General features: G+C 72.8%; 49 protein-coding genes, 4 pseudogenes and 1 riboswitch (1 of these 54 running past the window's edge). Of the genes and pseudogenes, 44 read left to right on the plus strand and 9 right to left on the minus strand.

Annotation, left to right across the window (positions count from 1 at the left end; all coding sequences use genetic code 11):
- Both Voc01_RS50400 and Voc01_RS50405 read right to left on the minus strand, forming a co-directional pair.
- Nucleotides 1-231: pseudogene (locus tag Voc01_RS50400) on the minus strand (hypothetical protein); the annotation flags it as partial.
- A gap of 157 nt (nt 232-388) precedes the next feature.
- Nucleotides 389-2,290: an amylo-alpha-1,6-glucosidase gene (locus Voc01_RS50405; protein WP_239161075.1), complete on the minus strand. Its 1,902-nt coding sequence runs from the start codon at nt 2,288-2,290 to the stop codon at nt 389-391.
- 192 nt (nt 2,291-2,482) lie between these two features.
- Here Voc01_RS50405 and glgX point away from each other — a divergent pair, with 192 nt between their 5' ends.
- From glgX to ribH, 11 genes and pseudogenes are all read left to right on the plus strand, one after another.
- Entirely contained in the window at nt 2,483-4,591 is a 2,109-nt protein-coding gene (gene glgX / locus Voc01_RS50410) for a glycogen debranching protein GlgX (RefSeq protein WP_203934992.1), read from the plus strand.
- Nucleotides 4,592-6,838, plus strand: coding sequence for a malto-oligosyltrehalose synthase (gene treY / locus Voc01_RS50415; RefSeq protein ID WP_203934945.1), 2,247 nt, complete (start codon nt 4,592-4,594; stop codon nt 6,836-6,838).
- On the plus strand, nt 6,835-8,574 hold the full coding sequence (treZ, locus tag Voc01_RS50420) for a malto-oligosyltrehalose trehalohydrolase (protein ID WP_203934946.1): 1,740 nt from the start codon (nt 6,835-6,837) through the stop codon (nt 8,572-8,574). Before treY ends, treZ begins: the two co-directional genes overlap by 4 nt.
- A 378-nt stretch (nt 8,575-8,952) precedes the next feature.
- A complete protein-coding gene (def, locus tag Voc01_RS50425; RefSeq protein ID WP_203934947.1) occupies nt 8,953-9,510 on the plus strand; it encodes a peptide deformylase in 558 nt (185 codons plus the stop codon).
- Nucleotides 9,507-10,430, plus strand: a complete 924-nt coding sequence (gene fmt / locus Voc01_RS50430) for a methionyl-tRNA formyltransferase (RefSeq protein WP_203934948.1) — start codon at nt 9,507-9,509, stop codon at nt 10,428-10,430. The genes def and fmt overlap by 4 nt, the downstream gene beginning before the upstream one ends.
- On the plus strand, nt 10,427-11,875 hold the full coding sequence (locus Voc01_RS50435; protein WP_203934949.1) for an RsmB/NOP family class I SAM-dependent RNA methyltransferase: 1,449 nt from the start codon (nt 10,427-10,429) through the stop codon (nt 11,873-11,875). The genes fmt and Voc01_RS50435 overlap by 4 nt, the downstream gene beginning before the upstream one ends.
- A 52-nt stretch (nt 11,876-11,927) precedes the next feature.
- Nucleotides 11,928-12,605 (plus strand): ribulose-phosphate 3-epimerase, encoded by a 678-nt coding sequence (rpe, locus tag Voc01_RS50440; RefSeq protein ID WP_203934950.1) that lies wholly within the window; start codon nt 11,928-11,930, stop codon nt 12,603-12,605.
- Nucleotides 12,598-13,539, plus strand: a pseudogene (locus Voc01_RS50445) (GGDEF domain-containing response regulator); the annotation flags it as partial. The gene rpe and the pseudogene Voc01_RS50445, both read left to right, overlap by 8 nt.
- 287 nt (nt 13,540-13,826) lie before the next feature.
- Nucleotides 13,827-13,973: riboswitch (FMN riboswitch) on the plus strand.
- Between the two features lie 123 nt (nt 13,974-14,096).
- On the plus strand, nt 14,097-14,678 hold the full coding sequence (locus Voc01_RS50450; RefSeq protein WP_203934952.1) for a riboflavin synthase: 582 nt from the start codon (nt 14,097-14,099) through the stop codon (nt 14,676-14,678).
- Nucleotides 14,675-15,904 (plus strand): bifunctional 3,4-dihydroxy-2-butanone-4-phosphate synthase/GTP cyclohydrolase II, encoded by a 1,230-nt coding sequence (locus tag Voc01_RS50455; protein WP_203934953.1) that lies wholly within the window; start codon nt 14,675-14,677, stop codon nt 15,902-15,904. The genes Voc01_RS50450 and Voc01_RS50455 overlap by 4 nt, the downstream gene beginning before the upstream one ends.
- Nucleotides 15,905-16,378 carry a 6,7-dimethyl-8-ribityllumazine synthase gene (gene ribH, locus Voc01_RS50460; RefSeq protein ID WP_203934954.1) on the plus strand — a complete coding sequence of 158 codons (474 nt, stop codon included), beginning with the start codon at nt 15,905-15,907 and terminating at the stop codon, nt 16,376-16,378. It abuts the gene before it with no gap.
- Between the two features lie 44 nt (nt 16,379-16,422).
- Here the strand turns inward: ribH and hisG are convergent, their stop codons facing one another.
- Both hisG and Voc01_RS50470 read right to left on the minus strand, forming a co-directional pair.
- A complete protein-coding gene (gene hisG, locus Voc01_RS50465) occupies nt 16,423-17,271 on the minus strand; it encodes an ATP phosphoribosyltransferase (RefSeq protein ID WP_203934955.1) in 849 nt (282 codons plus the stop codon).
- Nucleotides 17,272-17,282: 11 nt separating this feature from the next.
- Nucleotides 17,283-17,546 (minus strand): phosphoribosyl-ATP diphosphatase, encoded by a 264-nt coding sequence (locus tag Voc01_RS50470; RefSeq protein WP_203934956.1) that lies wholly within the window; start codon nt 17,544-17,546, stop codon nt 17,283-17,285.
- Between the two features lie 44 nt (nt 17,547-17,590).
- On the opposite strand from Voc01_RS50470, the gene Voc01_RS50475 reads away from it, so the two are divergent.
- The 11 genes from Voc01_RS50475 (at nt 17,591) to Voc01_RS50525 (ending at nt 29,856) form a co-directional block, all read left to right on the plus strand.
- Nucleotides 17,591-18,070, plus strand: a complete 480-nt coding sequence (locus Voc01_RS50475) for a PH domain-containing protein (protein WP_373873980.1) — start codon at nt 17,591-17,593, stop codon at nt 18,068-18,070.
- A gap of 318 nt (nt 18,071-18,388) precedes the next feature.
- Complete coding sequence (gene infC / locus Voc01_RS50480; RefSeq protein ID WP_203934994.1) at nt 18,389-18,967, plus strand: translation initiation factor IF-3; 579 nt, start codon at nt 18,389-18,391, stop codon at nt 18,965-18,967.
- 169 nt (nt 18,968-19,136) lie between these two features.
- Nucleotides 19,137-19,331, plus strand: a complete 195-nt coding sequence (gene rpmI / locus Voc01_RS50485) for a 50S ribosomal protein L35 (protein ID WP_203934957.1) — start codon at nt 19,137-19,139, stop codon at nt 19,329-19,331.
- A gap of 91 nt (nt 19,332-19,422) precedes the next feature.
- The gene (gene rplT, locus Voc01_RS50490) at nt 19,423-19,809 is read left to right on the plus strand and encodes a 50S ribosomal protein L20 (RefSeq protein ID WP_203934958.1); all 387 of its coding nucleotides are present in this window, start codon (nt 19,423-19,425) and stop codon (nt 19,807-19,809) included.
- Between the two features lie 46 nt (nt 19,810-19,855).
- On the plus strand, nt 19,856-20,647 hold the full coding sequence (locus Voc01_RS50495) for a TrmH family RNA methyltransferase (RefSeq protein ID WP_239161076.1): 792 nt from the start codon (nt 19,856-19,858) through the stop codon (nt 20,645-20,647).
- A gap of 105 nt (nt 20,648-20,752) precedes the next feature.
- Nucleotides 20,753-21,802: a phenylalanine--tRNA ligase subunit alpha gene (locus Voc01_RS50500; protein ID WP_203934960.1), complete on the plus strand. Its 1,050-nt coding sequence runs from the start codon at nt 20,753-20,755 to the stop codon at nt 21,800-21,802.
- Between the two features lie 3 nt (nt 21,803-21,805).
- The gene (gene pheT / locus Voc01_RS50505) at nt 21,806-24,277 is read left to right on the plus strand and encodes a phenylalanine--tRNA ligase subunit beta (RefSeq protein ID WP_203934961.1); all 2,472 of its coding nucleotides are present in this window, start codon (nt 21,806-21,808) and stop codon (nt 24,275-24,277) included.
- A gap of 166 nt (nt 24,278-24,443) precedes the next feature.
- On the plus strand, nt 24,444-27,206 hold the full coding sequence (locus tag Voc01_RS50510; protein ID WP_203934962.1) for an ATP-binding protein: 2,763 nt from the start codon (nt 24,444-24,446) through the stop codon (nt 27,204-27,206).
- A gap of 105 nt (nt 27,207-27,311) precedes the next feature.
- Nucleotides 27,312-27,671 carry a hypothetical protein gene (locus tag Voc01_RS50515; protein ID WP_203934963.1) on the plus strand — a complete coding sequence of 120 codons (360 nt, stop codon included), beginning with the start codon at nt 27,312-27,314 and terminating at the stop codon, nt 27,669-27,671.
- Nucleotides 27,668-29,140 carry a hypothetical protein gene (locus Voc01_RS50520; protein ID WP_203934964.1) on the plus strand — a complete coding sequence of 491 codons (1,473 nt, stop codon included), beginning with the start codon at nt 27,668-27,670 and terminating at the stop codon, nt 29,138-29,140. Before Voc01_RS50515 ends, Voc01_RS50520 begins: the two co-directional genes overlap by 4 nt.
- A complete protein-coding gene (locus tag Voc01_RS50525) occupies nt 29,137-29,856 on the plus strand; it encodes a glycosyltransferase family 2 protein (RefSeq protein ID WP_203934965.1) in 720 nt (239 codons plus the stop codon). Before Voc01_RS50520 ends, Voc01_RS50525 begins: the two co-directional genes overlap by 4 nt.
- Nucleotides 29,857-30,115: 259 nt before the next feature.
- Here the strand turns inward: Voc01_RS50525 and Voc01_RS50530 are convergent, their stop codons facing one another.
- Together Voc01_RS50530 and Voc01_RS50535 are read right to left on the minus strand one after the other, a co-directional pair.
- Nucleotides 30,116-30,889, minus strand: a complete 774-nt coding sequence (locus tag Voc01_RS50530) for an ABC transporter permease (RefSeq protein ID WP_203934966.1) — start codon at nt 30,887-30,889, stop codon at nt 30,116-30,118.
- Between the two features lie 47 nt (nt 30,890-30,936).
- Nucleotides 30,937-31,581, minus strand: a pseudogene (locus Voc01_RS50535) (ABC transporter ATP-binding protein); the annotation flags it as partial.
- Nucleotides 31,582-31,681: 100 nt separating this feature from the next.
- Here Voc01_RS50535 and Voc01_RS50540 point away from each other — a divergent pair.
- Entirely contained in the window at nt 31,682-32,854 is a 1,173-nt protein-coding gene (locus Voc01_RS50540; protein ID WP_203934968.1) for a sensor histidine kinase, read from the plus strand.
- Nucleotides 32,851-33,498 (plus strand): response regulator transcription factor, encoded by a 648-nt coding sequence (locus Voc01_RS50545; protein WP_203934969.1) that lies wholly within the window; start codon nt 32,851-32,853, stop codon nt 33,496-33,498. The genes Voc01_RS50540 and Voc01_RS50545 overlap by 4 nt, the downstream gene beginning before the upstream one ends.
- On the opposite strand, the gene Voc01_RS50550 is transcribed toward Voc01_RS50545, so the two are convergent.
- On the minus strand, nt 33,485-34,462 hold the full coding sequence (locus tag Voc01_RS50550; RefSeq protein WP_203934970.1) for an NAD-dependent epimerase/dehydratase family protein: 978 nt from the start codon (nt 34,460-34,462) through the stop codon (nt 33,485-33,487). The genes Voc01_RS50545 and Voc01_RS50550 overlap by 14 nt on opposite strands.
- 125 nt (nt 34,463-34,587) lie before the next feature.
- Here Voc01_RS50550 and argC point away from each other — a divergent pair, with 125 nt between their 5' ends.
- Genes argC through Voc01_RS50590 form a run of 8 tightly spaced genes read left to right on the plus strand, consistent with a single transcriptional unit; the run spans nt 34,588 to nt 42,321 of the window.
- A complete protein-coding gene (argC, locus tag Voc01_RS50555; protein ID WP_203934971.1) occupies nt 34,588-35,595 on the plus strand; it encodes an N-acetyl-gamma-glutamyl-phosphate reductase in 1,008 nt (335 codons plus the stop codon).
- Entirely contained in the window at nt 35,592-36,746 is a 1,155-nt protein-coding gene (argJ, locus tag Voc01_RS50560; RefSeq protein ID WP_203934972.1) for a bifunctional glutamate N-acetyltransferase/amino-acid acetyltransferase ArgJ, read from the plus strand. Before argC ends, argJ begins: the two co-directional genes overlap by 4 nt.
- Entirely contained in the window at nt 36,743-37,633 is an 891-nt protein-coding gene (argB, locus tag Voc01_RS50565; protein ID WP_239161077.1) for an acetylglutamate kinase, read from the plus strand. Before argJ ends, argB begins: the two co-directional genes overlap by 4 nt.
- Nucleotides 37,630-38,796: an acetylornithine transaminase gene (locus Voc01_RS50570; protein WP_203934973.1), complete on the plus strand. Its 1,167-nt coding sequence runs from the start codon at nt 37,630-37,632 to the stop codon at nt 38,794-38,796. The genes argB and Voc01_RS50570 overlap by 4 nt, the downstream gene beginning before the upstream one ends.
- Nucleotides 38,793-39,728 (plus strand): ornithine carbamoyltransferase, encoded by a 936-nt coding sequence (argF, locus tag Voc01_RS50575; protein WP_203934974.1) that lies wholly within the window; start codon nt 38,793-38,795, stop codon nt 39,726-39,728. The genes Voc01_RS50570 and argF overlap by 4 nt, the downstream gene beginning before the upstream one ends.
- Entirely contained in the window at nt 39,725-40,207 is a 483-nt protein-coding gene (argR, locus tag Voc01_RS50580; protein WP_203934975.1) for an arginine repressor, read from the plus strand. The genes argF and argR overlap by 4 nt, the downstream gene beginning before the upstream one ends.
- A 12-nt stretch (nt 40,208-40,219) precedes the next feature.
- Complete coding sequence (gene argH, locus Voc01_RS50585; protein ID WP_203934996.1) at nt 40,220-41,662, plus strand: argininosuccinate lyase; 1,443 nt, start codon at nt 40,220-40,222, stop codon at nt 41,660-41,662.
- A gap of 11 nt (nt 41,663-41,673) precedes the next feature.
- Nucleotides 41,674-42,321, plus strand: a complete 648-nt coding sequence (locus Voc01_RS50590; protein WP_373873981.1) for a DNA-3-methyladenine glycosylase — start codon at nt 41,674-41,676, stop codon at nt 42,319-42,321.
- A 63-nt stretch (nt 42,322-42,384) separates the two neighbouring features.
- Here the strand turns inward: Voc01_RS50590 and Voc01_RS50595 are convergent, their stop codons facing one another.
- A complete protein-coding gene (locus tag Voc01_RS50595) occupies nt 42,385-42,897 on the minus strand; it encodes a hypothetical protein (RefSeq protein ID WP_203934977.1) in 513 nt (170 codons plus the stop codon).
- A gap of 99 nt (nt 42,898-42,996) precedes the next feature.
- Between Voc01_RS50595 and Voc01_RS50600 the strand changes: the two genes are divergently transcribed.
- The 7 genes from Voc01_RS50600 (at nt 42,997) to Voc01_RS50630 (ending at nt 50,709) form a co-directional block, all read left to right on the plus strand.
- Complete coding sequence (locus Voc01_RS50600) at nt 42,997-43,842, plus strand: AAA family ATPase (RefSeq protein ID WP_203934978.1); 846 nt, start codon at nt 42,997-42,999, stop codon at nt 43,840-43,842.
- Complete coding sequence (locus Voc01_RS50605) at nt 43,839-44,924, plus strand: vWA domain-containing protein (RefSeq protein WP_239161079.1); 1,086 nt, start codon at nt 43,839-43,841, stop codon at nt 44,922-44,924. The genes Voc01_RS50600 and Voc01_RS50605 overlap by 4 nt, the downstream gene beginning before the upstream one ends.
- The gene (locus Voc01_RS50610) at nt 44,917-46,050 is read left to right on the plus strand and encodes an XdhC family protein (RefSeq protein WP_203934979.1); all 1,134 of its coding nucleotides are present in this window, start codon (nt 44,917-44,919) and stop codon (nt 46,048-46,050) included. The genes Voc01_RS50605 and Voc01_RS50610 overlap by 8 nt, the downstream gene beginning before the upstream one ends.
- Before the next feature lie 113 nt (nt 46,051-46,163).
- Complete coding sequence (locus Voc01_RS50615; RefSeq protein ID WP_203934980.1) at nt 46,164-46,769, plus strand: (2Fe-2S)-binding protein; 606 nt, start codon at nt 46,164-46,166, stop codon at nt 46,767-46,769.
- A 27-nt stretch (nt 46,770-46,796) separates the two neighbouring features.
- Entirely contained in the window at nt 46,797-49,142 is a 2,346-nt protein-coding gene (locus Voc01_RS50620) for a xanthine dehydrogenase family protein molybdopterin-binding subunit (RefSeq protein ID WP_239161080.1), read from the plus strand.
- The gene (locus tag Voc01_RS50625; protein ID WP_203934982.1) at nt 49,139-49,981 is read left to right on the plus strand and encodes an FAD binding domain-containing protein; all 843 of its coding nucleotides are present in this window, start codon (nt 49,139-49,141) and stop codon (nt 49,979-49,981) included. Before Voc01_RS50620 ends, Voc01_RS50625 begins: the two co-directional genes overlap by 4 nt.
- A gap of 26 nt (nt 49,982-50,007) precedes the next feature.
- Nucleotides 50,008-50,709, plus strand: coding sequence for an SRPBCC family protein (locus Voc01_RS50630; RefSeq protein ID WP_203934983.1), 702 nt, complete (start codon nt 50,008-50,010; stop codon nt 50,707-50,709).
- Here Voc01_RS50630 and rarD read toward each other — a convergent pair.
- Nucleotides 50,674-51,636: pseudogene (gene rarD, locus Voc01_RS50635) on the minus strand (EamA family transporter RarD); the annotation flags it as partial. The gene Voc01_RS50630 and the pseudogene rarD sit on opposite strands and share 36 nt — an antisense overlap.
- Before the next feature lie 120 nt (nt 51,637-51,756).
- On the opposite strand from rarD, the gene Voc01_RS50640 reads away from it, so the two are divergent.
- The 5 genes from Voc01_RS50640 to Voc01_RS50660 form a co-directional block, all read left to right on the plus strand.
- On the plus strand, nt 51,757-52,869 hold the full coding sequence (locus Voc01_RS50640; protein ID WP_203934984.1) for a sensor histidine kinase: 1,113 nt from the start codon (nt 51,757-51,759) through the stop codon (nt 52,867-52,869).
- Nucleotides 52,866-53,528: a response regulator gene (locus tag Voc01_RS50645; protein ID WP_203934985.1), complete on the plus strand. Its 663-nt coding sequence runs from the start codon at nt 52,866-52,868 to the stop codon at nt 53,526-53,528. Before Voc01_RS50640 ends, Voc01_RS50645 begins: the two co-directional genes overlap by 4 nt.
- A gap of 10 nt (nt 53,529-53,538) precedes the next feature.
- Complete coding sequence (locus Voc01_RS50650) at nt 53,539-54,093, plus strand: Uma2 family endonuclease (RefSeq protein ID WP_203934986.1); 555 nt, start codon at nt 53,539-53,541, stop codon at nt 54,091-54,093.
- 100 nt (nt 54,094-54,193) lie between these two features.
- The gene (locus Voc01_RS50655) at nt 54,194-56,326 is read left to right on the plus strand and encodes an MMPL family transporter (RefSeq protein ID WP_203934987.1); all 2,133 of its coding nucleotides are present in this window, start codon (nt 54,194-54,196) and stop codon (nt 56,324-56,326) included.
- A protein-coding gene (locus Voc01_RS50660; protein ID WP_203934988.1) for a propionyl-CoA synthetase crosses the window boundary here: on the plus strand, nt 56,286-57,671 show its 5' portion. 480 nt of this gene lie beyond the right edge of the window; 1,386 of the gene's 1,866 nt are visible here — the first part of the coding sequence; the start codon lies at nt 56,286-56,288; the stop codon falls past the right edge of the window. The genes Voc01_RS50655 and Voc01_RS50660 overlap by 41 nt, the downstream gene beginning before the upstream one ends.

Raw genomic sequence — 57,671 nt, forward strand, 5'->3', positions numbered from 1 at the left:
GCGGGTCTGCGAGCCGCCGGTGCTGGTGAACAGCACGTTCCGGACCGTCCGGTCGGTGAGCCCGGTGCCCGCCGGGCAGGCCGGCGACCAGGGGATCGGCGCGCCGACGACCGGGCTGGCACCCCAGGCGGCCGCCCAGGTACCCCGGTCACGGGCGGTGGCGGGTCCGCTGGCGGATCCCGTGACGAGCGCAACCACGAGGACGGCTGGTACGACGGCGCGCCTGTTCACCCGTGCCTCCAGGGGCTAGATATCGACGCCGGTCACTCTATACGTCTTCCTTAGTCCTGGGAGCGTTTCCACGCCGCGTGCGCCGGCCGGCCCTCCCGCGATCTTGGAAACCTGTACATCGGAATCGATGTACACATGTCCAAGATCGCGAGAGGAGTCAGGGTTTCGCGCGGAGCGAGGCCCTCGCGCGGATCAGCTCCGCCACCGAGCGGGCGGAGAACGGGCAGCCGCTCGCCCGGTAGGGCGCGTCGCCGTCGACGACTTCGCTGACCGAGCCCACCCCGTGCTCCGACAGGTGCGCCTCCAGGCCGCGGAGCAGGCCGTCGGTCGCGACGCCCACCGCACGGCAGGCGTCGACGTACACGCCGATCAGCCAGGGCCACGCCGTCCCCTGGTGGTACGCCTCGCCCCGGGCCGGCTCGGCACCGGCGTGGCGACCCTGGTAGCCGTACTCGGTCGGGGCCAACGTGCGCAGGCCCAGCGGGGTGAGCAGGGCGCGGCTCACGGCGCGCACCGCCGACGGGTCGGCGCCGTCCAGGGGAGCGTGCGGCAGGGCGTAGGCGAACAGCTGGTTCGGGCGCAGCACCGGGTCGTCGAGGTGGGGGCCGCCGCCGAGGGGGTAGGCGGCCGGCTGGGCGTCGACCACGTCGTACAGCCAGCCGGACGGGGCGACGAAGCGTTTCGTGAACGAGCGCTGGGCGGCGTCGTGGCCGGCCCACAGGGCGCGGGCGTCCTGGCCGGCCCGCTCGGTGAGCTTCGCCAGCCCGGCCAGTGCGTTGACCCACAACGCGTTGACGTCGACCGGCTTGCCGTCGCGCGGGGTGACCGGCACACCGGCGGCCGTACGCACGTTCATCCACGTGGCGGCGCCGTCGGACGGGCGCAGCGCGAGCAGGCCGTCGGACGGGTCGAGCCGGGCGGCGAACGGGGCGTCGTCGGCGGCGTAGCCGGCGAGGATGTTGTCCAGCGGCGCGGCGAGTTCGGCACCGAGATGACCGTCGCCGGTGGCGGCCACGTGCCGGTCGACGGCGTGCACCAGCCACAGCGGCGCCTCACTGGCACCCTGGGCGAGGTCGGCCACCAGGGCCGGGGACGCCGCGAAGCGGCGCAGCAGCGCGGCGCCCTCGACGGCGCGGCCGGTGCGCAGGAACAGCCCCTCGTACGAGGCGAGCGTGTCGCGCATCCAGCAGTCGAACCACGGGTAGCCGGCCACCACGTCCGGTCCCCTGATGATGAACGCGTCGGCGGCCAGCGCGAGTGTCGCGTCGACGTCGTCCTTGGGCTTGGCCTTCGACACCACCGACCGCGCCCGCCGGCGCGCGGCCGCGACCACGTCGGTGGCCGGCGCCGGCTGGTGGCGCAGGTCGCCGGCCCAGGCCGACACCTCCATCACCCCGCCCGGCTCCAACGTCGAGGTGAACGTGCCCGCGCACCACAGGTCCTCGACCGGGTCGAGCCCGCGGAACGCCTCCTCGCGCAGGTAGGCGTCGTGCCACCACTCGCCGCGGGCCCGCCAGCCGGGACCGCTGATGCGGTAGCCGTCGTCGACGACGGCGCCGTTCGCGACCCGGGTCTGCACCGGATCGGCGCCGCCGGCCGTGCGGTTGCCGTGCGCGTCGCGCCACGTGCAGAGGGCGGTGAGCGTCACCCGGACCGGACCGGGAGCGGACACGAGCCGGTGCACCACGCCGACGCCCGTGTGCCCGTGGGACATGGCGAGCTCGCGCTCGAGCACCACGTCGCCGATCCGCCACCGCCACCGGGGCAGCCCGTCGACGACCTCGAACAGCTCCAGGTGGCGGAAGCCCGAGGGCGAGACCACGCCCGAGCCCCACTCGTGCGCCGACAGCTGAACCGGCGTTCCACCACCGATCGTGACCGCCGCGTCGAGCGACGCGAGCCCCATCCGGCGCCCGTCCGGACCCGGTACGACCAGCAGACCGTGGTACCGCCGCGTGCGCAGCCCCGACGCGGTGCCCGTCGCGAAACCGCCCGCACCGTCGGCGACCAGCCATTCCCGGTGGGCGCCACCGGACGGACCGGTGACGTCGGCACACACTTCAGGCCCGAAAGCGAATGTCGACCCAATACCCACGCGCAGCGCCCCGTCTCCGCTCTTGATCTGCCGACACCTTACTCGCCGTGGCCGTTAGACGCGCGGTCGAGTCGGGCATAGGGGCGGGCATAGCAGCAGCACCACCCACCGGAGTGGGACCATGAACGTTCCGGTAGCAACGAACGGAGCATGAGCATGCAGGTCTGGCCGGGCCAGCGTTACCCCCTCGGCGCCATCTACGACGGCATGGGCACCAACTTCGCCGTCTTCTCGGAGGTGGCCGACGCGGTCGAGCTGTGCCTGTTCGACGACGACGACAACGAGCGGCGCATCCCGCTGCCCGAGGTCGACGCGTTCGTGTGGCACGGCTACCTGCCCGGCATCGAGCCCGGCCAGCGCTACGGGTTCCGCGTGCACGGTCCGTACGACCCGTCGCGCGGGTTGCGGTGCAACCCGCACAAGCTTCTGCTGGACCCGTACGCGCGCGCCATCGACGGCGACATCGACTGGGACCCCGCCCTCTACGGCTACGAGTGGGGCTACCCCGACTCGATGTCGACGCTCGACTCGGCGCCGCACATGCCGAAGGCGGTGGTGGTCAACCCGTACTTCGACTGGGGCAACGACCGGCCGCCGCGGGTGCCGTACCACAACAGCGTGATCTACGAGGCGCACGTCAAGGGCCTCACGATGCGCCACCCCGAGATCCCCGACGAGATCCGCGGCACGTACGCCGCGATCGGGCACCCGGCGATCGTCGAGCACCTGCAGTCGATCGGGGTCACGGCGATCGAGCTGCTGCCGGTGCACCACTTCGTGCACGACCACCGGCTCATCGAGGCGGGCCTCAGCAACTACTGGGGCTACAACAGCATCGGTTTCTTCGCGCCGTACCACGGCTACTCCTCGATGGGCCGCAAAGGCCAGCAGGTGCAGGAGTTCCGTGCGATGGTCAAGCAGCTGCACGCGGCCGGCATCGAGGTGATCCTCGACGTGGTCTACAACCACACCGCCGAGGGCAACCACCTCGGGCCGACGCTGTGCTTCCGCGGCATCGACAACGGCCACTACTACAAGCTGTCCGACGACGACCCGCGCTACTACACCGACTTCACCGGCTGCGGGAACAGCCTGAACGTCCGCAGCCCGCACAGCCTCCAGCTGGTCATGGACTCGCTGCGGTACTGGGTGCAGGAGATGCACGTCGACGGGTTCCGCTTCGACCTGGCCTCGACGCTGGCCCGCGAGGGCGACCACAGCCACGTCGACCGGCTGTCGGTGTTCTTCGAGGTGGTGCAGCAGGACCCGGTGCTCAACCTCGTGAAGCTGATCGCCGAACCGTGGGACGTGGGCCCCGGCGGCTACCAGGTCGGCAACTTCCCGCCGCTGTGGACCGAGTGGAACGGCAAGTTCCGCGACACCGTCAGGGACTTCTGGCGCACCCAGCCGGAGACGCTCGGCGAGTTCGCCAGCCGCATCTCGGGAAGTGCCGACCTCTACCAGGACGACGGAAGAAGACCGTTCGCGAGCATCAACTTCGTCACCGCGCACGACGGCTTCACGCTCACCGACCTGGTCTCCTACAACGACAAGCACAACGAGGCCAACGGCGAGGACAACCGCGACGGCGACAACCACAACCGCTCGTGGAACTGCGGCGCCGAGGGCCCCACCGACGACGTCGGCATCAAGGCGCTCCGCGCCAAGATGCGCCGCAACTACCTCGCCACGCTGATGCTCAGCCAGGGCGTCCCGATGATCCTCTCGGGTGACGAGCTGGGCCGCACCCAGCACGGCAACAACAACGCCTACTGCCAGGACAACGAGCTGAGCTGGGTCGACTGGGAGACCGTCGACGAGCAGCTCCTCGAGTTCACCAAGCGGCTCGCAGAGCTGCGTGGCCGCCACCGCGTGTTCAGAAGACGCAAGTTCTTCACCGGCCGCCCGGTCCGGCGGGTGGCCGGCACGCCGATCCCCGACCTCGGCTGGTTCGCCCCCGACGGTCGCGAGATGGACCACGAGGACTGGTGGAAGAACTTCGGCCACTCGATCACGCTGTTCGTCAACGGCGAGGGCATCCGGGAGCTGGGCCCGCACGGCGAACGGCGTACCGACTCGTCGTTCCTGCTGCTGTGGAACGCGTACTGGGAGCCGATCGACTTCGTGCTGCCCGGTACCGAGTTCGGGAAGAAATGGTCCGCCGTACTCGACACCGCCGACCCGCGCGACGGCACGGTGGTCGAGGCGGGAAACAAGCTTCTGGTCCGTGAGCGTTCGCTCGTCGTCCTCGACCGGGTGGTCTGAATGATCAACAGCACGTACCGCGTGCAGGTGCGGCCGGGCTTCGGCCTGGCCGCGACGGCCGGGCTCGCCGGCTACCTCGCCGACCTCGGCGTCACGCACCTCTACACGTCGCCGCTGCTGGCGGCCACGCCCGGCTCCGAGCACGGCTACGACGTGGTCGACCACACGCGCGTCAACCCGGAGCTCGGCGGCGAGGAGCAGCGGCAGGCGCTCGGCGACGCGCTGCGCGAGCACGGGCTCGGCCTCGTCGTCGACATCGTGCCGAACCACGCCGGCGTCGCCGTGCCGCACGCCAACCCGGCGTGGTGGGACGTGCTGAAGAACGGCCGCGACAGCGCCTACGCCCACTGGTTCGACATCGACTGGGAGCGCGGGCGCATCCTGCTGCCGGTGCTCGGCTCCGACGACGACGTCGACAAGCTCCGCGTGGAAGACGGCGAGCTCCGCTACTACGACCACCGCTTCCCCCTGGCGGAAGGCACCGACCGGCACGACGACCAGCACTACGAGCTCGTCGACTGGCGCCGCGGCAACACCGAGATCAACTACCGCCGGTTCTTCGCGATCGCCGAGCTCGCCGGCCTGCGCGTCGAGGACCCCGACGTCTTCCAGCAGACCCACGCCGAGATCCTGCGCTGGTACAAGGCCGGCGACGTCGACGGCATCCGCGTCGACCACCCCGACGGCCTGCGCGACCCCGCCGGCTACCTCCAGCGCCTGCGCGACCACGCCCCCGACGCCTGGCTGGTCATCGAGAAGATCCTCGAACCCGGCGAGCCGCTGCCCGAGTGGCCCGTCGACGGCACCACCGGCTACGACGCGCTCGCCGAGGCCTGCGGCGTGTTCGTCGACACGTCCGCCGCCGACGCGTTCACCATGCTCGACGCCCGCCTCCTCGGCGCGCCGACGGCCTGGATCGACCTCGTGCACACCGGAAAGATCGAGGCCGCGACCCGGTTGCTGTCGTCGGAGCTGTCGCGCCTGTCGTCGCTCGCGGGCAACCGCGACGGGACCGGGGACGCGTTGGCCGAGGTCGCCGCCGCGTTCCCCGTCTACCGCAGCTACCTGCCGGCCGCCGGTGGTGGGCACCTCGCCGAGGCGCTCGCCGCCGCGAAGGTCCGCCGGCCCGACCTCACCGAGGAGATCGACCGGCTCGCACCGCGTCTCGCCGCCGGCGTCGACGACCTCGCCGTCCGGTTCCAGCAGTTCACCGGCGCCGTGATGGCCAAAGGCGTCGAGGACACCGCGTTCTACCGGTGGTCGCGGTTCGTCGCGCTCAACGAGGTCGGCGGAGACCCGTCCCGGTTCGGGGTCACGCCCGAGGCGTTCCACGCCGCGAGCGCGAGCCGCCAGGCGGACTGGCCCCGATCCATGACCACGCTCTCGACCCACGACACCAAGCGCGGCGAAGACGTGCGCGCCCGGCTGGCCGTGCTGTCGGAGCTGCCCGACGAGTGGGGCGCCGCCGTCGACCGGTGGAGCGCCGCCGCGCCGGTGCCCGACCCGGCGACCGCGCACCTGCTGTGGCAGACGGTCGCCGGCGCATGGCCGATCGAGCGCGAGCGCCTGCACGCCTACATGGAGAAGGCGACCCGCGAGGCGTCGACGCACACGTCCTGGGCATCGCCCGACGAGGAGTTCGAGGCCGCCGTCCGCGCGGCGGTCGACCGTGCCTACGACGACCCGCGGCTGCGGGCCGACATCGACGGGTTCGTCGCCGGGATCACGCCGGGCGGCTGGTCGAACGCGCTCGGCCAGAAGCTCGTGCAGCTCCTGATGCCCGGGATCCCCGACGTCTACCAGGGCACCGAGCTGTGGGACAACTCCCTGGTCGACCCCGACAACCGGCGCGACGTCGACTTCGCGCTGCGGCGCGACCTGCTCACCCGGATCGGCGGCGGCTGGCGTCCCCCGGTCGACGACAGCGGGGCGGCCAAGCTGCTCCTGGTCACCACGGCTCTGAAAGCGCGACGCGGCCGCGACCTCACCGACTACACCGCGTTGACCGCGGACGGCCCGGCGGCCGACCACTGCCTGGCGTTCGACCGCGGCGGCCTCGTCGTGGTCGCCACGCGGCTGCCGTTGGGGCTGGCGAAGCGCGGCGGCTGGGGCGACACGACGGTAAACCTGCCGGAGGGTGTGTGGAAGGACTCACTCACCGGTGTGGCCGTTACCGGCCGGTCGCCGCTGATCCGTGATCTGCTGGGGGCGTATCCCGTCGCGCTGCTGGCAATGGACGAGGCATGACTTCGATTACGGTCTGGGCGCCCGGGGCGCCGCGGATGCGTGTGCGTCTCCTTCCGGACGGCACCGACCACGAGATGGCCCGCGGTGACGACGGCTGGTGGTCGTTCGAGGCACCCGACGACGTCCGCGACTATGCCTTTCTCATCGCGGATAGTGATCATCCGGTACCGGATCCGCGGTCACTCTGGCAACCTGATGGGGTGCACCAGGCGAGTCGCCTGTACGACCACAACGCCTTCACCTGGACCGATACGGCCTGGACCGGCAAGCAGCTGCCCGGCAGCGTCCTCTACGAGCTGCACGTGGGCACGTTCTCCGCCGAGGGCACCTTCGACGGGGTGATCGAGCACCTCGACCACCTGGTCGACCTCGGGGTCGACATGGTCGAGCTGCTGCCGGTCGCCTCGTTCAACGGCGAGTACAACTGGGGCTACGACGGCGTCTGCTGGTACGCCCCGCACGAGGCCTACGGCGGCCCCGACGGGCTCAAGCGCCTCGTCGACGCGTGCCACGGGCGCGGCCTCGGCGTGGTGCTCGACGTCGTCTACAACCACTTCGGACCGTCGGGGGCGTACGCGCCCCAGTTCGGCCCGTACCTGTCCACCGGCGCGAACAGCTGGGGCACCTCGCTCAACCTCGACGGCCCCGACTCCGGCGAGGTGCGCCGCTACATCATCGACAACGCGCTGATGTGGCTGCGCGACTACCACGTCGACGCGCTGCGCCTCGACGCCGTGCACGCGCTGGTCGACCACGGTGCCGTGCACCTCCTCGAGGAGCTGGCTTCGTCGGTCGACGCCCTCTCCGCCCACGTCGGCCGGCCGTTGACGCTGATCGCCGAGTCCGACCTGAACGACCCCCGCCTGGTGACGCCGCGCGAGGCCGGTGGCATGGGCGTGCACGCCCAGTGGGACGACGACGTGCACCACGTGCTGCACGCGCTGCTGACCGGCGAACGCCAGGGCTACTACGGCGACTTCGGCTCGCTCGACAGCCTCGCCACGGTGCTGACGGGCGCGTTCTTCCACGCCGGTACGTGGTCGAGCTTCCGGGGTCGCCTGCACGGCCGGCCGGTCGACCGGCTGACCACGCCCGGCCACCGCTTCGTCGCCTACCTGCAGAACCACGACCAGATCGGCAACCGGGCCATCGGCGACCGCCTGTCGGCGACGCTGTCGCCCCGCCTCCTCAGGGTGGGCGCGACCCTGCTGCTGACGGCCCCGTTCACGCCGATGCTGTGGATGGGCGAGGAGTGGGCGGCGTCGACGCCGTGGCAGTTCTTCACCAGCCACCCCGAGCCCGAGCTGGCCGCCGCCGTGGCCGCCGGCCGCCGCCGCGAGTTCGCCAGCCACGGCTGGGCCACCGAGGACGTGCCCGACCCCCAGGCCCCGTCGACGTTCGAGGACTCCAAGCTCGACTGGTCCGAGGTGGGCAAGCCTCCGCACCGCGACATGCTGGCGGTGTACCGGGAGCTGATCCGCCTCCGCAAGTCGCGGCCCGACCTGTCCGACCCCCGCCTCGACCGCGTCGAGGTCTGGCCCGGCGACCGGCATGTGGCGATCCGCCGCGGCAACTGCGTGGTGGTGGCGAACCTGGCGCCGGAGCCGCAACGCATCAACGTCCGGGGCATTCCGCGGAAGGTCCTGTTCGCGAGCGAACCGGGCCTGGCGCTGTGGCACGACTCCGTCGACCTACCGGGCGAGAGCGCCGCGGTCCTCGCGTACGCAAGGCGCTGACCCCCAGGCCGTGCCCCGCCGCTGCCCTGCCCCGCCGCCCTGCCCCGCCGCCCTGCCCCGCCGCCCCGCCGCCGCGACGCCCGCCGATCTTGGACGATCAGGCCGCCTATGGCATGCACGATCGTCCAAGATCGGCAGTGGGACCTCGACCGCAGGGGCGGAATGGGCGGGTTGCGCCGTTCTGTCCTCAGCAGGCTACCGGAGAAGCAGGCCGCGGTGCCCGGGGCGGTGGCGCCAACCGCGCACGCCAGCGCCGCCGTCCCCGTCGGTGGCCGTCCGCCGCGCGGGAGCGGGACGCCGCGACAGACCGTGACACCCGTGCGCAGTAACATGGGCGGCTGATCCCGCGCCGGAACCAGCATCGCCAGGAGTACCGATTTGACCGTCCAACCGATCCGGCTCTTTGGCGATCCGGTGCTGCGCACGCCCGCCGAGCTCGTCACAGACTTCGACAAGGAGCTGCGGCGTCTCGTCGCCGATCTCACCGACACCATGCGCGAGCAGGAAGGTGCGGGCCTCGCCGCGCCGCAGATCGGGGTCGGGCTACGCGTGTTCACGTTCGACGTCGACGGCGTGCTCGGGCATCTGATCAACCCGGTGCTGCACTTCCCCGACGGCGAGGAGCAGGACGGACCCGAGGGCTGCCTCAGCATCCCCGGCCTGCACTTCGACACCAAGCGCCGGCAGAACGTCGTCGCGAGTGGGTTCAACGAGTACGGCGACCCGGCGCAGGTCGTCGGCGAGGGACTGCTCGCCCGCTGCGTCCAGCACGAGACCGACCACCTCGACGGTGTGCTCTTCGTCGACCGGCTCGACCCGGAGGCCCGCAAGGGTGCCATGAAGGCGATCCGCGAAGCACCCTGGTACGACCCGGCCGCTCCGCCGGTGGTCAAGGTCAGTCCGCACGCCGCGGGCGGGGGTCCGCTCGGACTATGAGGCTGGTCTTCGCCGGCACCCCCGAGGTCGCGCTGCCCGCCCTCGATGCGATCGCCGACTCCGACCACGACCTGGTCGCGGTCGTCACCCGGCCCGACGCGCCGTCGGGACGCGGGCGGCAGCTGGTCCGCTCGCCCGTCGGGCAGTGGGCCGACGAGCGCGGCATCGAGGTGCTCACCCCGCAGCGACCCCGCGAGCCCGACTTCCAGGCACGACTGAAGGAGCTCGCGCCCGACTGCGTACCCGTCGTCGCGTACGGCGCGCTCGTGCCCCCGTCCGCGCTCGACATCCCGGCCCGGGGCTGGATCAACCTGCATTTCTCGCTCCTGCCGGCCTGGCGCGGCGCGGCACCGGTGCAGCACGCCGTCCTGCACGGCGACGAGGTCACCGGCGCGGCCGTGTTCCAGCTGGAGGAGGGCCTCGACACCGGCCCCGTCTACGGCACGCTCACCGAGGAGATCCGCCCCACCGACACGTCCGGCGACCTGCTCGAACGCCTGGCGAAGAGCGGCGCACGCCTCCTCACGGACGTCCTCGACGGCATCGCGACCGGCACGCTCGAGCCCGTACCCCAGGCGAACGAGGGCGTCAGCCTCGCCCCGAAGATCACCAACGACGACGCGCGGGTCCGCTGGAGCGAGCCGGCCTTCGCCGTTGACCGCCGCGTCCGCGCGTGCACCCCGGCCCCCGGCGCCTGGACCACGTTCCGCGGCGACCGGGTCAAGCTCGGCCCGGTCCGGCCGGTCCGCACCGAGGGCCTGCCGCCCGGCGAGGTCCGCGTCGAGAAGGACACCGTCCTCGTCGGCACGGCCACGACGCCGGTCACGTTGGGCGAGGTCCGTCCCGCCGGCAAGAAGGCGATGGCCGCCGCGGCCTGGCTCCGCGGGCTGCGGCTCGCGTCGGGCGAACGGTTCGAATGACAGGAGACGGGCACAGTCGGCCCCGGGGCGACCGGGCCGGCGGCCGCGCGAGCGACCCACGCTCGCGCGGCGCCTCCAATGGGAACCGTGGCGCCGCGGGCCCCGACCGGAGCCGCGACCGGCAGCAGCACCGGGTCGACCCGCCGCGGTGGGTGGCGTTCCAGGCGATCTCGGCCGTGCACCGGGACGACGGGTACGCGAACCTCGTGCTGCCGAAGCTGCTCGCCGAGCACCGGATCCGCGGGCTCGACGCCGCGTTCGCCACCGAGCTGACGTACGGCACGCTGCGCCTGGGCGGCAGCCTCGACACGGTGATCGCGGCCGCCGCCGACCGGGCCGTCGAACGGATCGACCCGCCGACCCGCGACGCGCTGCGTCTCGGCGCCTACCAGCTCCTGCACATGCGGGTGCCGGCCCACGCGGCGGTCAGCACCACCGTCGACCTGGTGCGTACGGTCGCGCCCGGCGCGATCGGCTTCGCCAACGCGGTGCTGCGCAGGATCGGCCAGCGCGACTGGCAAACCTGGCTCGACGAGCTCGGCCCCGGCGACCTCGCCCTCAGGTACGCCCACCCGCCCTGGGTGGTGCGCGCGTTCAGCGACGCGCTGAAGGACCGGAAGGACGAGCTCGAGGACCTCCTGGCCGCCGACAACACCCCGGCACCGGTGCACCTGTGCGCCCGTCCCGGCCGCATCACCGCCCGGGAGCTGGCCGAGGAGACCGGTGGCGTCGTCGGACCGTTCGGCGCTTACGCGGTCCACCTGCCCGATGGCGCGCCCGGCGACCACCCGGCGGTCCGCGACGGCCTGGCACACGTGCAGGACGAGGGCTCCCAACTCGTCGCGGCGGCGCTGGCCGACGCGCCCCTCGACGGCACCGACCGGCGGTGGCTCGACCTGTGCGCGGGCCCCGGCGGCAAGGCGGCGCTGCTCGGGTCGTTGGCCGCGCTGCGCGGCGCGGAGGTCGCCGCGGTGGAGGTGGCGCCGCACCGCGCCCGGCTGGTCGAGCACGCCGTGCGCGGGCTGCCGGTCGAGGTGTACTGCGGCGACGGGAGGGACTTCGACGCGCCAGCGTACGACCGGGTGCTCGTCGACGCGCCCTGCACCGGTCTCGGCGCGCTGCGCCGCCGGCCGGAGGCGCGCTGGCGGCGCCAGCCGAACGACCTCCCGCCGCTGACCCGGTTGCAGCGTGAGCTGCTGCGCTCCGCGCTCGACCTCACCCGGCCCGGCGGGATCGTCGCGTACGTCACCTGCTCGCCCCACATCAACGAGACCCGGATGGCCGTCGACGAGACGATCCGCCGGTTCGACGGCCGGATCGAGCGGCTCGACGCGCGCCCGTTGATGGAAAATGTCACAGATTCGGGCGACGGTCCCTGGGCGCAACTGTGGCCCCACCGGCACGGAACCGATGCCATGTTCCTCGCATTGTTGAAGCGCGTTTGAAATCCGCGTAACGGCCGAACCCGTTCCGTGTCGTGATTCGTACAATTGCAGGGTGAGTGTTCCGTCGCTGATCGTCGCGCCCAGCATCCTCGCGGCCGACTTCGCCCACCTGGCCGACGCGGCGCGTGCCGTCGAGGGAGCGGCCGACTGGCTGCACGTCGACGTCATGGACAACCACTTCGTCCCGAACCTCACGATCGGGCTCCCGGTGGTGCAGAGCCTGCGGAAGACCACCACGCTGCCGTTCGACTGCCACCTGATGATCGAGAACCCCGACCGGTGGGCCATCGGGTACGCCGAGGCGGGCGCGTACAACGTCACGTTCCACGCCGAGGCGGCCGCCGACCCGGTGCGGCTGGCGAACGACCTGCGGGCGGCCGGCTCGCGGGCCGGGCTGGCGATCGACCGCGACACCCCGGTCGACAAGTACCTCGACCTGCTGCCGCACCTCGACACCGTGCTGATCATGACGATCAAGGCCGGCTTCGGCGGGCAGGCGTTCCTGCCCGAGATGCTCGACAAGGTGCGGCAGGTGCGCCGCGCGGTCGCGGCGAGCGGGCTGGAGATACGCGTGGAGGTCGACGGCGGCATCGCCGACGACACCATCGCGCAGGCCGCGGAGGCGGGTGCCGATGCGTTCGTCGCCGGCACGGCCGTCTACGGCGCCGACGACCCGGCCGAGGCGGTCCGGCGGCTGCGCCGTCTGGCCAGCGGAGCCTCGGATGACTGACGCCGCCGAGACGCTGCTCGTCGTCGACGACGACGTCGACATCGTCCGGTTCATCCAGATGAACCTGAAGATCGAGGGCTTCGACGTGCTCGTCGCCAGCGACGGCGACGAGGCCCTGGAGCTCATCGAGAAGCACCAGCCCGCGCTGGCGATCGTCGACTGGATGATGCCGAAGGTCGACGGGCTGGAGCTGATCAAGCGGGTGCGGGCCAACCCGTTCACGAGCTCGATGCCGATCATCCTGCTCACGGCCCGGGGCCGCACCACCGACAAGGTCATCGGGCTCAACGCCGGCTCCGACGACTACCTGGTCAAGCCGTTCGACACGATGGAGCTGGTGGCCCGGGTGCGGTCGACGCTGCGCCGCACCCAGGAGTACCGGGAGGTCTCGCCGCTCACCGGCCTGCCCGGCAACAACCGCATCCTCATGGAGATCGGCGAGCGGGCGCGCGGCGGCGACGACTACGCGGTCTGCTACATGGACATCGACCGGTTCAAGAGCGTCAACGACCGGTACGGCTTCGCACGCGGCGACGAGTTCATCGCCGCGCTGGCCCGGTCGCTGCACCGGGCGGTGACCACGACCGAGGGCCCGCCGGCGTTCATCGGCCACGTCGGCGGCGACGACTTCGTGGTGGTCTGCGGCCCCGAACAGGTGCGCCCGCTCACCGAGAAGACCGTCGTCGACTTCGAGCAGTCCGCCGACGCGCTGTACGACCCGGAGGACGCCGCCCGCGGTCACATCGTCCTGAAGAGCCGTCGCGGCGAGCCGCAGCAGGCCAACCTGGTGACCCTGTCGATCGGGGTGGCGTTCTCGGTGGCGCGGGAGTGGTCGGACCCCCGCGAGATCGTGGCCGTCGCGTCCGACATGAAGACCGTCGCCAAGAAGTTCCCCGGCTCCTACGTCGCGTTCGACCGGCGCGGCGCCGCCAGCGGAACCTACGGGCTGGCCCCCGACAGCCACCTCGGCCTGGCGCCGGGGGAGTACGTCGGCCCCGCGGGTGGCTCCACGGGTACGCCGGTGCCACCCGGCCCGGGTTCGACGTTCGGTGGCGGGTCCTCGGCGACCCCGCCGTTCGGGTCGGTGCCGCTGCAGCGCGAGCCCCGCGAACCCGCGTCACTCGACGGCACCGGCGCCGCCTGATTCCCGCTACCGGTTGTGATCTACGTCGCGGGCGGGTCACGGCCCGGTGTGCGACACTCGCGGCAGTAACCCACCACGCGCGTTGGCGGGATCGGTGCAATTCCGAACCGGCGGTAATCCAGCTGTCACAGCTGGTCAGCCCGCGACCCGGCCGAATCCATCGGCCGGTGGACCTGGTGTGACTCCAGGGCCGACGGTGAAAGTCCGGATGGGAGACAGCGCGCGGGACGGCCGGTTGACCCAACCGGCCAGCGGGGCCTTCCGCGCCGTAGGCGCGTCTCCGGAGGCTCCCGTTCCCGCTACCCCTCCCTCGCCTGCGCACGTGCGACGCGAGCAGGAGGGGTGTCGTGTTCACCGGCATCGTGGAAGAACTGGGAACGGTGGTCTCCGTGGCCGCCGACCGGCTGGTGCTCAACGGTCCGCTGGTCACCAGAGACGTCGCCGAGGGCGACTCGATAGCGGTCAACGGGGTCTGTCTCACGGTGGTCGCCGTGGTCGGTGACCGGTTCACCGCCGACGTCATGGCCGAGACCTGGAAGCGCAGCGCGCTCGGCGAGCTGGTCGAGGGCGACCCGGTCAACCTGGAGCGGGCGGCGCTGCCGACCACCCGGCTCGGCGGGCACCTCGTGCAGGGCCACGTCGACGCGGTCGGGCAGGTCGCGGCCCGCGAGGCCGGCGGCGACGGCTGGGAGTCCGTCCGGTTCACCGCGCCGCCGCCGCTGATGCGCTACCTGGTCGAGAAGGGCTCGATCACCGTCGACGGCGTGTCGCTGACCGTCATCGACACCGGCGCCGACTGGTTCACGGTCGGCCTGATCCCCACGACGCTCCAGCGCACCACGCTCGGCCGCAGGCAGGTCGGCGACCCGGTGAACCTCGAGGTCGACATCATCGCCAAGTACGTCGAGAAAATGGTGAGTTCGCGATGACCCTGGACCCGATCGAGAAGGCCATCAAGGAGATCGCCGACGGCCGCGCGGTGATCGTCGTCGACGACGAGAACCGCGAGAACGAGGGCGACCTGATCTTCGCCGCCGAGCACGCCACGCCCGAGCTGATGGCGTTCATGGTGCGCTACACGTCGGGCTTCGTGTGCGCGCCGATCACCGAGGACGACGCCGACCGGCTCGACCTGCCCCCGATGCACCACACCAACCAGGACCGGCGCGGCACCGCCTACACGGTCACCGTCGACGCCCGCGACGGGATCGGCACCGGCATCTCGGCCGCCGACCGCGCGTACACGATCCGGCTGCTCGCCGACCCGTCGACGCGGCCGACCGACCTCAGCCGCCCGGGGCACGTCGTGCCGCTGCGGGCGAAGCGCGGCGGCGTGCTGCGCCGGCCCGGCCACACCGAGGCCACCATCGACCTGTGCGAGCTGGCCGGCCTGCGACCCGCCGGCGTGCTCTGCGAGCTGGTCAACGACGACGGCACCATGATGCGGCTGCCCGACCTGGAGAAGTTCGCCGCGGAGCACGGCATCGCGCTGGTGTCGATCGCCGACCTGATCTCCTACCGCCGGCGGTCGGAGAAGCAGGTCGAGCGCGTCGTCGAGACCCGCATCCCCACCCCGCACGGGCTGTTCAAGGCCGTCGGCTACCGCACCGCCCACGACGACGCGGAGCACGTCGCGCTCGTGTACGGCGACCTGTCCGACGGCGAGGACGTGCTGGTGCGGGTCCACTCGGAATGTCTCACCGGTGACGTGTTCGGCAGCCTGCGCTGCGACTGCGGACCGCAACTGCAGGCGGCGCTGGCCCGGGTGGCCGAGGAGGGCCGCGGCGTGGTGCTGTACATGCGCGGCCACGAGGGGCGCGGCATCGGGCTGCTGCACAAGCTGCAGGCCTACCAGCTCCAGGACGCCGGGCGCGACACCGTCGACGCCAACCTCGACCTGGGGCTGCCGGCCGACGCCCGCGACTACGGCACCGGCGCGCAGATCCTGGTCGACCTGGGCATCCGCACCATGCGGCTGGTCACCAACAACCCGGCCAAGCGGGCCGGCCTGGAGGGCTACGGCCTCACGATCACCGGTCGGGAGCCGACTCCGGTGCGGGCACATCCGGAGAACGTCCGCTACCTGCGCACCAAGCGCGACAGGATGGGACATCTGCTCGACGAGCGCGACCTGATCGCGGAAGGGCTGGCCTAGATGTCCGGATGGGGCGCACCGGAGCTGTCCACCGTCGAGGCGTCCGGGCTGCGGCTCGGCCTCGTCGCCACCCGCTGGCACGGTGAGCTGGTCGAGCAGATGCTCGAACGGGCCCGGGCCGCGGCGAAGGAGTGCGGGGTCACCGACGTCCTGGAGGCCCGGGTGTCCGGGTCGGTGGAGCTGCCGGTGGTGGCGCAGGCCCTGGCCGGCCGCTGCGACGCGGTGGTGGCGCTGGGCGTGGTGGTCCGCGGCGACACGGCCCACTTCGAGTACGTGTGCAAGTCGGTGACCGAGGGGCTCACCAGGGTGGCGCTCGACGCGTCCACCCCGGTGGCCCACGGTGTGCTCACGGTCGACTCGATCGGCCAGGCGAAGGACCGGGCCGGCTTCGACGACTCGCGGGAGGACAAGGGCTGGTCGGCGACCGTGGCCGCGCTGGAGGCCGCCGTGGTCCTCCGCGACCTGCCCGCGTAGCGCTCCGCACTCCGCCCCCGTGGGTGGGTCGGGGTGGGCGGGGGTTACAGGCGGCTGGCCCGGATCTCCGTGACCAGGATGGCTCTTGCGCCGGCTTCGTAGAGCTCGTCCATGATGCGGTGGACCTCGGCGCTGAGGACCATCGCGTTCACCGCCACCCAGCCCTCCCGGCGCAGCGGCGAGATCGTGGGCGACTCGATGCCCGGGGTCAGGGCCACGGCCGCGTCGAGCTGGGCGGTCGGCACGTCGTAGGCGATCATGACGTACCGCCGGGCCACCAGCACGCCCTGCAGCCGGCGGATCAGCTGGGTGACCTGCGGCTGGTCGGGGTCGCCCGCCCGGCCGATCAGGATCGCCGACGAGCGCAGGATCGGGTCGCCGACGGTCACCAGACCGAGCTGGCGCAGCGTCGCGCCGGTCTCGACGACGTCGGCGATGACGTCGGCCACCCCGAGCCGGATCGCGTTCTCGACCGCGCCGTCGAGCCGGATCACCTCGGCCGACACGCCGAGCTTCTCCAGGTGACGGTGGACCACCCCCGGGTACGAGGTGGCGATCCGGCGCCCGGCGAGCCCTTCCGGCGTGCCGTCGGAGCCGTCGGGTCGGGCCGCGAACCGGAACGTGGCCCCACCGAAGTCGAGGTCCATCACCTCCTCCGCGCCGGAGTCGGCGTCGAGGAGCAGGTCGCGTCCGGTGATGCCGAGGGCCAGGTCGCCCGAGCCCACGTAGGTCGCGATGTCGCGCGGGCGCAGGTAGAAGAACTCGACGTCGTTGTCGCCGTCGACGCAGATCAGGTCGCGGTCGGACGTGCGTTGCCGGTACCCGGCCTCGCGCAGCATCTGCGCGGCCGGCTGGGACAGCGTCCCCTTGTTGGGGACGGCGATGCGCAGCATTCTCGTTCCCCCTACAGGTGCTCGTAGACGTCGCTGAGCGTCAGGCCGGTGGCGAGCATCAGCACCTGCACCTGGTACAGCAGCTGGGAGATCTCCTCGGCGGTGCGCTCGGGTCCCTCATGCTCGGCGGCCATCCACGCCTCGGCCGCCTCCTCGACGACCTTCTTCCCGATCGAATGCACACCGCGCTCCAGCGCGGCGACGGTTCCCGATCCGGGCGTGCGGGCCGCGGCCTTGGCCGACAGCTCCTCGAACAGCGCGTCGAACGTTTTCACGAGGCGCCATTCTGCCGTGTCGGGGAGCGTGGGACGATCGGTGGGTGAGTGGTGACGAGGTGCTGCGGGTCCGGCCGCGGCGGATCCGGGTCATGGTCTACATCGCCGCGCCGGTGATCGTGCTGGTGTTCGTCGGCATCTCGTTCAGCCTGCGGGGCACGTTCAACGAGACCGGCGCCGCGTTCGAGACCGCCGACCACGTGGCGATGATCATGCTCGGCGTGCTGCTGGCCGCCGGGTCCCTGCTGCTCACGCTGCCCCGCCTGGAGGCCGACGCCACCGGCGTGCGGGTGCGGAACCTGTTCGGCACCACCGAGCTGCCCTGGCCGGTGATCCGCGAGGTCACGTTCCGGCGCGGCGCCCCGTGGGTCACACTCGACCTGCAGGACGACGACCTCGTGTCGGTGCTGGCCATCCAGGCCGCCGACAAGGAGCACGCCGTGCAGGCGGTCCGGGCGCTGCGGGCGATGCACGCCCGCCACACGGCTGCCCCGTCGAAGGAGACCAGCGGCGCGCCGGAATAGGTGGCACGCGGGTGACGTTGCGTACCTGGTACCCTGTCATGAGTCGACCACTCCGCCGGTCTCCTGGCGGTAGGTAAAGCGGAGCTCCGCTCCCACCCGTGTCACTGTCGCTGTCACAAGCTCAGGTGGCCGGGTCCGGTCGGTGCCGGTCCACCGGCGCACCCCCCGTCGCAGGGGTGGGGCGTCATCGGTGTGCCGGTTGACCGGTCGAGCGGGCCCCAGCATGCGCAGGCATGCTCCGGGGCCTCGTTGCTTTCCTGCCTCCGGGGCGCCCTCTGAGTGGTCGGGTACCAGTAGTGGACCAATCGAGGAGGCCCCATCAGCGTCGAGCCACGCGTCAACGAGCAGATCCGAGCACGCGAAGTACGGTTGGTCGGCCCGGAGGGTGAGCAGGTGGGCATCGTCCCGCTCGAGCGCGCCCTGCAGTTGGCCGCCGATGTCGACCTGGATCTGGTCGAGGTTGCGCCAATGGCACGCCCCCCAGTGTGCAAGCTCATGGACTTCGGCAAGTTCAAGTACGAGAGCGCACTGAAGGCGCGCGAAGCGCGGCGTAACCAGCAACAGACCGTCATCAAGGAAATGAAGCTCCGCCCGAAGATCGACTCGCACGACTACGAGACCAAGAAGGGTCACGTCGTGCGGTTCCTCAAGGCCGGCGACAAGGTCAAGGTGACGATCATGTTCCGCGGCCGCGAGCAGAGCCGCCCGGAGCTGGGTTTCCGGCTCCTGCGCAAGCTCTCGGAAGAGGTTGCGGAGCTCGGTTTCGTCGAGGCCGCTCCGAAGCAGGACGGCCGCAACATGATCATGGTGATCGCCCCGCACCGGGCAACCAAGGCCGCCGCGGTGGCGGCGAAGGCGCCCACCGACACGCGCCCGGCCCCGGAGGCGATCGCGTAACGCGCGCCGGGTAGCAGGAGTACAGAACGGATGACGGCACTGGGCTGACGGGTGCCGCCGATCGGCGGTGGGGCCCTCCTGGAGGGCCCAGCACCCCGACCAGCGCCGACCCGACATCGGTCAGCGCTGGCCATCCAGGGAAGCATTACAGGGAAGAGAGCGAAGTTCAGTGCCGAAGATGAAGCCCCACACCGGTATGGGCAAGCGGGTCCGGATCACGGGCTCCGGCAAGGTGGTGTCCCAGCAGGCTGGCCGGGTTCACCTGCTGGAGCACAAGTCGTCCACCCGCACCCGCCGTCTCGCCGGCAGGGTCGTGCTCACCAAGGCCGACACGAAGCGGATCAAGAGGCTCCTGGGCCGCTGACACGCGCGTCCTCACCACCCATTCCAGTAGTAGACCGGCCGGCTGACGCCCGACAGGGCAGCGGCCGGTCATTGATGAGGAGTACGAACCAGTGGCACGCGTGAAGCGGGCGGTCAACGCCCAGAAGAAGCGCCGCACAGTCCTTGAGGGTGCGAGCGGGTACCGGGGCCAGCGGTCCCGGCTGTACCGCAAGGCCAAGGAGCAGATGCTGCACTCGATGCAGTACGCCTACCGTGACCGGCGCGACCGCAAGGGCGACTTCCGCCAGCTGTGGATCACCCGGATCAACGCGGCGGCCCGCGCCAACGGCCTCACCTACAACCGGCTGATCCAGGGCCTCAAGCTGGCCGGGATCGAGGTCGACCGCAAGATCCTCGCCGATCTCGCGGTCACCGACGAGAAGGCGTTCGCCGGCATCGTCGCCGTGGCCAAGCAGGCTGTCGCCGACCACGGCGGCACCCAGCCCGCGGCCGCCTGAGCCGGCAGCGCCTGAGCCGGCTCCGACAGACGGATTGCGACCCGGGGTGACACCGTTCTCGGTACGGTCGCCCCGGGTCGTTGCTGCCCGGAAGCTGCAGCGTCGCCGGGCCCGTGACCAGGCCGGCCTCTTCCTCGTCGAAGGCCCGCAGGCCGTGCGCGAGGCGGGCGGGCACGTCGTGGAGCTGTTCGGTACCGCCGAGGCCCTGGAGGCGCACCGCGACGTCGTGCGCGCCGCCGGCACCGCGCCCCGGTACACGGTCACCGACGCCGCGCTCGAGTCGCTCGCCGAAACCGTGCGCCCGCAGGGGCTGGTCGCGGTGTGCCGGGCGCTCGACGTCACGGTGAAGGAAGCCCTCGCCCGACGGCCGCGACTGGCCGCGGTGCTGTGCGAGATCCGCGACCCCGGCAACGCCGGCACCGTGCTGCGGACCGCCGACGCGGCCGGAGCCGGCGCCGTCGTGTTCGCCGGCGACGCGGTCGACCCCTACAACGGCAAGGCCGTGCGGGCCAGCGCCGGAAGCCTGTTCCACGTCGACGTGGTGCGCGACCCCGACCCGCTCGCGGTGGTGTCGGCTTTCCGCGACACCGGGTACACCGTGCTCGCCGCCGACGGCTACGGGCCGGTCGCCCTCCCGGACGCGCCACTGGCCGGTCCCACGGTGTGGCTCTTCGGATCCGAGGCGCACGGGCTGCCGCCGGAGCTGGGGAGCGCCGCCGACCACCGGGTCCGGGTACCGCTCTACGGTCGCGCCGAGAGCCTGAACCTCGCGGCCGCCGCCGCGGTGTGCTTGTACGCTAGTGCCACTGAGCAGAGGAGTCGTCGTGAGGTTCTTTAGTCAGCCCATCGGGCTGTAAGACCACGTCACGAGACCCGGTGGGCGGCGGCACAGCCGCAGGTACCTAGACTAGGCGCCGATTCCTCCCGGGAGACTCCATTCATCATGGCTGACTACGACCCCAAGCAGGTCGCGCTGCTCGACCAGGCCGCCCTCGACGACGCCGTCGCCGGCGCCGAGAAGGCCTTCGGTGCGGCACCCGACCTCGACGCCCTCTTCGCGACCCGCCCCGCGCACCTCGGCGACCGCGCGCCCGTCGCGCTGGCCCGCCGCGAGATCGGCGCGCTGCCACCCGCCGCCAAGGCCGACGCGGGCAAGCGCGTCAACGTGGCGCGCACCGCGATCCAGGCCGCCTACGACGCGCGGCACGCCGCGCTCGTCGCCGAACGCGAGACGCGGGTGCTGCGGGAGGAGGCCGTCGACGTCACGTTGCCGGTGGCCCGCCGCCCGCGCGGCGCGCGGCACCCGCTCACGACGCTGATGGAGCACATCGGCGACCTGTTCGTCGGCATGGGCTACGAGATCGCCGAGGGTCCCGAGGTCGAGCTCGAGTGGTACAACTTCGACGCGCTCAACATCGAGCCCGACCACCCGTCGCGCACGATGATGGACACGTTCTTCGTCGACGTGCCCGGGCTGGTGCTGCGCACGCACACGTCGCCGGCGCAGGCCCGCACGATGCTCACCCGCAAGCCGCCGATCTACGTGGTGTGCCCGGGCCGGGTGTACCGCACCGACGAGCTCGACGCGACCCACACCCCGGTGTTCCACCAGGTCGAGGGCCTCGTCGTCGACAAGGGCATCACCATGGGCCACCTCAAGGGGACGCTCGACCACTGGGCCCGCGCGATGTTCGGCCCGCAGGCGCGCACCCGGCTGCGCCCGTCGTACTTCCCGTTCACCGAGCCGAGCGCCGAGATGGACCTGTGGTTCCCGCAGGCCAAGGGCGGCCCGCGGTGGATCGAGTGGGGCGGCTGCGGCATGGTCAACCCACGCGTGCTGCGGGCGTGCGGGGTCGACCCCGACGTGTACAGCGGGTTCGCGTTCGGCATGGGCATCGAGCGGACGCTGATGTTCCGCAACGAGGCGACCGACATGCGCGACATGGTCGAGGGCGACGTGCGGTTCTCCCGCGCATTCGGTGTGGAGGGCTGATCGATGAAGGTTCCCGTTTCCTGGCTCAAGGAGTACGTCGACCTGCCCGACCTCGACGCCGAGCGGCTGGAGAACGCGTTCGTGCGCGTCGGCCTGGAGGTCGAGGGCATCACGTCGCTGGGGTCCGCGGTCACCGGGCCTCTCGTCGTGGGAAGGGTATTGGACGCCCAGCAGGTGCCCGGTCTCAAGAAGCTGATCAACTACTGCCAGGTCGACGTCGGCGGCGAGGAGCCGCAGGGCATCATCTGCGGCGCCCCGAACGTGCGGGCCGGCCTGCTGGTGGTCGTCGCCCTGCCCGGTGCGGTGCTGCCGGGCGACTTCGCGATCAGCGCCCGCAAGACGTACGGCCACATCTCCAACGGCATGATCTGCTCCGGGCGTGAGCTGGGGGTCAGCGACGACCACGAGGGCATCATCGAGCTGCCCGAGGACGAGGGCGTCGTTCCCGGTGTCGACGCGCGTCCGTTCGTCGGGCTCGACGACACGATCGTCGAGCTGAACGTGACGCCCGACCGCGGCTACTGCCTGTCGGTGCGCGGCCTGGCGCGGGAGCTGTCGCACTCGCTCGGGCTGGCGTTCCGCGACCCGGCCGCCGTCGAGGCACCGGGCGCGACCGACGAGCCGGCCTACCCGCTGACCGTCGAGGACCCGGTGGGCTGCGACCGGTTCGCGGCGCGGGCCGTGCGCGGCGTCGACCCGACCGCGGCGACCCCCGCGTGGATGCGCAAGCGGCTGGTCGCGGCCGGCGTGCGGTCGATCAACCTGCCGGTCGACATCACCAACTACCTGATGCTCGAGTTCGGGCAGCCGATGCACGCGTTCGACCTGTCGCTCATCGAGGGCCCGCTCGTCGTGCGGCGCGCGGTGAAGGGGGAGAAGGTCACCACGCTCGACGGCGTGACGCGCACGCTCGACGCCGAGGACATGGTGATCTGCGACGACTCCGGGCCGATCTCGCTCGCCGCGGTGATGGGTGGCGAGACCTCCGAGGTGCAGCCGACCACCGTCGACGTGCTGTTCGAGGCGGCGCACTGGGACCCGGTGATGGTCGCCCGCACCTGCCGCCGGCACAAGCTGCACAGCGAGGCGTCGAAGCGGTGGGAGCGCGGCGTCGACCGGGAGCTGGCGCTGCCGGCGATCGGGAAGGCGGTGCGGCTGCTCGTCGAGTACGGCGGCGGAACCGCCGGCGCCGAGGTGCTCGACCTCGACACGAAGCCCGCCGTGCCGCCGGTGACGATCGACGCCGACCTCCCGGCCCGCGTCGCCGGGATCTCCTACGCCGAGGGCCGGGCCGCCGACATTCTGCGGGAGATCGGGTGCACGGTCGCGGTGGACGGGACGCGGCTGGTCGTGACGCCGCCGACGTGGCGGCCCGACCTCACCGACCCGGCCGACCTGGCCGAGGAGGTCATCCGGATCGACGGCTACGACCGGGTACAGAGCCTGCTCCCGGTCGCGCCGCCCGGCAACGGCCTCACCGCCGCACAGCGCCGGCGCCGCGCGGTCGGCCGGTCGCTGGCCGAGTCGGGCCTGGTCGAGGTGCTCAGCTACCCGTTCGTCGGCGAGGCGGCGCTCGACGCGCTCGGCCTGCCCGACGACGACCCGCGGCGGGCCAGCGTGAGGCTGCGCAACCCGATCTCCGAGGAGGAGCCGGCGCTGCGCACGACGCTGCTGCCGCCGCTGCTGGTGACGCTGCGCCGCAACGTCGGCCGGGGCAACCGCGACGTCGCGTTGTTCGAGATCGGCCGGGTGTTCCACCCGGCGGCGGCCACCGGCGAGCCGCCGGTGCTGCCGGTCGCGCACCGGCCCGACGAGGCCGACCTCGCGACCGCCGAGACGTTCGTGCCGGCGCAGCCGTGGCACGTGGCCGCCGTCTTCGCGGGTGACCTCGAGCCGGCCGGCTGGTGGGGCGCGGGCCGCCCGGCCACGTGGGCCGACGCGATCGACGCGGCGCTGCGGGTGGCTGAGGCGTCCGGTGCGTCGGTTGAGGTGCGGGCGGGCACCAACGCGCCGTGGCACCCCGGACGGTGCGCCGAGCTGGTGCTGAGGAACGTCGTCGTGGGGCACGCGGGTGAGCTGCACCCGGCCGTGTGCGCGGCGCTCGACCTGCCGCCGCGCACCTGCGCCATGGAGATCGTGCTCGACGCGCTGCCGCTACCGGGTGTGCCGGTGACCCCGACGATCTCCGGGTACCCGCCGGCGCTCATCGACGTCGCGTTGATCGTCGACGCGGCGACGCCGGCCGACGAGGTGCGCCGGGCGCTCGTGGAGGGTGCCGGCGGGCTGCTGGAGTCGCTGCGGCTGTTCGACGTCTACACCGGTGCGCAGGTGGGTGACGGGCGCAAGTCGCTGGCCTACAAGCTCACGTTCCGGGCCTCCGACCGCACCCTGACCGTCGAGGAGGCGGTCGCTGCGCGTGACGCCGCGGTGGCCGTCGCGTCGTCCCGGTTCGGGGCGGTCCTGCGCGGAGCGTGAACTTGATCTCAGCCCATGGCGCTGCCCCAAAGGGCAGCAGTGTGGACCGGACCGGTACCGACCGGGGCAAAGTCACCCGTTCGTGAGCCCGGATGCGCAGGCCAAGGTATGAAACCGGTCCATTTGCCCGGTCGCATTATTGGCATGGCTTCGGCAGACTCGTCACGTGGTTACCTCCCGGCCGGTGACGCTCGTCGGCCGCGGTGAGCTTCTGGCGCAGGCCGGCGCCGAGCTCGCCGCGGGCCGCAGCGTACTGCTGTGGGGTCCGGCGGGCATCGGTAAATCAACGGTCATAGATGCCTTAACGCCCGCGTCGGGCTCGTCGCCGGTAACCGGTTCCGGCCCGACGCTCGTCCTGCGGGCGGCGGCCGCCGAGGCCGAGGCCGACCTGCCCTACCTGGCGCTGGTCGACCTGTTCGACGGGGTCCTCGACGGTCCGACCCCGCCGCCGCTGCCGCCGCACCTGCGGGTCGCGCTCGACGGCGCGCTGCTGCGCAGCGCCGTGCCGGCCACCCCGCAGGACCAGCTGGCCGTGCGGCTCGCCGTGCTGGAACTGCTGCGCGGGCTGGCCGCCGAGCGGCCCGTGCTCCTCGTGCTCGACGACACCCAGTGGATCGACGAGCCGAGCGCCGGCGTGCTGCGGTTCGTCGCGCGGCGGCTCGGGCCGGTGCCGGTCCAGGTGGTCGCCGCCGAACGGGTCGCGCAGGGTGACTCGCCGGCGCGGGCCGACCTGTGCCCGACGCCGTGCGTCGAGCTGGGCGTGCCGCCGCTCACCCAGGCCGACGTCTCCGACATCCTGCGGCACCGGTTCGGCGCCGGCGTGCCCCGGCACCGGCTCCAGCGGGTCTACACGGCCAGCGGGGGCAACCCGATGTTCGCCGTCGAGCTCGGACGCACGTTGCAGGAGCGCGGCGAGGTGTCGCCCACCGGTCCGCTGCCCGTGCCCGACCGGCTGCGCGCCCTGCTCGCCGAGCGGCTCTCGCGGCTGTCCACCGCCGGCCGGTCCCCGCTTCTCATCGCCGCGGCCGCCGCACGTCCGTCCCGTGATCTCATCGAACGAAGCGGCGCCGACCCCGACGGCCTGGCCGACGCGATCGAAGCGGGAGTGGTGACGGCCGCCCTCGACGGCGCGGTGCGGTTCACCCACCCGCTGCTGCGCGAGATGGTCTACGCCGACGCCCGCACCGAGGAGCTGCGGTGGGCGCACGGGCGGCTGGCGCAGGTCGTGGCCGACCCGGTCGAGCGGGCCCGGCACCTCGCCGCCGCCTCCTCGGCGCCCGACGAGGACCTCGCCCGCACGCTCACCGACGCGGCCGCCACCGCCAAGCTCCGCGGCGCCCCCGACGCGGCCGCCGACCTCGCCGCGATGGCCGCCGAACGCACCCCGCGCGAGACGCCCGACGTCGCCGCCGTGCGCCGCCTGCACGCGGCCCAGTACGCGTACCACGCCGGCGCGGAGGAGGAGGCCCACCGGTACGCGTCGGCCGCGCTGCGCGACGCCGCCGACCGGCGCACCCGGGTCAACGCCCGGCTGCTGCTCATCGACCTCGTCGGCCAGGACCAGAGCGGCATCGGCCCGCTGCTCGACGCCGCCTACGGCGACGCGGTCGACGAGCCCGACCTGCTGGCGAACGTCCACCTCTACCGCGCGCAGAAGGCCTGGTACGACGCCGACCGCGAGTCGGCGATGTCCGAACTGAAGCGGGCCGCGGAGTCGGCCGAGCAGTGCGGCGACGCCGAGCGGCTCGTCGAGGTGGTGAGCTGGCAGGGCACGGTGCTCGGCGGGCCCGCCGGCGACGAGCTCGCGGTGCGGGCCGGCGACATGGCCCACGACCTGCCGCTGTCGGAGGAGACCGTCGACGCCCGGCACATGGCGGCGCTGCGGCAGCTGTTCGCAGGCCAGGTCGCCGACGCCGAACGGCGCATCGACGCGCTGCGCGACGCCGTCGAACGCACCGGCACCGTGCGCGAGCTGATGCGGGTGCTGCTGTACGCGGCCAACATCCTGGCCCGGGCCGGCCGGTGCGCCGACGCGGTCGCCGCCGGCCACGCGTGCCTGCGGCTGTACCTCGACGTCGCGCCCACCCCCGGTCCCGCGCTCATCGCCGCCGCGACCGCCGAGATGTACGGCGGCAGCGTCGCCGCCGCGGCCGACCTCGCCGAGCGGGCGCTCGCCGAGTCGCTGTCGGCCGGCGACGAGGACTGGCTGCGCGGCGCCTACGCGATCGGTGGCCAGGTGCACCAGATGCGCGGCGACTCGCAGGCCGCCGTCGACCTGATGCGCCAGTGCTACGACCTCGAGCAGCGGCTGTCGCGCACCGACCCGTCGGTGCTCCTGTGGCACGCCGACTTCGTCGAGGCGCTGGTGGCCGCCGGTGCCCGCGACGAAGCCGCCGACGTGCTCGCCGACGTGCGCGCCCGCGCCCACCGCCTCGACCGCACCGTGGTGCTGCTCGGGCTCGACCGGGCCGAGGCGGTGCTGGTCGCCGCGACCAAGGAGGCCCGCGACGGGGTGACGTTCCTGCGCGGTGTCGTCGACGCCTGCACCGAGCACCCGTACCCGTTGGAGCTGGCCCGGGCGTGGCACACGCTCGGCGTCCTGGAGCGGCGCGCGCACCGGCGCGCGGCGGCCCGGGTGGCGCTGTCGGAGGCGGTGCGCCGCTACGAGGCGATCGGCGCCGCGCCGTGGCTGGAGATCGCCGAGGCCGAGCTGCTGCGGCTCGACGGCGCGCGGGCGGCCGGCCTGTCCGACACCGAGCGGCGCATCGTCGAGCTGGTGCGGGCCGGATCGACGAACCGGGAGATCGCCCGCTCGCTGTTCCTGTCGATCAAGGCGGTCGAGGCGAACCTGACCCGGCTCTACCGGCGGCTCGGCGTACGCAACCGGGCCCAGCTCGCCCGCGTGCTCGACACCACCGCGAGCGACTGATTACGTGCGGGATTCACGTCGCCTGTATAGTCCCGCCATGCCACATCTGGCCATGGGGAGGTCGAGGCTGCCGTGACTTTCTCCCGGCCGCTCCGGGTGCGGCTGGTGGCAGCGGCTCTGATCGTTCTCTGCGCGGGCATGTTCCTGTACGGGGTGCGGCGCGGTGCGTACCAGGCGACCAGGGACGGTCTGCAGTACGTCAGCATCGGGAACTCCGACAACCGGGTGGTCATCCGGTACCGCGTCGACCAGATCCGCGAGGAGTTCGCTGACCGCATTCCGGCCGGTAGTCGCATCCGCATCGTGGCGCCGTCGGAGTTCGGCACGTTCTGGCACATCTGGCTGAGCGAGTTCGCGACGATGAACAGCGTCCGCGTGGCCGAGCCAGCGGAGTTCACGGTCGCGGTGATCGAGGACGGTAGCGGGCCGCACGGGGTGCGGCTGGTCGTGGAGCGTGTGCCGTGACCGCCGTCCTCGTCGCGCTGGCCACGGTCGTGGTGATCGGGTGGCCGCTGGCGTTCGCGCTGACCGGCCGGGTGCTGCTCGGCACGCTGCTGGCGCCGCTCACCGCGGGGCTGGTCGCGGCGGTGTCGGCGGTGCTCATGATCGTGGTGGGCGGGCGGCTGGTGTTCTGGCTGGTGCCGCTTGCCCTGGCTTCGTTTGTCGTGGCTTTTGTGGTGCATCGCCGGCAGCTGGGTCCTTCGGCGCCGCACGCCGGTCCCGTCGACGTCGCGTTCTTCACCGTGCCGCTGCTGGCTCCCGCCATCGACGTGCTCCAGTCGCCGATCAGCTGGGACTCGCACGCGATCTACTGGACGCGCGCGGGCGCCTTCACCCAGGACTCCGCGTTCGTGCGGTACCACCTCGGCGACGTCGTCTACCGCTACTCGCACACCGACTACCCGCCGCTGGTGCCCGCGTCGGTCGCCACCGGCTGGGCCACCGGGGGCGTCGACTTCTTCTCCGCCCAGTTCGTGACGACGGCCCTGACGCTCTCGGCGATCGTGATGCTCGCGTACGCGGTGCGCGTGGCCACCGCCGGCGGCCCGGTGTGGGCGTCGCGGGTCGCCGCGTCGGCGGTCGCGCTCGGCGTGTGGACCGGCGCACCGCTGGTGCTCGCCGCCGGGTACACCGACCACCTGTGGACGGCCGCCGCGGTCGCCGGTGGGCTGCTGCTCCTGCTGGGCTCCGGTCCGCGGGCGCTGCCCGTCCTGCTCCTCACGGTGGCCGCGCTGACCAAGAACGAAGGGCTCATCGCCGCCGGCATCGTCGCCGTCGTGGTGACCGCGCGCACGTGGCGCGCGCCGCTGCGGGCCGCCCCGGTGTGGGTCCCGGTCGGTGCCGGGGTGCTCTGGAGCGTGGTCGGCCGCGTCTTCCACGCCGAGTCCGACCTGCTGGCGAACGGCGGCGGTGAGCGGATCGTCCAGGTGTTGACCGTCCACCCGACGATGCGCTTCCGGTTCGACCAGACGGTCGACGCGATGTGGTCGGCGGGCGGGAAGCTGGTCGCCGTCGCCGCGGTGGTGGCGGTCGTCGGCGCGCTTCTCCTGCGGCCGTACCGTACACGGATCGGGATCGGCGCCGACTGGCCGCTGTGGGCGGTGCTCGTGCTGTTCGGGGGAGCGCTGGTCTTCACGTACCTGATCTCGCCGCACCGGCTGACGTGGCACCTGCCGACCTCGATCGACCGGACGATGGTCCCGTTGCTCGTGCTTGCGTCGGCGAGCGCGGCGTGCTGGGCCGTGACGGCGGTGGAGGCTTTCCTGCGGCCGTCACTGTCTCCGCCTCCTGCCACCGTTACTGACGACGGCCCGGCTGTTCCTGACGACGGCCCGGCGGTTCCTGACGACGGCCCGGCGCGTTTCGAGGTGCCGCGGCAGCGGGAAAGCAGCGAGTCAACCGTCCCGACGACCCGCGGAGCGGAGCGCCCGTGAAGCTGTCGATCCTGATGCCGGTCTACAACGAGCAGGCCCGGGTGGCCGAGGCCCTCGACCGCGCGTTGCGCGTCGGGTACCCGTGCGAGATCGAGCTCGTGGTCGTCGACGACGGCAGCGGGGACGGCACCTGGGAGATCGTGTCCGCCGTCGACGACCCGCGGCTGCGGGCCGTGCGGCACGAGCGCAACCGGGGCAAGGGTGCCGCCATCGACACCGCGGTCGGCCACGCCACCGGCGACTACCTGGTGATCCTCGACGCCGACCTCGAGTACGACCCGGCCGACATTCCCAAGCTGCTACGCCCCGTCCTCGACGGCGATGCCGAGGTCGTGTACGGCAACCGGGAGTTCGGTTCGCACAGCTCGTTCTCGTTCTGGTACGTGATGGGCAACCGCGCCGTCACCACGGCCGCGAACATGCTGTTCAACTGCTACATCAGCGACCTCGAGACGTGCTTCAAGCTGATGCCGGTGGAGCGGTACCGGTCCTTGGCGGTGCGCTCGCGTGGGTTCGGCATGGAGGCCGAGGTCACCGGCAAGCTGCTGCGCCGCGGGGTGCGCCCGTACGAGGTGTCGATCAGCTACACGGCCCGCAGCCGCGAGGAGGGCAAGAAAATCACCTGGCGCGACGGGGTCGCCGCCCTGTGGATCCTGACCCGCGAACGCGCCCGCCGAGCTCCGGCGGCGATCCCGAAGCAACGGCAACCCGCGTAACCCGCGCCCGCCCGCGTCCGCCCGCCCTGCGCGCCCGCGCAGGCCTGGCCGCGCCCGCCGCGTGCCGCCCGCGCCCGATCCGCGCGCCGATCTTGCAGTTGTGGCCCTCCCCAAACGCGGCCAAAGCGCCACGAAAGGGCGGCCACAACTGCAAGATCGGCGCGGCTGGGCGGCACGGGGCGCGGCGGGGCGGCGGGCGGCACGGGGCGGGGCGGGGCGAGCGCCGCGCGGGCGGGGCGCGGGCGGGGCGCCTGCCGGGTCAGGCGTCGCGGCGGCGGAGGGTCAGGTAGCCGCCGAGCAGGGACAGGGCGGTCCATGCCGCCAGGATCGCCAGGCCCGTCCAGGGGCCGAAGTCGCGCATGTAGTCGGGGTCGGTGGGGCGGCCGCCCAGGTGGAAGATCGTGGCGCCGGCCTGGTCGGGTAGGAACTGGAGCACCGTGCCGACCTTCGGGGCGTTGCCCAGGCCCTGCGAGCCCAGGAACAGCACCGGCATCAGCACCCCCAGGGCGATCGCCGAGCTGCGGACCATCGTGGCGACCCCGAGCGCGAACAGGCACATCAGCGGCAGGTACAGGCATGCGCCGACGAACGCGGCCCGCATCCCGGGGGCGTCCAGGCCCGCGCCGTAGCTGCCCATGCCGCCCATGCCGGCCCTCGACGCCAGGTAGGTCGCCGGAACGGCGGCCGCGGCGGAGAGGGCGGCGAGCAGGCCGGTCGCCAGGATCTTGGACGCGTAGAAGCGGCCCCGCCGCGGCATCGCCAGCAGCGACGCGCGGATCGTGCCGGACGGGTACTCGCCGCCGGCCGCGAATACGCCGAACACCACCAGCCCGAACTGGCCGAGCATGACGGCGTAGAAGGTGTAGAAGACCGGGTCGTACCAGTCGCGTTGGCGCTCGGTCCCCTCGCTCATGATGCCGTGCGCGGACAGGCCGAGCACATAGGCGAGACCGGCGCAGACCACCACCGCGAGCGCGAGCGTCACCGGCGTGGCGCGCAGCGACCGCAGCTTGATCAGCTCCGCGGCGATCACCGGGTCACCAACCGCATGAACGCGTCCTCCAGCGACGGCGCGTCGCCGACCACCTCGTCGAGGGGCGCGTCGGCGAGCAGGCGTCCCCGCGCGATCACCACGAGGTGGTCGGCGGTGAGCGCCATCTCCGCCATGAGATGGCTCGACACCAGCACGGTCCGGCCCTCGGCGGCGAGGTCGCGCAGCAGTCCGCGGATCCACCGCACGCCCTCCGGGTCGAGCCCGTTGACCGGTTCGTCGAACAGCAGCACCGGAGGGTCGCCGAGGAGCGCGGCCGCGATGCCCAGCCGCTGCTTCATGCCGAGGGAGAAGCCGCGCACCCGCTTGCGGGCCACGCCGTCGAGCCCGACCAGCCCGAGGACCTCCGCGACCCGCGACCGCCCGATGCGGTTGCTGCGCGCCAGCCACCACAGGTGGTGGTACGCGCTGCGTCCACCGTGTGCCGACCCCGCCTCGAGCAGCGCGCCCACCCGGCGCAGCGGCTCGGGCAGGTCGCGGTAGGCGTGGCCGTCGATCGTGGCGCGTCCGGCGGTGGCCCGGTCGAGGCCGAGCACGACCCGCATCGTCGTGGACTTGCCGGCGCCGTTCGGGCCGAGGAACCCGGTGACGCGGCCGGGCCGCACGGTGAACGTCAGGTCGTCGACCGCGGTGGTGCGGCCGAAGCGTTTGGTGACTCCGTCGACATCGATCACGGTGGGCGACGCTAGGGCCCGGGATCCCCGTCGCGCCGCCGGCGAAAGTCGACGAAACCCGTAGACGAACGTCGGTGGACCCGCGGGGTAGCGTGCGGTCATGCCGTGGGTCCCCGCCGCCGTCGTGGTGGCCGACACGCTCGTGGTCGCCGGGGCGCGGTCGCCGGGCTGGTGGGCGACGGTGGCCTACGCGGTGGCGGTCGTCGGTGCGGTGCTGCTGCGGCGGCGGTTGGCGCCGGCGGCGTTCGTCGTGGCGGTCGGGCTCGCGCTGGTGTCGGGCGTCGGGGTCGTGCTGCTCGCGTGGTCGGCGTACGGCGCGGGTCGCGCGGTGGTCGGCCGGTCCGGCGGCGCGGTGGTGGTCGGCGCCGTCGTGGGCGGGCTGGTCGGTCAGGTCGCTCTTCAGCCGGCGGACGGACCCGTGGTGCGGACCGTCGTCAGCGCCGTCACCACGTACCTGGTGTTCGCGGTGCTGCCGCTGCTGGCCGGCCGCTACCTGGCGCAGCACGAGCGGCTGGTGCGGCACCTGCGGTGGAGCCGCGACCTGGTGGCCGACCGCGAGCGGCTCGACGAGCGGCTGCGCATCGCCCGCGCCATGCACGACTCGCTCGGTCACCGGTTGAGCCTGGTGTCGGTACAGGCGGCGGCGCTGGAGGTGGCCGACGACCTGCCCGACCGGCACCGGCAGGCGGTGGGTCAGCTGGCCGGTGCCGCCCGCGGCGCGCTCGACGAGCTGTACGACCTCGTCGGGACGCTGCGCGGGGCCGTACCGGGCTCCGCGGCACCCGGAATCGAGGCGGTCGACGGGCTGGTCGCGGGTCAGCGGGCGGCCGGGGTGCCGGTGACGCTGGTGTCGTCGGGGGTGCCGGGGCGGGTCGGTGCGCTGGCGGGGGAGGCGGCGTACCGGGTGGTCGAGGAGGGCCTCACCAACGCGGCGAAGCACGCGCCGGGCCGGCCGGTCACGGTCAGCCTGGCCTGGGAGCCCGACTCGGTGCTGGTGCGGGTCACCAACCCGGTCGACGGCGCCCGGTCCGCGGGCGGCCCCGGCGGGTTCGGGCTGGCCGGGCTCGACGAGCGGGTGCTGGCGGCCGACGGCATGCTCCGGCACGGCCGTACCGGGGACGGGTTCTCGGTGCTGGCCATGCTCCCGACGGTCCCCCCGGATCTGGAACCGGCGCGGCCCGCGACCCGACGCACCGTGACCCTCGGCGGCGCGATCGCGGTGTCGATCCTCGTCGTGGTGCTGCTGGCGATGGTGACGGGCGTGCGCACGTGATCCGGGTGCTGATCGCCGACGACGAACCGCTGATCCGCGCGGGCGTGCGGGCGGTGCTCGAGTCGGCGCCGGAGGTCACCGTGGTGGGCGAGGCCGCCGACGGGCGCGCGGCCGTCGACGGCGCGGTGCGGCAGCGGGCCGACGTGGCACTGCTCGACATCCGGATGCCGGTGCTCGACGGGCTCGCGGCCATGGAGGAGCTGCGGCGGCGGCTGCCCGGGCTGCGCGTGGTGCTGCTCACCGCGTTCGGCGTGGAGCCGAACCTGATGCGCGCGGTGCGGGGCGGCGCGGCCGGGTTCGTGCTGAAGAACTGCACGCCCGACGAGCTGATCGGCGCGGTGCGGGCGGCGCACGCCGGCGACGCGTGGCTGTCGCCGCCGGTCACCCGGATGCTCATGGGCCTGGTGACGCCCGACAGCAGCGAGCGGCAGCGCGCCGCGGCGCGACGGCTGGGTGCGTTGAGCGGCCGCGAGGCGGAGATAGCGGCGCTCGTCGCCGAGGGCCTCACCAACGCGGAGATCGGCGCGCGGCTGCACATGAGCGAGGCCACGATCAAGGCGTACGTGAGCCGGGTGCTCACGAAGCTCGACTGCGCCAACCGCGTGCAGGCGGCGCTGCTGGTGCGTGACGCTACGCCGTCATGAGCGCCTCCTCGTCGGTGCTGAAGTCGTCGTCGGACCCGGTGGGCGGGTTGTCGAGGTGCCACCGCACCGACCGTTCGATCGCGGTGTCGAGGTCGGACGGCTGCCAGCCGAGCTCCCGGGTCGCCTTGGCGCTGCTCGCGAGGAGATGCTGCTCGACGCCCGAGGTGAGGCCGAGGTCGTCGGGCAGACGATCGTCGGAGACCCGCACCAGCTCGGCCTCGTGCCCGGCGACCGCCAGGATCCGCCGCATCCAGGCGCCGATCGGGTACGTCGCCCGCTCGGTGACGTGGAAGACCTCGCCGCCGGCCCGGTCGAACCGGTCGAGCGCGGCGAGCACCGACGCCGCCGCGTCGTCGATGTACACCCGGGGGAGCAGCAGCGTCGCCGGGCCGACCGGGATGCGGCGGCGGCCGGCGCGCACCCGTCGCAGCACGAATTCCTCCCGGCGCTGCGGGTCGCGGGGGCCGTACACCATGCCGAGGCGCAGCACGGCCGCGCCGCGGGCGAGGTAGGGCGGCTCCACGTCGAGCTTGTCGTAGTCGTGGCCGCGCTCGCCGGGCCGGCTGGCGGACCGGTACGGGTACCGGTTCTCCCGCACCGGCGCCTCCTCGTCGAACGGCACGGGCACCAGCGCCGGTCCCTTCGCGAGCAGCGCCCCGTACGCGAGCGACACGTCGATGCTGGACAGCAGCACGATCGGGACCTCGGGCAGGTGCGGCAGCACGGCCTCGACGTCGGCGGCGGTCATCGCGATCGCGTCGACCACCGCGTCGGGAGCGAACGCCCGCACCCGGTCGGCGACGCTCGCGAACTCCGCCCGGTCGACGTGCAGGTGGGTGCCCAGCGTCTCCTCGTGCTCGGTGGTGCCGCGGTGCACGAGCAGCACCTCGTCGCCGCGCCCGACGAGGAGCTCGACGACGCGACGGCCGATGAACTGGGTGCCACCGATGACGAGGATCCGCATGCACAGACCCGATCACGCCCCCGCCGGCCGCGTCAGGCCCGTCCGCTACGGGCGAACGTTGTTGCCAGCGTGTTTCGCATGATGATACTGTCCTCTGCATAACTATTCGTTCGGGAGGAGTGCTCATGGGCCTCACGGTGAGCGTCGCCGGCGCCAGCGGCTATGCCGGCGGTGAGCTGCTCCGTCTGATCTCCGGGCACCCCCACCTGGAGGTCGGCGCGGTCACCGGGCAGGGCTCCGTGGGCGCCGCGGTCGGCGACGTCCATCCGCATCTCATTCAATACGCCGATCGCCGGTTCACCGCCACCGATCCCGCGGCACTGGCGGAGGCCGATCTGGTGTTCCTCGCGCTGCCGCACGGCGAGTCGGCGGCGGTCGCGGCGAAGCTTCCGGCGGGCGTCAAGGTGGTCGACCTCGGTGCCGACTTCCGGCTCGCCGACCCGGTGGCGTGGGGCGCGTACTACTCCGGTCCGCACGCGGGCACCTGGCCGTACGGGCTACCGGAGCTGCCGGGCGGGCGCGACGCGATCGCCGCGGCCGAGCGGGTCGCCGGTCCCGGCTGCTACGCCACCACGATCACGCTGGCGCTGGCGCCGCTGATCGCGGCGGGCGTCGCCGACCCCGACGACGTGGTGGTCGTCGCCGCCTCAGGCACGTCGGGCGCCGGCAAGGGCCTCAAGCCGCACCTGCTCGCCAGCGAGGTGATGGGCGCGCTCATGCCGTACCGGGTCGGCGCGCACCAGCACGTCGCGGAGATCAAGCAGGCCACCGGCGCCCGCAGCCTGTCGTTCACCCCGGTGCTCGCGCCGATGCCGCGCGGCATCCTGGCCACGGTCACGGCGAAGCCGCTCGGTGACGCGGGTGCGGCCCGCGCCGTCCTGGAGAACGCCTACCGCGACGAGCCGTTCGTGCACGTGCTCCCGGAGGGTCGATGGCCGCACACCGGTGCGACGCTCGGCGCCAACACGTGCCTCATACAGTCCACAGTGGACGTCGACAGTGGACGGATCATCGTCACCAGCGCCACCGACAACCTCGTGAAGGGCGCGGCGGGCCAGGCGCTGCAGTGCGCCAACCTGATGCTCGGGCTGCCCGAGACCGCGGGCCTGCCGGTGAACGGGGTCGCGCCGTGACGACCACGTCGCCGAAGGGGTTCCGGGCGGCCGGGGTCGCGGCGGGCCTGAAGGCCAGCGGTGGGCCCGACGTCGCCGTGGTGCTCAACGACGGTCCCCGCTTCGATGCCGCCGGGGTGTTCACCGGCAACCGCGTCCAGGCCGCGCCGGTGGTGTGGAGCCGCGAGGTGCTGCGGCACGGTCAGGTGCGGGCGGTCGTGCTGAACTCCGGTGGTGCCAACGCGTGCACCGGGCCGGCCGGGTTCCAGGACACGCACGCCACCGCCGAACACGCGGCGGCGGCCATGGGCATCGGGGCGGCCGACGTGGCCGTGTGCTCCACCGGTCTCATCGGTGAGCGGCTGCCGATGCCGCAGCTTCTCCCGGGCGTCACGTCCGCCCTGAACAAGGCGGATCCCGGCGGCGGTGCGGCCGCTGCCGAGGCCATCATGACGACCGACACCCGGCCGAAGACGGTCACGGTCACCGACGCCTCCGGGTTCACCGTCGGCGGCATGGCGAAGGGCGCCGGCATGCTCGCGCCGGGGCTCGCCACGATGCTGGTGGTGCTCACCACCGACGCGGTCGTCGACGCGTCCACATTGGACAGTGTGGTGCGCGCGGCGTGCCGGGTGACGTTCGACCGGCTCGACTCCGACGGCTGCATGTCCACCAACGACACCGTGCTGCTGCTCGCCAGTGGCGCCAGCGGGGTGGCTCCCGACCGCGACACGCTGGGGGAGGCGGTCACCGGCGCGTGTGAGGACCTGGCGCGCCAGTTGCAGGCCGACGCCGAGGGGTCCACGAAGGACATCGCGATCGCCGTCGTCAACGCGGCGTCCGAGGACGACGCGGTCGAGGTGGGCCGGGCGGTGGCCCGCAGCAACCTCGTGAAGACGGCGTTCTTCGGCAACGACCCCAACTGGGGGCGCATCCTGTCGGCGATCGGGACGACGTCGGCGGCCTTCGAGCCCGACGCGATCGACGTGTCGATCAACGGCGTGCCGATCTGCGTCGGTGGCGCGGCCGGCGCCGACCGGTCCACCGTCGACCTGTCCGGCCGGGCGGTCGACGTCACCATCGATCTGCACGCCGGCGGCGAGCGGGCGACCATCCGCACCAACGACCTGTCATTGGCCTACGTACACGAGAACTCGGCGTACTCCACATGATGAACAACCGCGCCCGCGACCTCGGGATCGCACTGGGCAAGGCGAGCACGCTCATCGAGGCGCTGCCGTGGCTGTCGCGGTTCGCGGGCAGCACGGTGGTCGTCAAGTACGGCGGCAACGCGATGATCGACGCCGAGCTGCAGCGGTCGTTCGCCGCCGACATGGTGTTCCTGCGCACGGTCGGCATCCATCCGGTGGTGGTGCACGGCGGCGGGCCGCAGATCTCGGCGATGCTCACGCGGCTCGGGATGGAGTCGGAGTTCCGCGGCGGCCTGCGGGTCACCACGCCCGAGTCGGCCGACGTGGTGCGCATGGTGCTCGTCGGCCAGGTCGGCCGGCAGCTGGTCGGGCTCATCAACGAGCACGGTCCGTTCGCCGTGGGCATGTCGGGTGAGGACGCGCAGCTGTTCACCGCGGTTCGCCGGCACGCGATGGTCGACGGGGAACCGGTCGACATCGGCCAGGTCGGCGACGTCGCGCACGTGAACCCCGACGCGGTCACCGACCTCATCGCGGCCGGGCGCATCCCGGTGATCGCCACCGTGGCGCCCGACGCCGACGGGGTGGTGCACAACGTCAACGCCGACACGGCCGCCGGCGCGCTGGCCGTGGCGCTCAACGCGCGCAAGCTGATCGTGCTCACCGACGTCGAGGGCCTGTACGCCAACTACCCCGACCCGGCCAGCCTCGTCACGAACCTCACCGCCGAGGAGCTGAAGGCGCTGCTGCCCACCCTCGACGCCGGCATGGCGCCCAAAATGGAGGCGTGCCACCGCGCGGTGCTGGGCGGTGTGCCCGCCGCGCACGTCGTCGACGGCCGGGTGCCGCACTCGATCCTGTTGGAGATCTTCACCTCGGAGGGCTTCGGAACGATGGTGACCCCATGAGTCTTACCGAACGGTGGCCGAACGCGGTCATGAACACATACGGCGCGCCGGCGCTCGCGCTCGTGAAAGGCGACGGGGCCGTGCTCACCGCCGAGGACGGGAAGTCCTATGTGGACTTCATCGGCGGCGTCGCGGTGAACGCGCTCGGCCACGCCCACGCGGCCGTGGTGGCCGCGGTGTCGGAGCAGATCGCGACGCTCGGGCACGTGTCGAACCTGTACGCGCACCCGCGCGCGGTCGAGCTGGCCGAGCGGCTGCTGGCGCTCGCCGGGCGTCCCGGGCGCGTGTTCTTCTCCAACTCCGGCGCGGAGGCGAACGAGGCGGCGTTCAAGCTGTCGCGCCGCACCGGTCGTACCCGGGTGGTCGCGGCCGAGGGCGGGTTCCACGGACGCACGATGGGCGCGCTGGCGCTCACCGGTCAGCCGGCGAAGCAGGAGCCGTTCAAGCCGCTGCCCGGTGACGTGGAGCACGTCCCCTACGGCGATGTCGAGGCGTTGGCCGACGCGGTCGACGACAGCACGGCGATGGTGCTGCTGGAACCGATCCAGGGCGAGAACGGCGTGGTGGTCCCGCCGCCCGGCTACCTCAGCGCGGCGCGCGAGATCACCGCGCGGCACGGGGCCCTGCTGGTGCTCGACGAGGTGCAGACCGGCATCGGCCGCACCGGGCACTGGTTCGCCTGCCAGACCGAAGGGGTGGAGCCCGACGCGATCACGCTCGCCAAGGGCCTGGGGGGCGGGCTGCCGCTCGGTGCGCTGCTGGCGTTCGGCGACGCCGCGACGCTGCTGCAGCCGGGCATGCACGCCACCACGTTCGGCGGCAACCCGGTCTGCTGCGCGGCCGGCCTCGCGGTGCTCGACACCATCGAGAGCGAGGGCCTGCTCGACCGCGTGAAGCGGCTCGGCGAGCGGCTGCGGCGCGGCATCGAGGGTCTCGGATCGCCGGCGGTCTCGCACGTGCGCGGGGCCGGGCTGCTGCTCGGCATCGTGCTCACCGCACCGGTGTCGGCCGACCTCGCGGCCAAGCTCAAGGACGTCGGGTTCCTCGCCCAGGCCGTGCAGCCCGACGTGCTGCGGATCGCCCCGCCGTACGTGCTCACCGACGAGCAGGCCGACGCGTTCGTAGCCGCGCTGGACACGGTTCTGGGGGAGGCGCTCTCATGACGGTCCACTTTCTGCGTGACGACGACCTGAGCCCGGCCGAGCAGGCCGCGGTGCTCGACCTCGCCGCCGCGATGAAGGCCGACCGCACCGGGTTCCGGCCGCTGGCCGGGCCGAAGGCGGTCGCGGTCATCTTCGAGAAGTCGTCGCTGCGCACCCGGGTGTCGTTCGAGACCGGCATCGCCGAGCTCGGCGGGCATCCGCTCATCATCGACGCGCAGAGCACACACTTCGGCCGCGGCGAGACGCTCGGCGACGCGGCGCGCGTGCTGTCGCGGTACGTGTCCGCGATCGTCATGCGGACGACCACCGACGCGCGCATCGGTGAGGTGGCCGGCGGCGCCACCGTGCCGGTGGTCAACGCGCTCACCGACGGGTTCCACCCGTGCCAGCTGCTGGCCGACCTGCTCACCGTGCGGGAGCGCTTCGGCGACACGAAGGGGCGCACGCTCGCGTTCCTCGGCGACTCGGCGAACAACATGGCCCACTCGTACCTGCTGGGCGGCGCCACCGCCGGGATGCACGTACGGGTCGCGGGTCCGCCCGGCTTCGTCCCCGACCCCGACGTCCTGGCGAAGGCGGCCGCGATCGCCGCGACCACCGGGGGCTCGGTCGACGCCGGCGAGAACCCGATCGCGGCGGTGGCCGGCGCCGACGTCGTCGCCACCGACACCTGGACCTCGATGGGCCAGGAGTCCGACGGGCTCGACCGCATCACCCCGTTCCTGCCCTACCAGGTGAACGCCGAGCTGCTCGACGGCGCCGCCGAGGGCGCGGTCGTGCTGCACTGCCTGCCCGCGCACCGCGGCGAGGAGATCACCGACGACGTGCTCGACGGGCCGTCGAGCGCGGTGTGGGACCAGGCGGAGAACCGGCTGCACGTCCAGAAGGCGCTGCTGCAGACCCTGCTGCAGACACCGATCGGTGCGCCATGAGCCACACGAAGGCGGCCCGCCACTCCAAGATCGAGGAGCTGATCCGGCTCCGGCTCGTCACGTCGCAGGCCGAGCTCGCCGATCACCTGCGCATCGACGGCATGAGCGTCACCCAGGCGACGCTGTCGCGCGACCTGGAGGAGCTGCACGCGGTCAAGGTGCGCGGCGCCTACGTGATCCCGCCCGACAACGACCGGCCGCTGCGGCCGAGCGAGGAGCCGCCCGCGCGGCTCATCCGGCTGCTGCGCGAGCTGCTCACCGGCGCCGACGCCAGCGGCAACCTGGTGGTGCTGCGCACCCCGCCGGGTGCCGCCCAGTTCCTGGCGAGCGCGATCGACCGGGCCGGCCTGCCCGACATCCTCGGCACCATCGCCGGCGACGACACGATCCTGCTCGTGGCCGGCGAAGGGGTCCGCGGGGCCGACCTCGCGGCGCGCTTCACCGCGTGGTCGTCCGACGCCTATGAGATCGCCGAGTAGGCGCGTGAAAGGATCGCACCCGTGACCCAGCAGACCGATGGTGCCACGAGGCTGTGGGGCGGGCGGTTCGCCGGCGGGCCCGCCGAGGCCCTGGCCCGGCTGTCCGTCAGTGTCCAGTTCGACTGGCGGCTCGCCCCGTACGACCTCGCCGCGTCCCGCGCGCACGCCCGCGTCCTGGCCCGCGCCGGCCTCCTCGACGCCGACGAGCTCGGCCGCATCCTCGCCGCGCTCGACGACCTCGAGACCGCCTGCGCCACCGGCGAGTTCAAGCCGACCATCGACGACGAAGACGTGCACACCGCGCTCGAACGGGGTCTGCTGGAGCGCCTCGGCAGCCTCGGCGGCAAGCTGCGGGCGGGCCGGTCGCGCAACGACCAGATCGCCACCGACCTGCGGCTGTACCTGCGCGAGCGGGTGCGCGGCCTGGCCGGGCGGCTGGCCGAGCTGGCGGCCGCCCTGGCCGACCAGGCCGGCCGGCACATCGACACGCCGGCGCCCGGGTTCACCCACCTGCAGCCGGCCCAGCCGATCTCGTTCGGGCACCAGCTGCTCGCCCACGTGCAGGCCCTGCTGCGCGACCTCGACCGCCTGCGCGACTGGGACAAGCGCGCCGCCGTGTCGCCGCTGGGCGCCGGCGCGCTCGCCGGCAGCTCGCTGCCGCTCGACCCGGCGCAGGTCGCCAAGGAGCTCGGCTTCGACCTGCCGGCGGCCAACTCCATCGACGCCGTCGCCGACCGCGACTTCGCCGCCGAGTTCCTGTTCGTGGCCGCGCTCGTCGGGGTGCACCTCAGCCGGCTCGGCGAGGAGGTGGTCATCTGGACCACCCCGCAGTTCGGCTGGGTCGAGCTCGACGACGCGTTCGCCACCGGGTCGTCGATCATGCCGCAGAAGAAGAACCCCGACATCGCCGAGCTCGCCCGCGGCAAGTCCGGCCGGCTGATCGGCCACGTCGCCGGCACGCTCGCGATGCTCAAGGGCCTGCCGCTCGCCTACGACCGCGACCTGCAGGAGGACAAGGAGCCGGTCTTCGACGCGGTCGACACGCTCGAGCTGGTGCTGCCCGCCATGACCGGCATGATCGCCACGATGACCGTCCACGAGGAGCGGATGGCCGCCGACGCCCCGCGCGGCTACACGCTGGCGACCGAGGTCGCCGAGTGGCTGGTCCGCCGCGGTGTGCCGTTCCGCGAGGCACACGAGATCACCGGCAAGCTCGTGGTGATCTGCACCGCCCGCGACTGCGCCCTCGACGAGGTCACCGACGACGACCTCGCCTCGGTGAGCCCGCACCTCACGCCCGAGGTGCGGGGCGTGCTCTCGGTCGCCGGTGCGCTGGCGGCCCGGATCACGCCGGGCTCCACGGGTCCCGGGCCGGTGTCCGACCAGCTCGCCACCGCGGCCGGCCGCATCGACCACTGGCGCGAATGGGCCGACGAGAACGTGGTCCCGCGCTGAGTCTGTCGAGATTGGGCCTGCCGAAGCTCAGCCTGCGGCGCCTGTTGAGCGGGCCACCCGAGGAGGCGGCGCGCGGCCTGCTCGGGTGCACGGTGTCCGCCGGCGGGGTCACGGTCCGCATCACCGAGGTCGAGGCCTACGCCGGGACCCGCGACGCGGCGTCGCACGCCTTCCGGGGACGCACACCGCGCAACGCCGTGATGTTCGGGCCGGCCGGGTTCGCGTACGTGTACTTCACGTACGGCATGCACTGGTGCATGAACGTCGTCTGCGGGCCCGACGGCGAAGCCTCCGCGGTCCTCCTCCGCGCCGGCGAGGTCGTCCGCGGCCTCGCCACCGCGAGGGACCGCCGCCCCGCCGCCCGCCGCGACGCCGACCTCGCCCGCGGGCCGGCCCGGTTGTGCGCGGCACTCGGCGTCACGGGCGAGCACAACGGCGTCGACCTGCTCGCCGTGGGCTCGGCCGTACGGCTACGCCGCGTGCGGACCACCGCCCGGCCCCAATCGGTGGGGGCGCAGCCGGAGGGGGCGCATCCGGTCGCCGAGATCCTGGCCGGCCCCCGGGTCGGGGTCACCGGGGCGCACGATGTGCCCTGGCGCTTCTGGTACGCCGACGATCCCACCGTCAGCACCTACCGCCGCCACGTCCCCAAGGCCTGACCACCGCGATCTTGGACACCTGTGCATCGATTTCGATGTAGAAGTGTCCAAGATCGCGGAAGATCAGGAGCGGCAGCCGCACGAGTAGAAGAGGATGTCCCAGTGGTGGCCCTCGTTCGTGTACAGGTTGCCGGACTTCGCCTTGTACTGCGTGCCCCAGCCCTCGACCTTGCCGACCAGCGTGAACCACTTCCCCACGTACGCGTCCACGCACGCCGTGCGGCGGATGTCGATCTTCCAGCCGTTCCAGTGGCTGTAGGTGCCGCTGGCGTGCCCGGTCTCGGTGCCGCCGGTCACCACGAGCGGACAGCCGCTCGCCTTGCGCAGGGTGCGGATCCCGTCGATCGTGGACTGGCGGATACCGCTGAACGACGTGCACGCCGGACGGTCACGGTCGGTGCAGTCGCCGCTGGCGTCCCAGCTTATGCCGGCGGCGTCCAGCTGCTTGACGGCCTGGGTGTGGGTCAGGCGGTCGCCGGAGCCGGCGGCGGAGGCGACCGACGTGGCGCCGGCGAGCAGGCCGACCGCCGCCGCGGCCGAAACGAGGAGAAAAGCCGGAACGCGCTTTAAAGACATGAGTGCGAGGCTAAGACGCTTTCGCCGTTAAAAGGTGAAAAGTCCGCAACCCGGACCAAGATCTGGCCGGTTGGCCGAGGTCGGCGCATAGTAGGCCCCATGGACGCAGCAGGAAACCAGGAGCCGGCGTCACCGGGCGAGTTGGCGGCGCTCCTCGCGTCCACCGGATACCTGGCCGACGACGGCCTGGCCATGGCCGGCTTCCTCGCCCTGCGACTGCGCCGCCCGCTCTTTCTCGAAGGCGACGCCGGCGTCGGCAAGACCGCGTTCGCTCAGGCGATGGCACAGGCGACCGGCGCGCGGTTCGTGCGGCTGCAGTGCTACGAGGGCCTCGACGCGACCCAGGCCCTCTACGACTGGGACTTTCCGCGCCAGATCCTGCACCTGAGAGCCACCGAAGGAAACGAGGCGGACCTCTACGACCGGCGGTTCCTCATCGCCCGGCCGCTGCTGCAGGCCCTCGAGCACAGCCCCAGCGTGCTGCTCGTCGACGAGGTCGACCGGGCCGACGACGAGTTCGAGGCGTTCCTGCTGGAGGTGCTCGCCGACGCGGCCGTGACCATTCCGGAACTGGGCCAGATCAAGGCCGAGACGCCGCCGCTCACGATCCTCACCAGCAACCGCACCCGCGAGGTGCACGACGCCCTCAAGCGGCGCTGCCTCTACCACTGGGTCGAGCATCCGAGCGTCGAACGCGAGGTCAGCATCCTCAGAACACGGCTGCCCGGCGTCACCGAGCGGCTCGCCGCCCAGGTCGCCACCGCCGCGAAGCGCATGCGCGACCTCGACCTCATCAAGCCGCCCGGCGTCGCCGAGTCGCTCGACTGGGCCGCCGCCCTCGACACGCTCGGCGTCGCCGACCTCACCACCGAGACCGCCACCGCCACGCTCGGCGCGGTGCTCAAGTACCGCGAGGACATCGAGCGGGTCCGGGAGGTCCTGTGACCGTCGCGTCGCTGGTGGGGTTCGCCCGGGCGGTGCGCGAGGCCGGCGTCCCCGCCGACGCGCACCGGGTGCAGGCGATGCTCGACGCCGTCGACACGCTCGGCCTCGACGACCTGTACTGGGCCGGCCGGCTCACGCTCTGCGCCGAACCCGACGACCTGCCCGTCTACGACCGCGTCTTCGCGTCGTACTTCGGCCCGAAGCGCAGGCATCAGCCGATGCCGACCACCCCGCGGCTGCCGAGCATGGCCGCGCCGTTCGTCGGTGGAACACCGTCGTCGGAGGAGCAGGGCCAGGACGACGAGGTCGTCGGCGTCTCGACCAGCCGCGTCGAGATTCTCCGCACCCGCGACGTCACCGCGCTCACCGCCCGCGAACGGGCCGAGGTCCGCCGGCTGCTGGCTCTGCTGGCGCCCGGCACCGCCACGCGGCGCAGCCGCCGGCGCCGGCCCGCGTCGCGGGGCGAGATCGACCCGCGCGGCACGGTCCGCGCGATGATCCGCAGCGGCGGCGAGCCCACCGCGCTGCGGCGCCGCGGCCGGCTGCGGCGTCCGCGGCGGCTGGTGCTGCTGTTGGACGTGTCCGGATCGATGACCCCGTACGCCGACGCGCTGATGCGCTTCGCCCACGCGGCCGTGCGCCGCAGACCCACCGGCACCGAGGTCTTCACGCTGGGCACGCGGCTCACGCGCGTCACCCGGGCACTGCGCCACCGCGACCCCGACGCGGCGCAGGCCGCCGCCGCGGCCGTGATTCCCGACTGGCACGGCGGCACCCGGCTCGCCGATTCGTTGAAAGCCTTCCTGGACCGGTGGGGGCAGCGCGGTACGGCGCGCGGAGCGGTCGTGGTGGTGTGCAGCGACGGCTGGGAGCGCGGCGACCCGGCACACCTGGAGCAGCAGATGGAGCGGCTGAACCGGCTGGCGTACCGGCTGGTGTGGGTGAACCCGCACCGTGGCAAGGACGGCTACGCTCCGCTCGCCGGAGGCATGGCGGCCGCGCTGCCGTACTGCGACGACTTCGTGGCCGGGCACAGCCTCGGCGCCCTGGAAGAGTTGGCGGAGGTGATCGCGCGTGCGTGACGTGCTGACGGACCTGCACCGGTGGTGGTCCGCGGGGGACCCGGTGGGGATGGGCACGGTCGTGGGCACGTGGCGTTCGGCGCCGCGCCCGGCCGGTGCGGCGATGCTCGTCGGACCCGACGGGTCGGCGGTCGGCAGCGTCAGCGGCGGCTGCGTCGAGGGCGCCGTGTACGAGCTGGCCCAGGAGGTGGTCGGCAGCGGGACGCCGGTGCTGCAACGGTTCGGGGTCAGCGACGACGACGCGTTCGCGGTCGGGCTCACCTGCGGCGGCATCATCGACGTCTACGTCGAACGGGTCGACCGGACGACGTTCCCGCAGCTGGGCGACGTCGCGGCCGCGATCCGCGATCGCGTGCCGGTGGCCGTCGCGACGTGCGTCGAGGCGCCCGCCGAGGACCCGGCCGGGCGGCGCGGCCGGCGGCTGGTCGTCTGGACCGACCGCGTCGACGGGACCCTCGGCAGCGAGCGGCTCGACGCCGCCGTCGCCGACGACGTGCGCGGCCTGCTCACCACCGGCCGCAGCGCCCAGCTCCACTACGGCTACGACGGCCAGCGCCGCGGCGAGGAGCTGACGTTCTTCGTCGCCAGCTACGCCCCGCCGCCCCGGATGATCGTGTTCGGCGCGATCGACTTCGCCGCCGCCGTGGCCCGGATCGGCGGCTTCCTCGGGTACCGCGTGACGGTCTGCGACGCGCGTCCGGTGTTCGCGACGAAGTCGCGGTTCCCCGACGCCGACGAGGTGGTCGTCGACTGGCCGCACCGGTACCTGACCGCGCAGGCCGACGCCGGGCAGGTCGACGAGCGCACGGTGGTGTGCGTGCTCACCCACGACCCGAAGTTCGACGGTCCGGTGCTCGAGACCGCGCTGCGGCTGCCGCTGGCCTACGTCGGCGCGATGGGGTCCCGCCGCACCCACGACGACCGGCTCAAGCGCCTGCGCGAGGCCGGCCTCACCGACGCGGAGCTCGCGCGCCTCGCGTCACCGATCGGGCTCGACCTCGGCGCGAGAACGCCCGAGGAGACGGCCGTGAGCATCGCCGCCGAAATCATCGCCGCCCGGTGGGGCGGGTCCGGAAACCGCCTCACGGAACTCGACGGTCGCATTCACCACGAACCGGTCGAGTAAGGAGACCCTAAGCTACGGAACATTTCCGGGCGGTTACGCCAAGAGCCTTGCGGCTTTTGCTTGAACAAGATTGTGTGAACGGGGACACACAACACTTACGCCCGGGAGGCAGCATGACCCGGATCAGCGTCACCGTCGACGGAGTCCGGTACGACGACGACGTGGAACCACGAACGCTTCTCGTCCATCACCTTCGAGACCAGCTCGGCAAGATCGGCACCGTGGTCGGGTGCGACACGAGCAACTGCGGCGCCTGCACGATCCTGATGACCAACGCCGACGGCCAGCGGTGCGGAGTGAAGAGCTGCTCCGTGCTCGCCGTGCAGGCCGACGGCTCCGAGGTCACCACGATCGAGGGCCTCGCCGGTCCCGAGAACTCCCTGCACCCGGTGCAGAAGGCATTCCACGAGAAGCACGCGTTGCAGTGCGGCTTCTGCACCCCGGGCATGATCATGGCCGCGGTCGACCTGCTCACCGAGAACCCGGACCCCACCGACGCGGAGATCCGCGAGGGGCTGGAGGGCAACCTCTGCCGGTGCACCGGCTACCAGAACATCGTGCGCGCGGTGCGCGCGGCGGCGGAGGCCATGCGGACCGCCGAACCCGCGCCGTCGACACCGGAGGCCCCCGAGGCGGCCCTGCCCGACGGCGGGCTCCCCAAGGCTGAGCCGTCCAAGGGCGGCGTACCCGAAGAAGTCGTCCCGGTCCCGGCTCCGTGAGGTAGACGCAAAATGACCATCACCGAAGTGGGAACTCCGCGGGCGCGCAAAGAGGACGCCCGCCTCATCACCGGCCGCACCACGTGGACCGAGAACGTGGTGCTGCCGGGGATGGTGCACCTGGCGATCCTGCGCAGCCCATTCGCGCACGCCCGCATCACCTCGATCGACGTCTCCGCCGCGCTGCGCGAGCCGGGCGTCATCGCCGCGTACAGCGGCCGCGACCTCGAACAGCCCGGCCTGCCGTGCGCCTGGCCCGTCACCGAGGACATGGTCCACCCCGACCACCACCCGCTGGCCGTCGACACGGTGCGCCACGTCGGCGAAGCCGTCGCGGTCGTCGCGGCCCGGTCCCGGGCGGCCGCCGTCGACGCGCTCGCGGCCATCGAGGTCGACTACGAGCCGCTGCCGGCGATCATGGACATGGAGGCGGCGATCGCCGAGGGCGCCGACCTCGTGCACGCCGACAAGGGCACGAACGCCTCGTACACGTGGGTGTTCGACTCCGCCGAGGCGGGCACCGGCGATGCGGTCGCACCGGCGATCGAGGGCGCCGAGGTCGTCATCAAGCGGCGCTACCGGCAGCAGCGGCTGATCCCCGCGTTCATGGAGCCGCGCAGCGTCGTCGTCGACCCGACCGCCGACCAGTACACGATCTGGTCGGCGACGCAGATCCCGCACATCCTGAAGCTGATGGTCGCGCTGATCACCGCGACGCCGGAGCACAAGGTGCGCGTGGTCGCGCCCGACGTCGGCGGCGGGTTCGGCGGCAAGCTCCAGGTGACGCCCGAGGAGCTCATCGCCTTCATGGTGGCGAAGAAGCTCGGCAAGCCGGCGAAGTACACCGAGTCGCGCTCCGACAGCCTCCTCACCGCCCACCACGGCCGCGACGTCATCCAGGACATCGAGATCGCCGCCGACCGCGAGGGCCGGCTCAAGGCGCTGCACGTCAAGCTGCTCGCCAACATGGGCGCCTACCTCGGCCTCGTGACGCCGGGTGTCCCGATCCTCGGCGCGTTCATGTACAACGCGATCTACAAGGTCCCCGCCTACCGCTTCGAATGCGTCGGCGTGTTCACCAACACCACGTTCACCGACGCGTACCGCGGCGCCGGCCGGCCCGAGGCGACCTACGCGATCGAGCGCATCATGGACGAGCTGGCGGTCGAGCTGAACCTCGACCCGATCGAGGTGCGCCGCCGCAACTGGATCGGGCACGAGGAGTTCCCGTACACCACGGTCTGCGGGCTCACCTACGACTCCGGCAACTACGAGGCCGCCACCGAGAAGGCGCTGAACCTGCTGGGCTACGACGACCTGCGGCGCGAACAGCAGGAGCGCCGGGACCGCAACGACCCGGTACAGCTCGGCATCGGCACGTCCACGTACACCGAGATGTGCGGGCTCGCGCCGTCGCGCGTGCTCGGCAGCCTGCGCTACGGCGCCGGCGGCTGGGAGACCGCGTCGGTGCGGATGCTGCCCACCGGCAAGGTCGAGGTGGTGACCGGCAGCTCGCCGCACGGCCAGGGCCACGAGACCGCGTGGAGCCAGATCGTCGCCGACTCCCTCGGTGTGCCGTTCGACGACGTCGAGGTGCTGCACGGCGACACCCGCACCTCGCACAAGGGCCTGGACACCTACGGCAGCCGGTCGCTGGCCGTCGGCGGCATCGCGCTGTACAACGCCTGCCAGAAGGTCGTCGACAAGGCGAAGCCGGTCGCGGCGCACATGCTCGAGTGCGACCCGAACGACCTCGAGTTCAGCGGCGGGTCGTTCCGCGTCAAGGGCCAGCCGGGCGACGGCAAGAGCATCCAGGAGATCGCGCTCGCTGTCTTCGCCGCGCACGACCTGCCCGACGGGTTCGAGGCGTCGCTGGACGCCGACGCCACCTACGACCCGGTGAACTTCTCCTTCCCGCACGGCACCCACCTGTGCGCGGTGGAGGTCGACACGCAGACCGGCCGGGTCGCCATCCGCAAATACGTGGCCGTCGACGACATCGGCAAGGTGGTCAACCCGCTGATCGTCGAGGGTCAGGTGCACGGGGGACTGGCGCAGGGCGTCGCGCAGGCGCTGTTCGAGGAGGCCGTGTACGACGCCGACGGCAACCTGCTCACCGGCACGTTCGTCGACTACACGCTGCCGAGCGCGGCCGACCTGCCCGACTTCACCACCGACCGCACCGAGACCCCGGCGCCCGACCATCCGCTGGGCACCAAGGGCGTCGGTGAGGCGGGCACGATCGCGTCGACGCCCGCCGTGGTCAACGCGGTCGTCGACGCGCTGCGCCCGTTCGGGGTCAACGACGTCGCCATGCCGTGCACGCCCGAGCGGGTGTGGCGGGCCATCAACTCCAACGGAGGTGCGCGGTGATCCCGGCGTCGTTCGAGTACACGCGTCCGTCCAGTGTGGACGAGGCCGTCGCGGCGCTCGCGCAGGACGAGGACGCCAAGGTGCTGGCCGGCGGCCAGAGCCTGCTCCCGCTGCTGCGGCTGCGTCTCGCCGCACCGACCACCGTGGTCGACCTCGGCGGCATCGCCGAGCTGCGCGGCGTCCGTGAGGACGGCGACGACCTGGTCATCGGCGCGATGACCACGCACGCCGCCGTGCTCCGCGACCCGCTGGTCGCCGAGCACGCGCCGCTGCTGGCGCAGGCCACGGGAACGGTGGCCGACCGGCAGGTGCGCCACCGCGGCACGTTCGGTGGCGCGCTGGCGCACGCCGACCCGGCCGGCGACCTGCCGGCTGTGGCGGTCGCCCTCGGCGCGACGTTCGAGGTGGCCGGTCCCAACGGCCGGCGCTCCATCGGGAGCGAGGACTTCTTCGTCGACTTCCTGACGTCCGCGCTCGAACCGGGCGAGGTGCTCGTCGCGGTGCGGGTGCCGAAGCGGACCGGATGGTCGAGCCACTACGAGAAGTTCAACCGGATGGCGCAGAGCTGGGCGCTCATCGGGGTCGCGGCGCTCGTGCGCCGCGACAACGGGAACATCGCGGAGGCGCGGGTCGCGCTCACCAACATGGGACCGAAGCCGGTGCGGGCCCAGGCGGTCGAGTCGGCCCTCGCCGGCGCCGACCGCGACGCGGTGAAGACCGCCGCGGCACACGCCGCGGAGGGCACCGAGCCCAGCGATGATCTGAACGCCTCCCGCGAGTACCGTTCCCATCTCGCTAAGGTGTTGACCGAACGCGCGGTGCTCTCCGCACTGGGCTGAAACTCCGGTAGGAGAGGACTTCGACGATGAAGCTCGAGCACACCTTCACGGTGCCCGTCCCCGTCGACAAGGCGTGGGAGGTGCTCCTCGACCTGCCCCGGATCGCGCCGTGCATGCCGGGCGCCACGCTCACCGGGGTCGAGGGCGACGAGTTCACCGGCACCGTCAAGGTGAAGCTCGGGCCGATCGGCCTGACCTACAGCGGCAAGGGCCGCTTCGTCGAGCGTGACGAGGCGGCCCACCGCGTGGTCGTGGAGGCCAGCGGGCGCGACACCCGCTCGGCCGGCACCGCCGGTGCCACGATCACCGCGCAGCTGAGCGGCCAGGGCGACGAGACCGTCGTCGACGTCGTCACCGACCTCACGGTCACCGGCAAGCCGGCCCAGTTCGGCCGCGGCATGATCTCCGACGTCAGCGGCAAGCTGCTCGGCCAGTTCGCCGACTGCCTCGCCGGCAAGCTGGGCGAGGGCGAGGCGCCGGCGGCCACGGCTCCCGTCGGCGACACCACGGTGGGCCAGGCGGAGACGCCGTCACCGTCGGGCGAGAGTGGGATCCAGCCCACCGGTGTCGCCACCGCCGCCGCGCCGGCCGAGGAGGCCGAGGCGGTCGACCTGTTCCGGCTCGCCGGTAGCACCGACGCCGCCCGGAAGACCGCCGTCGTCGGCCTCGGCGCGCTGCTGCTCGCCGTCCTCGCGTGGGTTCTGGTCCGGACGCTGCGCAGTCGCTGATTGTGCGGCTGCCGCCGCGGGCGCTGATCCGGCCGCGCGCACGGCGGCCCGGCGCGTGTGGCGCTGGCGCAGGCCGTCCCAGGTGAACACGACCAGGGCGAGCCAGACCAGGGCGAACGCCGCGAGGCGGGCCGGTGGCATCGGCTCGTGGAAGATCAGCACCCCGGTGGCGAACTGCATGACCGGGGCGATGTACTGCAGGATGCCCAGCGCCGTCAGCGGCACGCGGTTGGCGGCCTCGGCGAAGCTCATCAGCGGAAGCGCGGTCATCACCCCGGCCAGCACGATCAGCACCGTGTGCGCCACGGAGGTCGTGCCGACGGTCGCGTCGCCCGACCGGCCCAGGACCACCAGGTAGGCCAGGGCCGGCAGCACCAGCGTCGCCGACTCGAGGAACATGCCCTCGGCGGCCGGCAGCCCGAGCTGCTTCTTGATGAGCCCGTACAGGCCGAAGCTGCCCGCCAGCATCAGCGCCAGCCAGGGCAGCCGGCCGAGGTCGACCGCCTGCACCACCACGGCCACGCCGCCGATACCGACCGCCACCCACTGCGTGCGGCGCAGCCGCTCGCGGAGCACCAGCACACCGAGCACCACGCTCACCAGTGGCGTGATGAAGTAGCCCAGCGAGATCTCGACGACCTGCCGGGTGCTCACGCCGTAGATGAAGCCGAACCAGTTGACCCCGATGAGCACCGCCGCGAGCGCGATGCCCGCCAGCCGCTTCGGCTGGCGGCCGACCTCGCGCAGGAACCGGTAGCGGCGCAGCACGGCCAGCAGCACGGCCATGAACACGGCCGACCACACGATGCGGTGGGCGAGGATCTCCTTCGGGCCGGCCGGCTCCAGCAGCGTGAAGTACAGCGGGAAGAAGCCCCAGCCCAGGTATGCCGCAATGCCGAACAGGAAACCACGGCGGACAGAGCTCACCCGCCCACGGTAAGGGCTGATTCCGCGGTTCAGTCCTTGCCGTGACCCGGCTCATACACCTCTGGACGTACGTCTCCACGCGGATGTGGCGGGGGCGGCGGGTCCGTAGAGTGCGGCAGCATGCGGTGGTGGCGGGAGCGTCCGCTCGTGACCGACGCGGTCTTCGCGGCCGTCGTCGGGGTGCTCGTCGCGCTCTCGTCGTCGCCGGCGGGCGAGGGCCAGGACGGCGTGCTCCCGATGGACGCGACGGCGTACGCGTTGGTCGCGGTCGCGTCGGCCGGGCTGGTGGTGCGACGGAGGTGGCCGGGGGTCGCCCTGGCGGTCGCGCTCGTCACCACCATGGTGTTCCTCCAGCTGCGGTACCCGTACGGCCCCGTCTTCCTGTTCAGCGGCGTCGCGCTGTACTCCGTGGCGGCCTGGCGCGGGTACCGGTACACCAGGGTCGCCGCGCTCGCGTCGGTGGTGGTCCACGTGACGTGGGCGGTGCTGTTCGAAGACGACGGCGCGCTCACGGCGATCATCGGGTCGACGCTGTGGATCGTCGCGGCGGTCGGTGCCGGTACCACCGTGCGGCTCCGGCGTGAAGGGGTTCTCCGGGGGCTGGCCGAGGCGCGCCGGCAGGCGGGCTACGAGGAGCGGCTGCGGATCGCGCAGGAGGTGCACGACGTGGTCGGTCACAGCCTCGCAGTCATCAGCATGAACGCGGGCGCCGCGCTGCACGTGCTGGGCAAGCCCGGCCCGGTGCCGCCCGAGCCGCTCGAACGGTCGCTGCGCGCGATCCGCCAGGCCAGCAACGGGGCCCTCGACGAGCTGCGCGCGACCCTGGCGACGTTCACCGGCACGATCTCGGGGCAGCCCGTCGGGCTGTCCGCGGTGCCCGGGCTGGTCGCGGCCACCGACGTCGACGGGCTCGCCGTGCGGCTCGACGTCGACGGTGCACCCGGCACGGTGCCGGCACCGGTCGACCTGGCCGGCTACCGCATCGTCCAGGAGGCGCTGGCGAACGTGGTCCGGCACGCTCAGGCGCGTCACGCCGGGGTGCGAATCGCGTACGGACCCGACGCCGTCGCGATCACCGTGACCGACGACGGCCGGGGCGCCGACGGCGCCGGCACCGGCACCGGGATCGCGAGCATGGGGGAGCGGGCCCGGTCGGTCGGCGGCACGTTCGTCGCCGGCCCGCGCGAAGGAGGCGGCTTCGAGGTGCGGGCGTCGCTGCCGGTGCGCACATGATCCGCGTGGTGCTGGTCGACGACCAGCCGCTCATGCGCATGGGCCTGCGCACGATGATCGAGGTGGAGCCCGACCTCGACCTGGTGGGCGAGGCCGGCGACGGCGCGGCCGCACTCGACCTCATCCGCGCGACGAGGCCCGACGTGGCGCTCATGGACGTGCGCATGCCCGGCCTCGACGGCCTCGACGCGCTGGGCCGCATCACCGCCGACCCCGGGCTGCGGGCCTGCCGGGTGGTCATCCTGACCACGTTCGAGCTCGACGAGTACGTGTTCGAGGCGCTGCGCCGCGGCGCCGCCGGTTTCCTCACGAAGGACGCCGAGCCGGCCGAGCTGCTGCGCGGCATCCGCGTCGTGGCGGCCGGCGAGGCGCTGCTGTCGCCGAAGGTCACCCGGCGGGTCATCGAGACCTTCGGCGGGGCCGCGCCGACCGCGCGCCCGGTGACCGCCGACCTGTCCGCCCTGACCGACCGGGAACGCGAGATCGTCGGCTGGGTCGCGACCGGCCTGTCGAACGACGAGATCGCCGCCGCCCTGGTCGTGAGCCCGGCGACCGTGCGCACCCACGTGGGCCGGGCGCTGGTCAAGCTCCACGCGCGTGACCGGGCGCAGCTGGTGGTGCTGGCGTACCAGAGCGGCCTCGACATCCCCCGCCCGTAGGATGGGGAGTATGACCGCGGACACTGTGGGGTGGCACCTGCCGCCCATCGTGACGCTCGACGACCTGGCCGCGATGATGGCCTCTGATCCGTACGGCCACCGGTACGAACTGAGCTCCGGAGGGGGAGTCTCCATCATGCCGCCGCCCGACTCGGAGCATGCGGAGATCGCCACCGCGTTGACGGTTTGGCTTGTCGCCGCCGGTTGGCCTGTGAAGCAGGTCCTGCAGGCGGTCGGCATCCGCGTGCCCGGGCCGAACGGTGACGGTGGCCGGATCCCCGACCTCACCCTGTGGTCGAAGCCCCAGCCGCGCGGCACCTGGCTCGCGCTCGCCGACCTGTTGCTGGTGGTGGAGATCGTGTCGCCGGGGTCCGAGGCGATGGACGAGCTGGTGAAGCGGCGTGAGTACGCGCAGGCGGGCATCCCACGCTTCTGGCTGGTCGACCGCGACAAGGCACAGACCGTGACCCTCCACCGGCTCGGCGCGTCCGGGGAGTACGACGTCGTCACCAAGTGTCCGCTGGCGTGGCTGCTGAACACCGCTCCCGCGGAGCACCTCGGCTGACGTACGCAGCCTGACGTACCCGTAACGCACGCACGCGCGCCGATGCGCGCGACACTCCCCGGTCCCCACTCTGTCGGCGACGACAGAGGAGGGGTACGACATGTCCTGGGAACGGATCGCGGCCATACCGTCGGGCCGTCGCACGAAGTGGCTGGTGGTCGCCGGCTGGCTGGTGGTCGTAGCGCTCGCGACGGTCGTCGCGGGGCGGATCGGCGACGTCGAGACGAACGACTCGCGGAACTGGCTGCCGGCCAGCGCCGAGTCGACGCGGGCGCTCGACCTCGCCGAGCGGGAGTTCACCGCCGACGAACCCGAGTACCTGCTGCTGCTGTACGTGCGCGGCACCGGCGTCACCGACGCCGACCGGGAGAAGGCGCGGGCCGACGCGGCCGCGCTCGGCGACCTCGGCCAGATGCCGCCGCCGGTCGAGGAGAGCACCGCGATCCTGGTGCGGGTGCCGCTCACCGCCGAGCAGGCGTCGGAGGAGAACGTCGGGCCGATCGTCGACCGGGTACGGGGGCAGGTGACGGGCGCCCCGGCCGGGCTGACGGTCTGGGTCACCGGCGGACCGGCGATCGGGGCCGACTTCGAGGCCGCGTTCGACTCGCTCGACACGGTGCTGCTGCTGGTGACCGCCGGGGTGGTGGCGCTGGTGCTGCTGGTGACCTACCGCAGCCCGCTGCTGCTGCTCGTGCCGCTGGCGTGCGTCGGTGCGGCGATCGCGCTGTCGCAGGCACTGGTCGCCGCCAGCGCGGAGTACGGCGGCCTCGTGGTCGACGGCGCCAGCGCCAGCATCCTCACCGTGCTGCTGTTCGGCGCCGGCACCGACTACGCGCTGCTGCTGATCTCCCGCTACCGCGAGGAGCTGCGGCACGAGCCCGACCGGCACGTGGCGATGCGGCACGCGCTCGCCCGCAGCGTGCCGGCGATCGCCGCGTCCGGTGCGACGGTGATCCTCGCGCTGCTCGCGCTGCTGCTCGCCGACATGAACTCGACCCGCGGGCTCGGCCCGGTGGCCGCGATCGGCATCGGGTCGGCGCTGCTGGCGATGGTCACGCTGCTGCCGGCGGTGCTCGTGGTGTGCGGCCGGTGGGTGTTCTGGCCCGCGGTGCCGAAGGCGCGTGCCGAGGGCGCGCCGGGCGCCGAGGGCGGGGTCCGCGCCGGAGGCGTCGCTGCGTCGGCCGGCGGGTGGGAGCGGGTCGCGGCCGTCGTCGCGCGGCGGCCGCGGGCGTGGTGGGTCGGCACCGCCGTGGTCCTGGCCGCGCTGACCGCGGGCGTCGCGACCCTGTCGACGGGACTGCCGCTGAGCGCCTCGTTCGTGACCACGCCCGACTCGGTGCGCGGCATGGCGGAGCTGGGACGGCACTTCCCGGCCGGCTCGGGCAGCCCGACCGAGGTGTACACCCGTGCCGACCGGCAGGCGGCGGTGACCGCAGCGGTGGAACGGGTGGCCGGCGTCGCGGAGGTCGGCGGGCCGGAGCCGTCGAACAACGGCGCTCTGGTGCGGGTCCCACTGGTTCTGGACGCCGACGCGGACAGCGCGCGGGCCCGGGCGACGGTGGGTGACGTGCGCGCGGCCGTGCACGCGGCGGACCCGGCGGCACTCGTCGGTGGAGCCGCCGCCGAAGGGCTCGACGCCGACACCACGATGAACCGCGACCTGCGGGTGGTGCTGCCGGTGATCCTCGCTGTCGTGCTGCTGGTGCTGGTGGTGCTGCTGCGGGCCGTGGTGGCGCCGCTGCTGCTGCTCGCCAGCGTGGTGCTGTCGTTCGGGGCCGCGCTCGGCGCGTCGGCCCTGATCTTCCACCTGATCGGGTTCCCGCAGGTCGACAACTCGTTGCTGCTGAACAGCTTCCTGTTCCTGGTGGCGCTCGGCGTCGACTACACGATCTTCCTGATGACGCGGGCGCGGGAGGAGACCGCGCGGCTCGGCCACGCCCGCGGGGTGCCCCACGCGCTGGCGGTGACCGGTGGCGTGATCACGAGCGCGGGACTGGTGCTCGCGGCGACGTTCTCGGTGCTCGCCGTGCTGCCGCTGGTGTTCATGATGCAGCTGGGGATCGCGGTGGCGGTCGGCGTGCTGCTCGACACGTTCGTGGTGCGGACGCTGCTGGTACCGGCGCTGGTGCTCGACGTCGGCCCGCGGTCGTGGTGGCCTTCCGCACCGGGCGGCCGGGCGGCAGTATCAGCGGATGGGCCCGTACCTGAACGCGTACCAGCGGAGCAGCACTGATCCGGAAGGCTTCTGGGCGGAGGCGGCCCGGGCCATCGACTGGCACCGGCCGCCCTCGCGGGTGCTCGACTCCGACCGGCCGCCGTTCTACCGCTGGTTCCCCGACGGCGAGCTGAACACCTGTCACAACGCGCTCGACCGCCACGTCGAGGCCGGCCGCGGGGACGCGGTGGCGCTGATCTACGACAGCCCGGTGACGGGGTCTTCGCGGTCGTACACCTATGCCGCGTTGCGTGACGAGGTGGCGCTGTTCGCGGGCGCGCTGCGCGGGTTGGGTGTCGGTCGCGGTGACCGCGTCGTGCTCTACATGGCGATGGTGCCGGAGACCGTGGTCGCGATGCTCGCCTGCGCCCGCATCGGCGCCGTGCACTCGGTGGTGTTCGGCGGGTTCGGGTCCAGCGAACTCGCGGCGCGGATCGACGACGCTCGACCGAAGGTGATCGTGGCGACGTCGTGCGGCATCGAGCCGACGCGCGTCGTGCGGTACGGGCCGCTGCTGTCGGCGGCGCTGGCCCTGGCCGCGCACGAGCCGGCGCACGTCGTGGTGCTGCAGCGTCCGCAGGCTGAGGCGTCCGGTTTCCTTTCCTGGGACCAGGTGACGCGCGGCGCTTCGCCCGTTCCGTGTGAGCCGGTGGCCGCCACCGACCCGCTGTACATCCTGTACACCTCGGGTACGACAGGACGGCCGAAGGGGATCGTGCGCGACAACGGCGGGCACGCGGTCGCGCTGCACTGGTCGATGCTTCGGGTGTACGACATCGGGCCGGGTGACGTGTTCTGGGCGGCGTCCGACGTCGGGTGGGTGGTCGGGCACTCGTACATCGTTTATGCGCCGCTGCTCGTCGGCGCGACGACCGTGTTGTACGAGGGCAAGCCGGTCGGCACTCCCGACGCGGGCGCGTTCTTCCGGGTGGTGCAGGAGTACGGCGTCAAGGCGTTGTTCACCGCGCCGACCGCGTTCCGCGCGATCAAGAAGGAGGACCCGGAGGGGAAGCTCCTGCGTTCCTACGATCTCAGCTCGTTACGGACGCTCTTTCTCGCCGGCGAGCGCCTGGATCCCGAGACGTACCACTGGGCCTGTTCCCAGCTCGGGATCCCGGTGGTCGACCACTGGTGGCAGACCGAGACCGGCTGGCCGATCGTCGCGAACCTGCAGGGGTTGGAGCCTATGCCCACCAAGGCCGGCTCGCCGTCGGTGCCGGTGCCCGGGTACGCCGTGCGCGTCGTCGACAGCGCCGGCGACGACGTGCCGCCCGGCACCGACGGCGCGATCGTGATCCGGCTGCCGCTGCCGCCGGGCTGCCTGCCGACGCTGTGGAACGACGACGAGCGGTTCGTGTCGTCG

Origin of the sequence: Virgisporangium ochraceum, from assembly GCF_016863655.1 — a bacterium.
GTDB lineage: Bacteria > Actinomycetota > Actinomycetes > Mycobacteriales > Micromonosporaceae > Virgisporangium > Virgisporangium ochraceum.

Coding starts and splice junctions, on each gene's coding strand:
- glgX (WP_203934992.1), top strand. CDS start 2,483: ATGCAGGTCTGGCCGGGCCAGCGTTACCCCCTCGGCGCCATCTACGAC.
- treY (WP_203934945.1), top strand. CDS start 4,592: ATGATCAACAGCACGTACCGCGTGCAGGTGCGGCCGGGCTTCGGCCTG.
- treZ (WP_203934946.1), top strand. CDS start 6,835: ATGACTTCGATTACGGTCTGGGCGCCCGGGGCGCCGCGGATGCGTGTG.
- fmt (WP_203934948.1), top strand. CDS start 9,507: ATGAGGCTGGTCTTCGCCGGCACCCCCGAGGTCGCGCTGCCCGCCCTC.
- Voc01_RS50435 (WP_203934949.1), top strand. CDS start 10,427: ATGACAGGAGACGGGCACAGTCGGCCCCGGGGCGACCGGGCCGGCGGC.
- Voc01_RS50455 (WP_203934953.1), top strand. CDS start 14,675: ATGACCCTGGACCCGATCGAGAAGGCCATCAAGGAGATCGCCGACGGC.
- ribH (WP_203934954.1), top strand. CDS start 15,905: ATGTCCGGATGGGGCGCACCGGAGCTGTCCACCGTCGAGGCGTCCGGG.
- hisG (WP_203934955.1), bottom strand. CDS start 17,271: ATGCTGCGCATCGCCGTCCCCAACAAGGGGACGCTGTCCCAGCCGGCC.
- Voc01_RS50500 (WP_203934960.1), top strand. CDS start 20,753: ATGGCTGACTACGACCCCAAGCAGGTCGCGCTGCTCGACCAGGCCGCC.
- pheT (WP_203934961.1), top strand. CDS start 21,806: ATGAAGGTTCCCGTTTCCTGGCTCAAGGAGTACGTCGACCTGCCCGAC.
- Voc01_RS50540 (WP_203934968.1), top strand. CDS start 31,682: ATGCCGTGGGTCCCCGCCGCCGTCGTGGTGGCCGACACGCTCGTGGTC.
- Voc01_RS50550 (WP_203934970.1), bottom strand. CDS start 34,462: ATGCGGATCCTCGTCATCGGTGGCACCCAGTTCATCGGCCGTCGCGTC.
- argC (WP_203934971.1), top strand. CDS start 34,588: ATGGGCCTCACGGTGAGCGTCGCCGGCGCCAGCGGCTATGCCGGCGGT.
- argB (WP_239161077.1), top strand. CDS start 36,743: ATGATGAACAACCGCGCCCGCGACCTCGGGATCGCACTGGGCAAGGCG.
- Voc01_RS50570 (WP_203934973.1), top strand. CDS start 37,630: ATGAGTCTTACCGAACGGTGGCCGAACGCGGTCATGAACACATACGGC.
- argF (WP_203934974.1), top strand. CDS start 38,793: ATGACGGTCCACTTTCTGCGTGACGACGACCTGAGCCCGGCCGAGCAG.
- argR (WP_203934975.1), top strand. CDS start 39,725: ATGAGCCACACGAAGGCGGCCCGCCACTCCAAGATCGAGGAGCTGATC.
- Voc01_RS50595 (WP_203934977.1), bottom strand. CDS start 42,897: ATGTCTTTAAAGCGCGTTCCGGCTTTTCTCCTCGTTTCGGCCGCGGCG.
- Voc01_RS50600 (WP_203934978.1), top strand. CDS start 42,997: ATGGACGCAGCAGGAAACCAGGAGCCGGCGTCACCGGGCGAGTTGGCG.
- Voc01_RS50615 (WP_203934980.1), top strand. CDS start 46,164: ATGACCCGGATCAGCGTCACCGTCGACGGAGTCCGGTACGACGACGAC.
- Voc01_RS50630 (WP_203934983.1), top strand. CDS start 50,008: ATGAAGCTCGAGCACACCTTCACGGTGCCCGTCCCCGTCGACAAGGCG.
- Voc01_RS50640 (WP_203934984.1), top strand. CDS start 51,757: ATGCGGTGGTGGCGGGAGCGTCCGCTCGTGACCGACGCGGTCTTCGCG.
- Voc01_RS50645 (WP_203934985.1), top strand. CDS start 52,866: ATGATCCGCGTGGTGCTGGTCGACGACCAGCCGCTCATGCGCATGGGC.
- Voc01_RS50650 (WP_203934986.1), top strand. CDS start 53,539: ATGACCGCGGACACTGTGGGGTGGCACCTGCCGCCCATCGTGACGCTC.
- Voc01_RS50655 (WP_203934987.1), top strand. CDS start 54,194: ATGTCCTGGGAACGGATCGCGGCCATACCGTCGGGCCGTCGCACGAAG.